This is a genomic window from Carboxydocella sp. ULO1 (genome assembly GCF_002049255.1).
Taxonomy (GTDB): Bacteria; Bacillota.
The window spans coordinates 57672-115208 of the sequence record NZ_BDLQ01000101.1 but is presented as its reverse complement, the minus strand read 5'-3'; the positions used below and the strand labels follow the sequence as shown (position 1 = coordinate 115208).

Here is a 57537-nt window from a genome sequence, read left to right as displayed (position 1 = left end):
TCAATCAACCGGGAGCCCTGGGAGAAACTATACACCGTCAACAATTGCGGACAGCCTTAATCGGTGATCGGGATCGGGATTTGCCTTTTCGACCGGCGGCTTTATTTGCCATGGATGCAAAAGGGCAAATAGATTTTGGGGCTGTGGGGAGCCGGATTACTACCATTGATCCGGAACGGCCTTTTTCTAAAAAAATTGATGTTGCTAAAACTGAAAAAGTTTTAAAACAAGTTTGGAATGTAGCGGATTTAATCATAATTGACTGGGGGGATTTAGGTCGGCTTGAAGCTGCCAGAAACATGATGCTGCCTGAATGGTGGCAGGCCCAGCGCAAACAAGTACTACAAGAAGCTGATAGCTTCCTTGGTCAATTATATCAGCTGTGTGCAGAAGAAAAAGCTTATTTGCTAATAATAAGTCCTACACCATCAGCCAAGGCCCTGGAAGAAGACCGGACAGCTGCCCCTTTGCTGCTAGTTGGGCCGGGGATAAAGCAGGGCTGGCTTTTCAGCCCTACAACCAAGCGCGAGGGGCTGGTAGCCAATATAGATGTGGCTCCTGCTATTTTACAACTCTTGCATCTGGACAAGCCGGAAGTGATGCTGGGACAGGCTTTTAAAGCAACAGGCAATGGCAAGAAGCCGGAGGATTTAATCCGGCAGGAGGAAAGGATGGTTGCGGTGTTCCAGGCTCGGCCACCCCTGGCCCGTGGCTATGCCTTCTGGGAACTGGTTGTTTTGTTGCTAGCACTGGTTTCGGTATTTTTGCATCGGCCACGTCCTAAAACGATGGGGCAAATTCTGCTGGCCTTTGCGGCGGTTCCGGCTGTTTTTCTCCTCTTACCTCTGTTACCGGTCCAGAGTCTTCCAGTTTTATTAGGTGTTACTATTCTGGCCACCTTTGTCTTAACTGTGGTTTTGTTGCCCCTGCGCAAAGTCCATATCTTGTTACCTTTTGCTATGCTTTTTCTATTTACCGTTTCTGTGATTGTAATCGATACTGTCATGGGTAATCCGCTGATGAAACAGAGTGTGCTGGGGTATGACTTTCTGGTAGGTGCCCGTTATTATGGGATTGGCAACGAGTATGAAGGTGTAATTTTGGGGGCAAGCATAGTTGGGGTTGCTATTCTGGCCGAAATCTGGTCAAAACAGCAGCGACTACTGGGCTGGGTGATTGCAGTTGTTTTTGCTGGTATAACGTATTTACTGGCAGCTCCTGGCCTGGGTAGTGATGTGGGTGGAGCTATTGCAGCCGTAGGGGGCTTCATCTGGACCTGGTTACTCTTACAGGGCAAGCAGATAAGATGGCGGCAAATATTCGGTATTGGTCTGGCTACCATCTTGCTTCTAGTCCTGTTCTTTTACTGGGACTGGCAGCGGCCCCCGGAATTGCAGACGCATATGGGGCGAACGATGGCTCTGGTTGTTGGCCAGGGCTGGAAGGCCCTCTTTGATATATTCCAGCGCAAACTGGCCATGAATTATAAATTGATCGTTGGCGTCACAGTCTGGGCCCGGGTCTTTTTAGGGGCACTCCTGGTTCTGACCATTCTATTTTATCGGCCGGTTGGGGTGATGAAGAGAATCAGGCAGACATACCCTGTATTGTTCCGCGGTTTAAGCGGGGCGATGGTAGCGGTGCTGCTGGTACTGATAGTAAATGATTCCGGGATCGTTGCAGCCGCTACGGCCATGATTTATTTGTCATCACCCTTACTTTATCTAGTGCTAAATGAACTAAATGGGAGGCGGGGGTTATGAAAAAGTATGGGAAAATCAGGTTGACAAATGGTAAAGTGAGTTATGCTGTCTGGTTAAAGGATGGGCAGATCGGATTGTTGTCTGAACCGCCCTGGGTCAATGACAACAAGATAATCGAGGTAATACCGGATACAGGAGATATCCAGTTGCTGGCTCCCTGTAACCCGAGCAAAATCATTTGTGTTGGGCTTAATTATCGCCAGCATGCAGCTGAGCTGGATATGCAATTACCGCCGGAGCCTGTTATTTTCTTAAAACCGCCGTCAGCAGTGATTGGACCTGGTGATATTATACGATATCCTGAGCAAAGTCAACGGGTAGATTATGAGGGGGAACTGGCAGTAGTTATCGGGCATGAGTGTAAGAAAATCGATACTAAAGCCGCCTCCCGGTATATTTTTGGTTACACCTGTGCTAATGATGTTACCGCCAGAGATTTACAACAAAAAGACGGCCAGTGGACCCGGGCCAAGTCTTTCGACACATTTTTGCCCTTAGGACCGTATATTATAAAGGATATCGACTGGCGGGACCGTACCATCAGGACAACCCTGAATGGACAGATTAAACAGGAAGCGAAAACGGATATGTTAATTCATAGCGTTGAAGCCCTGGTGTCATACGTATCACAGGTTATGACTCTTTATCCCGGGGATGTAATCCTGACCGGTACTCCTGAGGGGGTAGGGCCGATGCTGAGGGGGGATGAGGTTTCAGTAGAGATAGAAGGGCTTGGTATATTAATAAACAAAGTTGAATAAAAAATTTTTATTGACATCCGGGGAAAATGTGCTATTATTTAATTTGATTGGATTCCGAAAAGCGCCTGGAGGTGGGATCGGTTTCCAAAAAAATGTTTAAAGGAGGATGAGATGTTAAATGAACGCTTTGGGTCGTCACATCTTGGCTGAAATTTATGGATGCAAATTTGATATTCTGAACGATGTAAAGAAAGTTGAGCAAATTATGGTTCAAGCTGCTCTTGAAGCAGGTGCCGAAGTACGGGAGTTTGTGTTCCATAAATTCAGCCCCCAGGGTGTTAGTGGAGTTGTTGTGATTTCTGAATCCCATTTAGCCATTCATACCTGGCCTGAACTGGGGTATGCGGCAGTAGATGTCTTTACCTGCGGAGAAAAAGTTGATCCCTGGGATGCTTGCAATTATCTGGCTGAGCAATTCGGCGCAGAGCAAGTGGAAGCCAAAGAAACCAAACGAGGGATCATCGATTCCATTCTTCCGCAGAAGGCCGCTGCCAATCTGTAGGAGGGATATTTATTAGTACTGACCGACGACGTCAAAAAGGTTAGTATAAGCCTTGACAGCCTGGAAGAGGTTGCAAGGCTTATATTTTTTTGCTTTTCTGTTTTCAAAAAAGAGGAATTATTCTGACAATGTAGAATTACTTTTTTGATAGAGATGGGAGGGGAGAAGATGGATAAACTGATTCAGGTCGCAAAACAGTGTTATCAATGTGGAAAATGCAGTGCGGGCTGTCCGGTTCAATTTGCCATGGACATACCACCCAACCAGGTTATGCGTTTGTTGCAGAGAGGCCTGGTGGATGAAGTTCTCACTGCCAAATCCATCTGGGTTTGTGCCAGCTGTAATACCTGTACCACCCGTTGTTTGCGGGGCATTGATATCGCTGCCACCATGGATGAATTGAGGAGGCTATCATTAAAAAGAGGTATGGCAAATCGGTTTGGGCGCAATGCCAATATATTCCACGATGTCTTTCTGGGCTCAGTACGGCGTTTTGGCAGGTTGTATGAACTGGGGCTGGCCATCCAGCTAAATTTAAAAACAGGCAACCTGTTTAAGGATGCCCAATACGGCTGGCCTATGTTCAGTAAAGGAAAACTGAAACTTTTCCCTGAATCGATCAATGGTCTGAACCAGATCAATAAAATCTATCAGGCTGCACGCGAGATGGGAGATGATATCTAATGGCCAATTATGCATACTATCCTGGTTGCAGCTTACACGCAACTGCCAGGGATTTTGACCTTTCCACAAAAGCTGTGGCTCAAAAACTGAATATGAGGTTAATCGACATTCCCGACTGGAATTGCTGTGGAGCTTCATCTGCTCATAATAGAGGTCATTTTCTGGCAGCAGCTATTCCAGGCCGGAATCTTTTTCTAGCCCAAAAAGTGGCTGGGGATATTGTTGTCCCTTGTGCTGCCTGTTATCAGCGGTTGCAGACGGCCAGACATGAGCTACAGCATTCTGAAAAGGCAAGAGAAAAAATGGAAGAAATTATGGGCTATTCCTATGATCCGACCATCAAAGTAAAAAATATAATCGAGGCTGTGAGTGAAAATATTGAGAAAGGTCAGTTAGTCCGCAATCTGGCCGGATTGAAGGTTGTTTGCTATTACGGCTGTTTGCTGGTAAAACCCCCTGGTATCACAGGATATGGTCATCCGGAAAATCCAATGTCTATGGATAACATACTGGCTTCAATCGGTGCCCAGGTTCTGCCTTACCCTTATAAAACAGAATGCTGCGGCGGTTCACTGCCTTTTTATCAGGAAGGGGTACACGAAAAGTTAATTTATGATATTCTCCGTATTGCCTGGGATGCGGGGGCAGAGGCGATTGTTACCGCATGCCCTCTCTGTATGTCGAACCTGGATATGCGGCAAAAGGAAAGCAAAAAATATGGTGATTTACCGGACATTCCAGTATTTTATTTAACCGAGCTGGTAGGGCTGGCTCTGGGTTGTAAAAGCAATGAGCTCGGACTGGAAAAGCATTTTATAGATCCACTGCCTTTGTTGCAAAGATACAACTTACTTGCATAGCACCTTTAAGAAAGGTTATAATATACGCAAACATTACAAAAGCCCGTTGCAGGGCTTTTTCCTTTGTTTTTAGATTCCTGCCTTCAGGCAGGAAAAGTGGATTTGGCCACGAATATATTAAAGGTTACAAATTTTACTGAGGAGGTTTGTCGATGGCCGCTGAGGTACTGGAAGCTGTTGCAGGTGATTTAGAAGAGGTGGAAAAGATTATTGGACGATATCTTAAGGTTCGTTCCGGCCATCTAACTGATTTTGCCCACCTGGAAGCCGATGGGTATGAACGCTGGCTCCGGCCTGCAGCGGTTTTGTTGATAAGCCGTATTTTCGGGTATAAAGGGCAGAAAGCTCCCGCTTTGGCAGCAGTTGTTCAATTGATTTATCTGGCAGCAAGGATTCATCGACAGGTACCTGATACTCATCCTGCGGGAGAGGAGATAGATCCCCGGGATGGTACCCAGCTGCCGGTTTTAGTAGGGGACTACCTCTATGGACGCTTTTTTACTACCCTTTGTGAGGCTGATTTGCTGGAATTTCTAGGGCCGTTGGCAGACATTATTCGGAAAATAAACGAGGCGGCTGTGCTTCGATTACAGGGCCACCAGCTGGACTGGCCGGAAGAAGAAAAGGAGCTACTGGCCGGGGGCTGCCGACTGGCATCCAGGCTGGCCCGGGTTGATTCCAGCCGGGAAGAGGAAGCCTATCAGCTGGGGTTGGCTCTGGCCCGAAAAGATGAGTGGCAGGCTCTTAAGATTATTGCCAGCTGGCCGGAGTGCCAGGAAAAACAGGATTTAACCTGGTTGATCAACTGGTATTGTAATGCAGAAAACCAATTATTGATGGAAAGGAGATAATCAATGGGTTATCGGGATTTGCGACATTTCATTGAGGCATTAGAACAAAAAGGCTGGCTAAAGAGGATTACCACAGAAGTGGATCCCATTCTGGAAATTACCGAAATTACAGATCGAGTTTCTAAAGCCTATGGACCTGCTCTTTTGTTTGAAAATGTCAAAGGTTCGGACATGCCGGTTCTGATTAATGCTTTCGGAACTTTTGAAAGAATGAACCTGGCTTTAGAAGTAAACAATCTGGATGAAATAGGACAGGAAATTCTTACTTTTTTGCAACCGCCGGAAGTTCCAACTAGCTTTTTCGACAAATTGAAAGCATTGCCGAAAGTTGCTCAAATCGCGAATTTTATGCCTAAAATTGTTAAGACTGGTCCGGTTAAAGAAGTGATTCTTAAAGGGGACGAAATCGATATTACCAAATTCCCCATTCTCAAATGCTGGCCGGGGGATGGGGGGCGGTTTATTACTTTGCCCCTCGTCTTCACCAAAGATCCGGAAACAGGGAAACGCAATGTAGGCATGTACCGAATGCAAGTATATGACGGTCGGACTACCGGTATGCACTGGCATCTACATAAGCATGGTGCTGAGCATTATCGGGCCCACAAGCGCCGTGGGGATCGGAAAATGGAAGTAGCAGTGGCACTGGGGGCTGACCCGGCTACTATTTATGCTGCTACCGCTCCGCTGCCAGCCGGGGTGGATGAGATGTTTTTTGCCGGGTTCCTGCGTAAAGAGCCAGTAGAACTGGTGAAATGCGAAACCGTTGACCTGGAAGTACCTGCCCATGCTGAAATTGTGCTGGAAGGTTATGTTGATCTGGATGAATTGCGCTGGGAAGGACCCTTTGGGGATCATACCGGTTACTATTCTCTGGCTGACTATTATCCGGTCTTCCATATTAATTGTGTTACAATGAGAAAGAAACCCATTTATCCTACTACTATCGTTGGTAAACCACCGATGGAAGATTGTTATCTGGGGAAAGCAACAGAAAGAATCTTTTTGCCCCTCTTGAAACTTCAGTTGCCGGAAATAGTGGATATGAACTTGCCTTTAGAAGGGGTTTTCCATAACTGTGCCATTGTTTCCATTCGCAAAAGCTATCCTGGCCATGCCAAAAAGGTAATGCATGCTCTCTGGGGCATGGGACAAATGATGTTTACCAAACTCATAATCGTTGTGGATGAACATGTTAACCCACACAATGTTTCCGAAGTCATGTGGAAGGTTTTCAATAATATCGATGCCAAAAGGGATGTAGTAATGGTCGAAGGACCCCTTGATATCCTGGACCACGCTTCGCCTCTTCCAAATTACGGAACTAAAATGGGGATCGATGCAACCAAGAAGTGGCCCAGTGAAGGTCATACCAGGGAATGGCCGGATGATATTGAAATGAGCCCGGAAATCAAGGAACTGGTCGACAGGAAGTGGAAGAGTTATGGTATCGACTAATCTGATGGCTAAAGTAAAAATTTTTGCTGAAATGATTAAATTTGAACATACTATTTTCGCTTTACCCTTTGCCTATCTAGGAGCCTTTCTGGCAGTCGGTGGAGCACCGACCTTGAGTCAGTTTCTCTGGATAACCCTGGCCATGGTCGGTGCCCGCACCGCCGCCATGTCTTTAAACCGCATCATAGATCGACACATAGATGCCCGTAATCCCCGCACAGCTACCCGGGCGATTCCTAGAGGTCTGTTATCGGTTGGTGAAGTCTGGGTTTATACGCTCCTTTCTTTTTTGTTAATGGGGTACGCTGCAGCTCAGCTGAATGAGTTGTGTTTTAAGCTTATGCCGATTGCTATTTTCTTTCTGGTCATTTATTCTTATACGAAACGGTTTACCTGGCTTTGTCATTTGGTACTGGGTATAGCCATTGGCCTGGCACCGCTGGGAGCCTGGGTTGCTATTAGAGCTGCAATTGAGTTACCAGGGGTTGTACTTGGCCTGGCGGTTGCCACCTGGATCGCTGGTTTTGATATTATCTACGCCTGTCAGGATTATGAATTTGACCGTACCCATGGCATTTACTCCATTCCTGCCCGGTTTGGCCTTGCTAAAGCGCTGTTAGTCGCCCGTATCATGCATGCTTTAACGGTTGTATTGCTGGTGTTGACCGGGGTACTGGTGGCAGCCGGATGGATATATTACTTGGGGGTACTTATTACTGTTGGCATACTAATTAAGGAACACTCTCTGGTATCTCCCCGGGATCTTTCTAAACTGGATATCGCTTTTTTCAATATGAATGGTATTATCGCTGTTCTAATGTTTGTTTTTACATTACTGGACCTGTTTCTCAGGTAAGGAGGATTTTATGGGCTCATTCGTAGTCGCAATTACGGGGGCCAGTGGAGCTCCTTATGGGGTAAGGTTGCTCCAGGCTTTGGCTGAACTGGGCTGGGATGTGGATTTGACTATTACCGGTCCGGGTTTTCTGGTACTACAAGATGAACTGGGCTGGCAGCTAGATGCTGACAGTCCCCAGCTCGAGGGAGCAATAAAGGCATATTTAAACTGGCCTCAAAGCAGGCGTCTTACCTACTATCACTGGCAGGATATCAGTGGTCGCCTGGCCAGTGGTTCATATCGTACCCAGGGCATGATTATCATCCCCTGTACCATGTCCACCTTGTCAGGAATTGCTACTGGCCGTTCCAGCAATCTGGTAGAACGGGCGGCAGATGTAATGTTAAAGGAAGGAAGACCACTGGTATTAGTGCCAAGGGAGACGCCATTGAATCAAATTCATCTGGAAAATATGCTGAAATTGTCCCAAATGGGAGTGAAAATAGTTCCGGCAATGCCAGCTTTTTATCAACGCCCACAGACAATTGATGATATGGTGAATTTTGTGGTCGGACGTGTGCTGGATATTCTGGGAATAGAACATCAGCTGTACAGACGCTGGTCTGGACAAATTGGAGGGGAAACTGATGCAGGAATTGTTTCGTGATAGTGACCTCTATGATATCGTTGAAAAAGTAGTAAAAGGAGAAAGATTAAGCCGGGAAGATGGGATACGGCTTTATCAATCGAATGACCTGTTAACCATTGGCTACATGGCTGACCTGGTCAGGAAAAGGAAAAATGGTAACAGGGCCTATTTTATTGTCAACCGTCATATTAATCACACCAATATCTGCAAAGTACGTTGCAAATTCTGTGCCTTTGGCAGAGACAAGGATGATCCTAAAGCCTACTTACTGCCCCTGGAGGTTATTGAGGCTAAAGCCAGGGAAGTAGTAGACATGGGAGTAACTGAGGTCCATATTGTTGGCGGTTGCCATCCCGATCTGCGTCTGGAGTATGCCGAAGAAATGCTGCGGAGAGTGCACCGGATTTTACCGGGTGTTCATCTTCAGGCTTTTACCGCCGTTGAAATTGACCATTTTGCTGAACAGGAAGGGATAACGGTTGAAGAGGTCCTGCGTCGCCTGCAGGCGGCTGGACTGGGCTCTTTGCCTGGAGGTGGAGCGGAAATCTTTTCTCCCAGGGTTAGAGAAAAGGTTTGTGAGAAAAAAATCAGTGGGGAACGCTGGCTAGAAGTCCATGCTACCGCCCATAAAATTGGGATGAGGTCAAATGCTACTATGCTCTATGGCCACATCGAAACCATTGAAGAACGGGTAGATCATATGCTGCGCCTGCGGGAAGTTCAAGACCAAACCGGCGGTTTCATGACCTTTATTCCCCTGGCTTTTCATCCCAAACATACTCAGATGGAAAATGTTATTACTACCCGTACCACCGGTTTTGATGACCTTAAAACACTGGCTATCGGCCGGTTATTGCTGGATAACTTTGACCATATCAAGGCTTTCTGGATTATGATCGGCCCGAAAGTTGCCCAGGTTTCACTGGCCTTTGGTGTGGACGATTTGGATGGCACTGTGGTAGAAGAAAGAATTACTCATGATGCAGGAGCGGATACCAGTCAGTCCATGACACGGGCGGAAATAGTCAAGTTGATCAGGGATGCCGGCTTTGTTCCGGTGGAAAGAGATACTCTCTATAATGTAGTCAGGGAGGGTTAAGGTTGGCCAGTTTGCGTTTGGGGCAGGTGGATTTTATCAATTGCCTGCCTGTCTATACGGCAATAAACCAGGAGATTATTACCCTGGAGGCGGAAATCGTTCCCGGCCCACCGGCCCAGTTGAATCGCATGTTTTTGCAGGGAGAACTGGATGTTACACCCATTTCATCCATTGAATATGCCCGGCATGCTGACCAGTGTCTGGTTTTACCTGATCTATCCATTGGGGCGGATGGGGAAGTAATGAGCTTATTGCTTTTTTCCCGGATACCTGTTACTGAACTTGATCACAAAGTCATCGCCTTGCCTAACACATCAGCTACTACGATAGCCTTATTAAAAATATTACTGGAGCACTATTACCATATCAGCTGTGACTTCGTCACCATGGAACCGGATTTAACAGCTATGTTATCCCGGGCCGAGGCGGCTCTGTTAATTGGCGACATCGCCATGATTGAACAGCTAAAAGTGAACAGCGGCTATTATGAGGGCATAATAGTTACCGATGTTGGAGCTGTTTGGAAAGAGATGACCGGGGAAAGTATGGTGTATGCTGTCTGGGTGGTAAAAAAGGATTTTGCTGGAGAACACCCCCAGGAAATTGCCCGGCTGGCCAGTGCCCTGCAGGCTAGCTTACGCTGGGGGCGGGAGCATGAAGACCAGCTGATTGCCCTGGCCCAGGACCGCAGTCCCTGGTTTACTGAAGACTATCTGAGAAGGTATTTTCATACCATCACCCATTCTTTAACAGAGAAAGATATTAGGGCAATGAATGCCTTCTTTGATTATGCTTATAAAACAGGGATACTGGAAGAAAGAGTGAAAATAGAGATCTGGAGGGAAAAAGATGGGCGTTGAACCGATTTTAAAAAAGGCATTGGACGGTGAACGCCTGTCTATGGCTGAAGGCGTTGCCTTACTCCAATCCAACGATCTGGTGGCGATTGGCCAGGTTGCTCATCAGATCCGTTTACGCAAACACCCAGAAAACCTGGTGACTTTTGTAATTGATCGTAACATCAATTATACTAATATTTGTAAAGTAAAATGCCGTTTTTGCGCCTTTTACCGTTCGGAAGATGATGCTGATGCTTATGTTTTGTCCTATGAAGAAATCTACCGCAAAATTGAGGAAACACTAGCTGTTGGTGGTACGCAAATTTTGATGCAGGGCGGTATTAACCCCAGTTTGCCTTTTGAATGGTACCTGGATTTGCTCAAAGGCATAAAGGAACGATATAATGTGCATATCCACTCTTTTTCGCCTCCGGAAATCGTACATCTGGCTGAAATCAGTGGGCTGAGTCTAAAGGAAACGATTGCTGCTTTACGGGAGGCTGGCCTGGATTCCATTCCTGGCGGTGGAGCTGAGATTCTGGACAACCGGGTCAGACATTATATCAGTCCCAGAAAAATTACCTGGGAGCAATGGATGGAAGTGATGATTATTGCCCATCAGCTGGGCATGAAAACAACAGCGACTATGATGTTTGGCAGTGTGGAAAGTCCTGAAGAGCGGGTGGCCCATATGGTACGGTTGCGGGAGGTTCAGGACCAAACCGGCGGTTTTACGGCTTTTATACCCTGGAGTTTTCAACCTCTCAATACCGAACTGGGAGGCACTACCGCTGGTGGTTTTGAGTATTTGAAAACCCTGGCAGTCAGTCGTATAATGCTGGATAATTTCCCTAATATCCAGGCTTCCTGGGTAACCCAGGGGTCCAAAATGGCGCAAATTTCCTTGCGCTTTGGAGCCAATGATTTCGGAGGCACCATGCTGGAGGAAAATGTAGTCAGAGCGGCAGGAGTAACCAACAGAGTGCCGATGGACGAGATAATAAGATGCATTAAGGATGCAGGTCATCGTCCTGCCCAGAGAGATACCTTATATCGCATTATCCGCTACTTTGATTAAGGCAAGGAGGGGCAAACATGTTTGGATTTGTAATTGGCTGGCAGGAAGCAATAATTATTCTGGTGATTGTTCTGATCATTTTTGGGCCCGGTAAGTTGCCCAGTATCGGCAAGGCACTGGGAGAAACTGTGCGCAATTTCAGAAAAAGCGCCAGTGAAACAGATACAGACAATGGCACCGAGAAAAAGGAACAATAGGGGTGAGCCCCATGTCTGAAAAGGAAATGTCCCTGCTGGGCCATTTAGAGGAGTTACGCTGGGTTATTATCAAGAGCCTTCTCTCTCTAATTCCTGGTTTTGCTATTGGCTGGTATTACCGGGAAGCTATTATGCAAATTCTTTTAAAACCACTACTGGATATTAATCCGAATTTTAAACCGATTGTTCTGAAACCGACAGATGTTTTTTTCGTCTATGTCAAGATTGCTTTTGTAACTGGGATCGTTCTGGCCAGCCCTTATATTATCTATCAGATCTGGTCGTTTATTGAACCAGCTCTGAAGCCTCATGAGAAAAAGATCGTAGGCAGAATTCTTCCTGCGGCCGTACTGCTCTTTTTCACCGGCCTGATTTTTGCTTATTTTACTGTATTTAAAATCGGTACAGTATTTTTCTGGGGTTTTGGTGGGGAAGCAGTTGCACCTATGTATGGTATGCAGGAATACTGGAATTTCACACTGGCATTCCTCTTGCCCTTTGGCCTGGTGTTCGAGCTGCCGATAGTGGTGTCTATTTTGGCCAAACTGGGATTAGTTACTCCGGAATTTCTAAAAAAGAACAGAAAATTTGCCATTTTGCTGATTTTTGTTATTGCTGCTTTTTTAACTCCCGGTCCGGATATTATCTCCCAGCTTTTGATGGCAGCGCCAATGATTATCCTCTATGAAATCAGCATCTGGTTGGCCCGGATCGTAAAACCGATAAATCGTTTTGAGGAAGAAGAAGTGCAATAAGCCCTGAGCTTATTGCGCTTTTCACTAATATTCCAGGAAAGGAGTTTAACTCCGATGTCTGTAAATGAAAAAATGCGGCATTTGCCGGCAGTAGAAAAAGTTATGCAGGCAATTAAACCGGCGGTCAAAGCAAGATTTCCGCGGGAAATTCTGGTAAAAAAAATTCAGGCGGTGATAGAGGCCTATCGCCAGCGAATCAGGAATGAGGAATTAAAAGCGGTACCGGCGATAAGGGAGATCTGCGCTGAGGTGGAAAAGGCCCTATTACGTCTATCCACCCCGCAACTAAAACCGGTAGTAAATGCTACCGGGGTTGTTTTGCATACCAATTTAGGCAGAGCTCCTCTGTCTGACCGGGCAGTGGCGGCAGTGACAGCTGTGGCTCGGGGGTATTGTAATCTGGAAATGGATTTGTCCACCGGGAAACGGGGTTCCCGTTACAGTCATGTTGAGGAGCTGCTCTGTCAGATTACCGGGGCGGAAGCGGCACTGGTTGTCAATAATAATGCAGCAGCAGTTTTGCTGGCTTTATCCGTTCTCGGGGCAGGCAAGGAAGTGATTATTTCCCGCAGTCAACTTGTAGAAATCGGCGGTTCATTTCGTGTTCCTGAGGTAATGGCCCAGTCAGGTTGTATTTTAAAAGAAGTGGGGGCTACCAATAAAACTAAGCTCAGTGATTATGAACAAGCTATAGGTCCTAATACGGGCTTGTTATTGAAAGTACACACCAGTAATTACCGGATAGTAGGTTTCACTCAGGAAGTTGGCCTGGCTGATTTGGTAGAACTGGGTAAACGTTATCAATTGCCGGTAATGGAGGATCTGGGATCCGGATTTTTGGTAGACCTGGCTGCTAGAGGTATCGGTGATGAGCCTACTGTTCAGGCATCAATTGCCGCCGGGGCGGATGTCGTCACTTTTTCAGGGGACAAGCTTTTAGGAGGACCGCAGGCTGGTATTATCGTCGGCAAGAAAAGTCTTCTGGACAAAATGAAAAAACATCCTTTAAACCGGGCTTTGCGAATCGATAAAATGACTGTTGCTGCCCTGCAGGCAACATTGCTGGCTTATCTTGAGCCGGAAGGAGTATGGCAGGAAATACCTACTTTGCGCCTGCTGACCTTAACTGCTGACCAGATACAGGACAGAGCAGAAAGTCTGGCAACTTCTCTTCGTACTGTATTGCATGATAAGGCTGAGGTTCAAGTAGTAGCTGAGGTCAGTGAGGTAGGAGGAGGCGCAATGCCCTTAACTAGTTTGCCTACTTATGCAGTCAGAATAAAGTTTGTACAACGAGACTGTCAACTGATGGCAGAGCGTTTGCGGCAACAGGATAGGCCGATATTGGTACGTATCAAGGATGAGGGGATCCTGCTGGATTTGCGCACTGTTTTACCTGGAGAGGAAAAGATGATTTTATCAGCTTTTACCAGTTTGATGGAGGGAGAGAGCCGATGAAGCGGGTTATTATCGGCACTGCTGGCCATGTTGACCATGGCAAAACTACCCTGGTCAAGGCCCTAACCGGGCATGATACTGACCGGCTGAAAGAGGAAAAAGTACGGGGCATTTCGATTGAACTGGGATTTGCTCCTTTTACCTTACCTTCTGGACAAAGAATCGGCCTGGTGGATGTACCGGGCCATGAGCGCTTTATTAAGAATATGTTAGCCGGAGTTGGTGGCATTGACCTGGTAATGCTGGTTATCGCTGCCGATGAAGGAATTATGCCGCAAACCAGAGAACACCTGGATATTATTAATTTACTTCAGGTTAAGGGCGGCGTTGTGGTGATAACCAAGGCGGACCTGGTAGAAACTGAATGGCTGGATCTTATCCGCGAAGAGGTAGAAGAAGTTTTAAAAGATTCAGTGTTAGCTGGCGCCCCGGTTATTGCTGTTTCAGCAATGACTGGACAGGGAATTCCCGAGTTAATTGCTGTTCTTGAAAAACTGGTTAGTGATATTGAGGAGAGACCTGCGACCGGCCAGGCGCGTTTGCCGATTGACCGGGTCTTTACGATAACAGGCTTTGGCACTGTGGTTACCGGGACTCTGATTAGTGGCCGCCTTCAGATGGGACAGGAAGTTGTACTGTTACCTTCTGGTAAACAAAGTCGAATTCGCAGTTTACAGGTGCATGGTAAAAGGGTGGAAGAGGCGAGAGCGGGCCAGAGAGTAGCCGTTAATTTGCACGGCCTGGAAATAAACGAGGTGGATAAAGGAGAAGTTTTAACCGTTCCTGGCGCCTTCGTCCCCACTTATCGTCTGGATGTGGAACTGGAAGTATTGCCGACTGTTGAAAAGGCATTACAACATGGTCAAAGATTGCGTTTCTATCTTGGAACCAGTGAGGTTTTTTGCCGTTTGCGCTTACTGGATCGAGAAGAATTGGAAGCTGGAACCAGAGCCCCGGTACAGCTTGTACTAGAACAACCTGTGGTAGCAGCCAAAAGAGACCGGTTTATAGTACGTACTTACAGTCCAATGCATACTGTGGCGGGAGGTCAGATTATCGACGCCCATCCACCCCGTCACAGGAGATACCAGGAAGGACTAAACGAGCAATTGCTGCAAAAACTTAAAGGAGAGCCGGATGAACTATTGTTGAATGTAATGAAATCCACTTCATCCGCCCTGCTTACGTGGGAGGAACTGATTAAAAAGGCACAGCTCTCACAAGAGGAGGGCCAGGCTGCTCAACAAGTTCTTCTAGGCAGAGGAGATGCTCTGGAAATCAGTGTGGAAAAGCAAAAGTATGGAATAGCCCGGGATATTTATCTACTATGGTTGGATACGGTCAAACAGATTTTACAAAAATATCATCAACAGTATCCGCTGCGGCGCGGTTTTTCTAAAGAAGAACTAAGGGGTAAACTGAATCTAAATTTAAGCAACAAAGAGTTTACTGCTTTGCTAAATATGTGGCAGCAGGATGGGGAGCTGCAAATCTTAGAACAAGATGTCGCCTTAAAAGATTTTCAACCAGAAGCAAAGGGTAAATTAGCCGAGGCAGTAGCCCAGGCAGAAACAGCTTTTCTGAAAGGAAAATTTCAGCCTCCGTCCTGGGCTGAAGTGGCGGAGAAATTACCAGTTTCACCCCAGCAGCAGGAGGAAGTGCTACTGTTTTTACAACAACAAGGCAGACTGATAAAAATAAGTGACGATTTATATTTTCACAGCCGGGCCCTAAAGGAAGCAAAGGATATTTTACTGGAACTTCTGGAAAAACATCAGGAAATAACACTGGCCCAGTTTCGGGATGCTTTGAACTCATCGCGCAAATACATGGTTCCCTTAATGGAGTATTTTGATCGGCAGCGAGTGACCAGGAGAATTGGGGATTTGAGGGTGAAATTTTAATGAACTTACGACAACTTGAGACCTTTTGTCTGGTGGTTGAACTGGGGTCATTCACTAGAGCTGCCCGGGTTCTGCATATGACCCAGCCGGCGGTTAGCTTGCAAATCAAAAATCTGGAAGAAGAACTGGGGCTGCCCTTGATCGAGCGCGGAGAAAAACAGCTAATTATTACAGACGGCGGTCATTTGCTTTACCGACAGGCCAAACGCATTCTCAGTGAATGGAATATTTTACAGGATGGGCTGGAGCAACTGAAAGCTTCCCAGACCGGTACAATCCGGCTGGCAGCTTCTACTATTCCCGGGGAGTATTTATTGCCTGTATTGCTGGCTACTTTTCGCAATCACATTCCAGGAGTGTCCCTGGGGCTTAATATTACGGATAGTGAAGCAGTAGGACAGCTTTTACTGGAGCGGGCTGTGCATTTAGGGGTAACAGGTGTAGCTTTGAAAGATCCTTTGCTAGAATGTCAGCCCTGGCGGTCAGATGAGATTTTGCTAATCGTAGGGCCTGAACACCCCTGGTTTGGGGTGCAGGAAATTGAGCCAGGGCGTTTGTGGGAATCTCCCTGGATTTTACGTGAACAGGGGTCTGGAACCAGAAAGGTTGTGGAAACTAGATTACAAACTTTAAATATTGAGTTATCCCAGTTGCCGGTTTTGATGGAATTAGGATCCAGCCGGGCAGTAGTGACTGCTGTTGCTTCCGGTTTAGGTGCAGGCTGGGTAAGCAATTTAGCAGTTGCCGATATGCTTGCTGAAGGGAAAATTGCAGCTGTACGGGTCAAAGGTCTGGACTTGAGCCGCACCTTCTATCTATTGCGCCACCGGCAGGTGTTTCTTCCGCCAATTGCCCAAAAGTTTTATGAGTTCTTGTTAAAACAGGTTTAGCATGAAACACCTCCTGCTTTGCCAAACTAAAAACAAAAGCTGCAGGAGGGTTAGGGATGAAAGTTCAAGGAATTGCCAAAGCGATAGTGGATAAGCTTCTGGAAACCAGTAACCGTCTGGGCCAGGGCCGCAATTGTGGTGTGTTCGGTCTGGTCAATGAACAGGGTATTATCGATTGTATCACTCCCCTGGTTGAGGGGGGGATTTCAGGTTTGCCCCTGCGCCAGCTTTTAAAATACATCTGTAACATGGAAGGCAGACCTGTGATCGAAGGTTTGATGAGTTTGCCAGACAACGCCGTCTTCATTATTACACGGCCAGGGAAAAGCGGCTTGATTACTGATGTCAGTGGGATTAATTTTTTTGGCTGTTCTGTTGTGGCAATTGGTATTAAACATAAGCGTGTGGCTGGCATCGGTTATATTGATGTCAGGCCAGATTATTTCGACCTGGGAACTAAAGCCGAGCGAGTGGATCTAGATATACTGGCCGCTGATAATATGGATGAGGAGAGAAGAGTATTGCAAGCCAGTAATGAATTAGCCCAGAGATTTCTCTACCTATCAGAGCCTGTCTCGGTTGTAGAGACAGAGCTAAAACCCTGGCCAGGGCCCTTTTGCCAGCAAAACTGGCAGCTCCAGCGGTTTGAGGTAAATACTATTGCCAAAGAGCTGGCTCAGGAGCTGGTAGTAAAGTCTACAGAGGTGGGACAAGGCCGGGAGGTAGCGGTAATCGGCATTGTGGATGAAAAGGGGCATGTTACCGGCATGGGAAAACCGGTAGTGGGTGGTATGGGCTATATCCCTTCCCGGCTAATTGCTTCCAGCGCTGTGGACATTAGTGGGAGGAGCCTAAAAGAAATTTATGCTAAACTGGTTCCGGAAAATGCCGTTTTTGTGCATACCCATCCTGGTGGAACCGGGGTCATGCATATGGGAGACGCTATGGCTGGACCGGGGACCTGGGGTAGACCGATTATCGCCATTGGTCACGACCAGGATGGCAACATAAAAGGGGCTACAGTAATTGAAGTCCGAGAGGAAATTTTCCGGCTGGCAGATGAAGATGAGAAAATCAGTCAGGAGTTTTTCCAGGCTGAGACTCCGGAAGCAGAAGCGGAAATCCGTAACCGCAAATTCGGGATTGCCCAGGAATTTACCGCTTTATGTAAAGCAATTGAGGTCGTTTAGACTTTATGCTAAAATTAAAAAATGATGCCAGTGGTTAAGGAGGCATCCTCCTTAACCATTTTTTGCGAGGGAGGGTATTACATGGGCTTTTTTAGCAAGTTAAAAGAAAGTCTGGCCAAAACCAGGCAGGTTTTCGTAGAAAAAATTGAGACTTTATTAACGGGATACCGTAAACCCGATGAGGAGTTTTTCGAAGAGCTGGAAGAAGCTCTGATTCAGGCAGACGTGGGTGTGACTACTTCCATGCAGCTCGTAGAAAAACTGCAGAAGATATGCAAAGAAAGGCGCATTGAAGATGCATCACTATTAAAAGATGTGCTTGCTGAAGAAGTTGCCCGAATTTTAGGAGAAGAGGATATTGAGCTTAATCTGAAAGGGCAGCCGTTTTCAGTAATTCTCGTAGTTGGAGTAAATGGGGTAGGGAAAACCACAACCATTGGTAAACTAGCCTGGTTTTTAAAAAGCCAGGGCAAAAAAGTCATTCTAGCAGCAGGGGATACTTTCCGCGCCGCTGCGATTGACCAGCTGGAAATCTGGGGAAACAGAGCCGGAGTAGAAGTGATCAAGCACCAGGAAGGCAGTGATCCGGCGGCAGTAGCCTTTGATGCTATGCAAGCTGCTAGAGCTAGAAAAGCTGATGTTATCATTATTGATACAGCCGGGCGGCTGCATAACAAAGTTAATTTGATGGAAGAATTGAAGAAAATTAAACGAGTGATTCAACGAGAAGTTCCGGATGCCCCCCACGAGGTTTTGCTGGTACTGGACGCTACTACAGGACAGAATGCAGTAAACCAGGCCAAGATCTTTGGTGAGGCTGCCGGAGTAACAGGGATTGTCCTTACCAAGCTGGACGGCACTGCCAAGGGTGGAGTGATAATTTCCATTAAAAACGAGTTAAAAGTGCCGGTGAAATTCATTGGCATAGGGGAGAAGATGGAGGACTTGAGGCCCTTTGCCCCCCAGGAATTTGCCTCTGCCCTCTTTGACCGAAGTGATGCAAAGGAGATGTAGAAAAATGGCGATTGAAGTAGCGATAATTGGGGGAACGGGAGTTTATGATCCCCGCCTGTTTAGCGATTTACGAGATGAGTTGCTGGAAAATGAATATGGCACTACCAGTGTAAAAATAGGACTTTACAAAGGCAAGGAAATAGCATTCCTGAATCGCCATGGGGCTGGACATTCTGTGCCCCCCCATCTGGTAAATTACCGGGCAAATATTAAGGCTTTAAAGGATCTGGGAGTTCAGAGGATTTTTGCAACAGCTGCAGTGGGTTCCCTGAAACAGGAATTCCCTCCCGGTGCTTTTGTCCTGGTAGATCAATTCCTGGATTTTACCAAACAGCGGGAATCCACCTTTTTTACCGGGGGCGAAAAAGGGGTTATTCATATTGATATGACTGAACCCTATTGTCCCCACTTGCGAGAAATCATCGCTCAGGCTGCAAGCAGAAAAGGCATCGAAATAGCCAAAGGCGGGGTGTATGTTTGTACTGAAGGGCCTCGCTTTGAAACCCCGGCGGAAATACGCATGTACCGTAGCTTAGGTGGAGATCTGGTTGGCATGACTTCCGTTCCGGAAGTGGTTTTGGCGCGAGAAGCGGAAATTTGCTATGCTACAATTGCCATGGTGACTAACTTTGCAGCTGGAATATCGCCCACTCCTTTAACTCATACGGAAGTACTGGAAACGATGGCCCAGAATGCAAGCAAGTTGCAAACCCTATTACTGGAGGTTATGGATAATCTACCCCAGGAACGGAATTGTAGCTGTGGCCGGGCTATTTCGGATCTGGGCAGTTTGTAAAGGAGGCAATTGTTGTGGAGAGCTTACGCTGGCGAGAAGGGATATTGGAGATACTGGATCAAACCAGGCTTCCATTAACCATCGAATATGTACAATCCTCGGACTATCTGGCGGTAGCCAATGCCATTAAATCTATGCAAGTGCGCGGTGCGCCGGCTATAGGAGCGGCGGCTGCCTTTGGCTATGCCATGGGGGCCCGGGAACATCAAAACCTGCCCAGAGAGCAATTTCTGGCGGAAATGCAAGAGGTGAAACAGGTCCTGGCCAGCACCAGGCCTACAGCTGTTAACCTGTTCTGGGCCTTAGATCGTATGGAGAAGAAACTGCTAGAGGTATCCCACTTGCAGCCTGCAGAAATAGCCGACATTCTTCTGGAGGAGGCTAAAGCTATACACCAGGAAGATCTGGAGTTGAATCGCCGTATGGGTGAATATGGACAACAGCTGATTCCCTCCGGAGCCCGTATTCTTACCCACTGTAATGCAGGGGCCCTGGCAACAGCAGGGTTTGGTACTGCCCTGGGGGTAATCAGAGCTGCCCATGCTGCTGGCAAACAGGTACAGGTTTATGCTGATGAAACCAGACCTTTGCTGCAGGGGGCTCGCTTAACTGCCTTTGAACTTATGCAGGATGGGATTCCGGTTACCTTAATTACCGATAATATGGCCGGTTATCTGATGCGGCGGGGAATGGTTGATCTGGTCATAGTTGGTGCAGACCGCATTACTGCCAATGGCGATGTGGCCAATAAGATTGGTACTTATGGCTTAGCTGTTTTAGCCAAAGAAAATAAGATTCCATTTTATGTGGCGGCACCATATTCCACAGTGGACTTGACTTTGGCTTCCGGAGACGATATACCTATCGAAGAAAGGGATCCCCGGGAAATAACTCATATATGCGGCCAGCGGATTGCTCCCGAAGGGGTAAAAGTCTTTAATCCAGCCTTTGATATTACTCCCAATTATTTGATTGATGCCATTATTACCGAAAAAGGAATTATCAGAAAGCCCTATAAAGTCAATTTGCAAAAAACATATGGGGAGGGAGCAAAATGAATTATCTAGTCAGAGATATCAACCTGGCGGAAAATGGCGCAAAAAAAATTGCCTGGGTTAAAGAACACATGCCGGTATTAAATGAAATCCGTAAGGAATTTGAACGGGATAAACCTTTTAATGGAAAAAGAGTTGCCATTTCCATGCATTTAGAAGCCAAAACTGCTTACCTGGCTCTGGTTTTGCAAGCCGGGGGCGCAAATGTTAGCATCACAGGCTCTAATCCCCTCTCCACTCAGGATGATGTAGCAGCAGCACTGGCGGCACAAGGTTTACAGGTATTCTCCTGGTATAATGCTACTCCTGAGGAATACAAACAGCATTTATTGATGGTACTGGACACCCGGCCGGATATTATTATAGATGATGGTGGCGATTTAATGCATTTAATTCACACAGAAAGGCCGGAATTGGCTAGCTCCATTATCGGTGGTTGTGAAGAAACTACTACCGGTGTCTTGCGCCTGCGGGCCCTGGAAAAGGAAAACCGCCTGCCCTTTCCTATGATCGCTGTTAATGACGCCTATAGTAAATATTTGTTTGACAATCGTTATGGGACCGGGGAGTCAGTCTGGACAGGGATTATGCGAACTACTAATCTGATAGTTGCAGGTAAGACAGTGGTCGTTATTGGTTATGGCTGGTGTGGGAAAGGGGTAGCGATGCGAGCTAAAGGCCTGGGGGCCAAAATTATTATTTGTGAGGTTGACCCCATCAAAGCCATTGAAGCCCATATGGATGGGTTCCAGGTAATGACCATGGATGAGGCAGCGGCTTTAGGAGATGTGTTTATTACAGTTACCGGTTGCAAGGATGTAATCCGGCGCTGGCATTATGAAAAAATGAAAAACGGGGTACTGCTGGCCAATGCCGGACACTTTGATGTGGAAATCAATAAACCGGAGTTGAATGAACTGGCAATAAGCAAACGGGTAGTACGCAAAGATATTGAAGAATTTACGCTGGCAGATGGTCGGAAGTTATATCTACTAGCAGAAGGACGACTGGTTAATCTGGCAGCGGGAGATGGCCATCCTGCCGAAATTATGGATACTTCCTTTGCCTTGCAAGCTCTGTCAGCCCGTTATCTAGTGGAAAATGGCACCAAACTGGAGAAAAAAGTATACCTGGTTAGTCCGGAGATTGATAGGAGAGTAGCAGAATTAAAACTGCAGTCTCTCGGAATTACCATAGATAAATTGACACCGGAACAGGAAGCCTATCTTTATGGCTGGCAACATGGTGAGTAAACACTGGAAGGAGCACATTTATGTTTGGCTGGATGGGCAAAATTATTCGTATCGATCTAGACAATTATGAAGTAAAGGTAGACACAATTGCTGAAACAATTTACCGGCAATATATCGGGGGCAGGGGACTGGGAACTTATCTCCTTTACCGGGAAACGGATCCCGGTTTGGATCCCTTAAGTCCCCAGAACCCTTTAATTTTTACCGTTGGGCCCCTGACCGGAACGAAAGTACCAACTTCCGGTAGATTTAGTCTATCCACTAAGTCGCCATTGACTGGAACCATTTTTGATTCCAATGCTGGTGGGGTCTGGGGGGTTAAGTTCAAACGCTGTGGCTTCGATGCCCTGTATATCAAAGGGAAGGCAGCAGAGCCGGTATATATAGTAATCAAGAATGACCAGATTCAAATAAAAGCTGCTGCTGAGCTCTGGGGAAGAGATACCAGGGAAACTACTGAATTGCTAAAACAAAAGGAAGGCAGTCAGGTAAGTGTAGCCTGTATTGGCCCTGCTGGAGAAAACCTGGTAAAATATGCAGCTATCATTAACGACTATAGCCGGGCTTTGGGGCGCGGTGGTGTGGGAGCAGTTATGGGAGCCAAAAATCTCAAAGCCATAGTAGTTGATGGAGAGAAGAAGGTTCCTGTAGCAGATCCTGAGCGCCTGGATTTTGTGGTTTATGAAACTAATAAATGGCTAAAGGCTAATCCTATTACTTCCCAGGGACTCCCGGAATTTGGCACTGCAGTGCTGGTCAATCTTTTTAATGAACTGGGCATTTTACCCACTCGTAATTTTCAGCAGTCACAGTTCGAAAGGGCGGAAGATATTTCGGGAGAACGGCTAGCAGAAACCCTGACTATTAAGAGAAGTGGCTGTTATGCCTGTCCTATCCAGTGTTCCCGGGTTACTAAAGTAGGTGAACAATCAGGGGAAGGACCGGAGTATGAGACCATCTGGTCTTTTGGCGCTCAGTGTGGGATAGCTGACCTGGAGCTCATAACCCGGGCAAATTATCTCTGTAATTTGCTGGGTTTGGACACTATCTCTACAGGTAGCACCATTGGCTGTGCAATGGAACTGGCAGAAAAAGGACATCTGACCGAGGATCTGGCTTTTGGTTCCCGGGAGAAAATACTGGAACTGATTGAATTTATCGCTTATCGACGGTCAATTGGAAATGACCTGGCGGAAGGCAGCAAAAGACTGGCAGAAAAATATGGAGCTCCCGAACTGGCTATGCAAGTAAAAGGCCTGGAGCTGCCGGCCTATGATCCCAGGGGCACCCAGGGAATGGGACTGGCGCTGGCTACATCCAACCGCGGTGCCTGTCATTTACGAGCCTATATGGTAGGACCGGAAGTGCTGGGGGTACCGAAACTGGTAGATCCTTATAGCCCGGCAGGGAAGGCGGGGTTAACAATTAATTTCCAGAACATCAATGCCGCTATGGACACCCTGGTACTCTGCCGCTTTATTGGACTGGCGGTTTCAGAAGAATACTTTGCCCGCTTGCTGACTGCAGTGACAGGTATCAATTATCAGCCTCAGGATTTGCATATCATCGGGGAACGCATCTGGAACCTGGAAAGGCTATTTAATCTTAAAGCCGGCTTTAGCGCAGCTGATGATACTCTTCCCCCAAGACTTTTAAAAGAACCAGTTCAATCGGGACCTGCTGCCGGTATGGTGGTACAGTTGGAAACCATGGTAAGGGAATATTACCATTATCGGGGCTGGGACAAGCAAGGAGTGCCCACTCCCACCAAATTAAGACAGTTAGGACTGGAGGAAGACCATAGTGCTTAATATGTTCCAGTTGGTAGGCCGGGACCTTTTTCAATCGGGATTGAACAATTCCCATAGTGGAAACTTAAGTATCAGGCAGGGAGACCGGATAATTATTACCCGTCGCGGAGCAATGCTGGGACATTTAACAGAGCGGGACCTAATTGAAACTGGGCTGGAGAAAAATGATTGCCATATTACCCTGGCGTCAACAGAAATTCGGGTCCACCGGGCCATTTACCGCAATACAGCGGCCCTGGCTATTGTCCATGCCCATCCGGTGTTTGCAACAACCCTGTCACTTTTGGAAGATGAGATTATACCTGTGGACTCAGAAGGAGCCTATTTGTTGCATAAAATACCAGTATTGAGTGTGGAACATACGGTGGGCTCACAGGAAGTTGAACAAAAACTCCCTGACTTATTGAAGGAATACAAGATTGTGATGGTTCGCGGCCATGGCAGTTTTGCTATTGGCCAATTGCTGGAAGAAGCCTATCAATTAACTGCCAGTCTGGAACACAGCTGTAAGATAGCTTATTACACTCGCTTATTAAAAGAAAGGGAGAATCCGGAAGCTAAAACGAAGCAGCTGGCCCAGTGGTAGAAAAGGAGGGTGCTTTATGGGCAGTTTATTAATTAAAAACGCAACTGCTATTTTGCCAATGACTGGGCCGGATCAGATTTTGTACAATGCTGATCTGGCCATTGAAGGCAAGGAAATCAAGTATGTCGGTAACGTGCCCGCTGAATTTCAACCCGATACAGTAATAGATGCCAGAGGCAAGGTCGTTATGCCGGGTCTGGTTAACTGTCACAACCATGCTGCAATGACGCTGCTGAGGAGTTATGCTGATGATTTACCATTAATGGAATGGCTACAGAAAAAAATCTGGCCAATCGAGGCCCATCTAAATAGTGAAGATGTATACTGGGGTTCATTGCTGGCCTGTGCTGAAATGGTTAAGAGTGGGACTACCCTCTTTGCCGATATGTATTTTGAAATGGGCAGAGTGGCTGAAGCTGCTCAGGTAGTAGGAATCAGAGCTAATTTGGCCCGGGGCATGATAGGCTTTGGACCGAATGCAGAGCGGGCCATTAATGAATCAGTAGAGCTGGTAGAATGCTGGCATTGCAAGGCAGATGGCATGGTCAAGGTTATGCTTGGACCCCATGCACCTTATACCTGCCCACCCGAGTATCTGGAACGGGTAATGAAACTGGCTGATGATCTAAAAGTAGGTATCCATATTCACCTGGCAGAAACTAAAGCCGAAGTGGGAGAAATTAAAGAAAAATACGGCACCACTCCTGTTAAATTGATGGACCAGATTGGTCTCTTTAAGGGACGGCAGGTTCTGGCCGCGCACTGTGTCCATTTAACTGATGAAGAGATGGAAATACTGGCCAACCATAAAGTTGGAATTGCGCATAATCCGGAGAGCAACATGAAGCTTGCTTCTGGAGTGGCCCCGGTTCCCCGCCTCCTGGAGTTAGGGGCTGTGGTTGGTCTGGGAACAGATGGGCCTTCCTCTAACAATAACCTGGATCTAATGCAGGAAATGAGAAGCGCAGCTCTACTACATAAAGTTTTTACCATGAACCCTACGGTGTTGCCTGCTTACACAGCTCTGGAGATGGCTACGGTTAAAGGGGCTCAGGCCCTTGGCTACGATAATCTGGGGCAGTTGCAACCAGGATACCTGGCTGATATCATCTTAATCGATCTGGAGAAGCCCCATTTATACCCGCGCCATGACCTGATAGCCAATCTGGTCTATTCGGCTACTGCAGCAGATGTAGATACGGTGATTGTTAACGGTCGAGTCATCATGACCGAACGCAAACTTCTTTTTGTTGATGAAAAGGAAGTTATTGAGAGAGCAGAAGCCCGGACGAAGGAACTACTGGCCCGGGCTGCCAGCGAAAAATAGGGAAAAGTAGCCTGTCCCGTTGGGGCAGGCTTTTGCCGTTTTATAAAAGGAGTGATATAATCATAGTGATTCATTGACAGGAGGTAGCTCATGAAAAAAGCGGTTCAATGGACAAAATGGCTGTACAGGTATATCGTGGAAGTTATGCCTCAGGTAGAACAAAGGCTTGCTAACTGGAAAGAGCTAGCGGAAAGAATGCCCGAAAATTTATTAAAAACTCAAGCTCTAGCAAGCATTGAACATAAAAAGTTCCACTGTATTGGAGGGGCAGTTTTTGCCCTTTATCCAGGGGCCAGGCAGCAGGAAGTGCTTGATTTTATAGTTGCCTTTCAGACAATCAGTGATTATCTGGATAATCTCTGTGATCGGGCCCAGGTAATTGAAGAGCAAGCTTTTCGGCAGTTGCATTATGCCATGCTGGATGCAATTAGGCCGGCAGCAGCCAGCCGTGATTATTATCTGAATTATCCTGTAAAGAATGATGGCGGTTATTTAAACCAGCTGGTTACGACCTGTCAAAAGGCATTAAAGAGTTTGGGCTGGGATGAATACAAAGCTCACCTAGCAGCAGAGTGGGTTACCTTATACAGTGAACTTCAGATCTATAAACACCTGGATTGGTCAGTGCGGGAAAAAAAATTAGAGACATGGGCTAGAGAAGCTGGAAAGAGTTACTGGAATCTATATCCCATGGAATTTGCGGCTGCTACAGGTTCTACCCTGGGAGTGTTTGCTCTGGTAGCAGGCTTGGAGCCACAAGAAGCGAGTTATTATTTTCCCTGGATTACGGGTTTACATATACTTTTAGATTACTATATTGACCAGGAGGAAGACAAAAATGAGGGAGATCTGAATTTTCATTTTTATTATGCGACTGATGCGGAAAGGGAAAAACGCTTGATTCTGTTTTATAAAAATGCTAAAGATTCAATTAACAAGCTCCAGTATAATAGTTTTCATGAGCTGGTGATTACGGGGTTACTGGCTATGTATCTTTCAGATCCCAAAACGAATGTACCGACTCTAATGTCGGGAAGACAATTAATATTAAAGGAAAGTAGCCTGGAAGCTCAAATTTTACATACCCTTTGTGTATTTTTAAGAAAAGCTGGCAAGTTGTAGGGAGCTGATATTATGAGCTTATTGCTAACCCTGTTTGAGAGGTTAACAGTAGTAGTAACGATAGCTTACCTTTTTTCACGTACCCCCTTGTTTCGGAGATTGTTACGCCAGGATTTGACCTGGCGAGAAAAAGGGGGGATGGTGATTATTTTTGGGATAATCACCATTCTGGGCACTTATTATGGTATTCCAGTCAAAGGTGCCATCGCCAACTCCCGCGCAGTAGGAGCCATAGTGGCCGGTTTGCTAGGGGGACCAGCAGTAGGAGCTATAACTGGCCTTATCGGAGGAATTCACCGCTGGTCTCTGGGAGGATTTACGGGTTTTGCCTGTGCTGTTTCCACTACAATAGAGGGACTGTTAGGAGGCCTGGTCAATAAATACTGGCCCAAACAAGCGATGGACTGGCGAGTAGGTTTTGTTACCGGCTTCATTGCTGAATCTTTACAGATGCTGATCATTCTTGCTTTAGCCCGTCCTTTTGTTTCAGCTCTTGATCTGGTGAAAGTAATAGCAGCACCAATGACTATTGTCAACGCTGCTGGGATTGCTATTTTTATTATGATAGTCCGCCAGAGTTTTCAGGAACAGGAACGAATAGCTGCCTTTATGGCACAACTGGCCCTGAAGATTGCTAATTATACTTTGCCTATTTTACGCCATGGACTGACTATCCAATCTGCCGGGGAAGTTGCTCAGATAATTTTAAGAGAAACCGGTTCAGCAGCGGTAGCGATAACTGACCGGGAAAACATTCTGGCACATGTAGGTGCCGGCAGTGACCATCATCTACCAGGTCAGCCTATCCAGACAGAGGCAACCCGGATAGTAATTGAAACTGGTCAAACCAAAATTGCTGGTAGCAGGCAGGAAATCGACTGTTCCCATCCGACCTGTCCTTTAAATACAGCGGTAATAGTTCCATTAAGGCAAAATCAACAGGTAGTAGGTACTTTGAAAATCTACCATCGTACCAACAAACCTGTAACAGAAGTGGAAATAGAATTTGCCAATGGTCTAGCCCACCTTTTTTCCACCCAGCTGGAGCTGGCGGAACTGGAACGGCGTTCTCAATTACTGGCTGATGCTGAAATAAGAGCGTTACAGGCCCAGATTAACCCTCATTTTTTATTTAATGCCCTTAATACTATTATGTTATTTTGTCGTACCGATCCAGAAAAAGCGAGAGGTCTATTGGCGCAGTTAGGCGACTATTTTCGCAAAAATCTTCAGGATAACAAACGACTGGTGGATATCAGAGAGGAAATCGAACACGTAAAAGCCTATTTAGCGATTGAGGAGGCCCGTTTTGGCCATCGCATTGCTATAACCTGGCAGATTGATCCTGAATTGAGACCGGTAAAGATTCCCCCGTTAACTCTACAACCATTAGTTGAAAATGCCCTGCGTCATGGATTGTTGCCCAAACGGGGTTTTGGCAATTTGCAAATAGGTATTAAACAAGAGCGGAACCAGGCACTGGTCTGGATAGAAGATGATGGCGTAGGGTTCAATCAAACAAAAAAAGAATCAGATGGGAGTGGAATGGGGCTGAAAAATGTGGATGCCCGTCTGCGTAGCTGGTTTGGCCCGGAAGCGGGGTTAAAGATAATTAGTCCATTGCCAGGTCAGACTTATGGAACCAGGGTGGAGTTTGTTATACCGGAAGGAGTACAAAAATGAAAATCAGGGTACTAATAGTCGATGATGAACTGCCAGCTAGACAAGAGTTAAAATTCCTGCTAAAAGATTATCCCGAAATTGAAGTAGCAGGGGAAGCTGATAGTGGACAGGAAGCCCTTGAACTGGCACAACAACTGGAGCCAGAACTGGTTTTTTTGGATATTCAGTTACATGACATGTCCGGACTTGAAGTAGCAAAATTTCTGGCAAGGCTAGTACCCCGGACCAGAGTAATTTTTGTTACAGCATATGACCAGTATGCGATCGAGGCTTTTGAACTTCATGCCCTGGATTATTTGCTGAAACCGGTGAATAAAATAAGATTACAAAAAACTATCCAGGAATGGAAAAATATCAAAGCCGTTAATGAGCATTATCAAATTTTAAAAGAAACAATAGAACATCTACAAAAAGGGAAAAAGACAAAAATCCCTGCAATAAAAGATGGAAGGATTTTGTTGATTAACCAGGAAGATATTCTCTATATCAAAGCAGAGGGCAGGAATGCCGTTGTCAGGGTTGAGGGCCACGATTTTCCAACGAATTTCTCACTATATGAAATTGCCCAGAAACTCAACCAGGATAGTTTTCTAAAGGTTCATCGCAGTTATATAGTTAATCTGGAAGCTATCGTGGAAATCGTCCCCTGGTTTAAAGGTACTTACAATCTGATCTTTAGAGATAAAGAGGCAGAAGTAATTCCTGTCAGCCGATCCTACGTCAATGAATTTAGAGAAAAACTAGGGCTTGTTTAGACCATTTCGTGTCGATTTTAGGACATTTTATGTCGAAAATGCTGTCGAAAAGGCGGTATGGCAGTACACTGAAAATGCAATTATAAGTCTTTTTGCAGGAGGTGTACTGATATGCACGCACTAACTCTTGTTTTGACGGCAGCTCTGGTTTTAATTTTAGCGTATCGGTTTTATGGTGCTTTCATTGCTGCCAAAGTTCTGGCCTTTGACGGTGAACGCACCACGCCCGCCCATCGCTTTAATGATGGTAAAGACTATGTTCCCACCAATAAATGGGTTGTCTTTGGCCATCATTTTGCGGCGATTGCCGGGGCTGGACCACTGGTTGGCCCGGTGCTGGCAGCACAATTTGGCTATTTGCCCGGTTTCCTCTGGATTCTGATCGGTGCTGTGCTGGCAGGGGCGGTTCACGACATGGTAATCTTATTCGCCTCTGTTCGTCATGATGGAAAATCCCTGTCAGACATTGCTCGCGCTGAAGTAGGACCAGTTACTGGCTTTGCAACCGGGATTGCCATTTTGTTGATTATCCTTATTGCGATGGCCGGATTGGGGATTGTTGTAGTAAATGCCCTGTTCCAGAATGCCTGGGGGGTATATACCGTAGGCATGACAATTCCCATTGCAATTTTCATTGGTTTATATATGCATAAATGGCGTCCTGGAAAAATTGGTGAGGCTTCCCTGATCGGTACGGCTTTGATCATGCTGGCGGTAATAACTGGTCCCTATATTAAAAATTCTGGTTTCGCCAGCTGGTTTATCTTTTCTGAGAACGCTTTAAAGATCTTGCTGCCAACATATGGGTTCCTGGCAGCTGCGCTTCCAGTTTGGCTGTTGCTGGCCCCCCGGGATTATTTAAGCTCTTACCTTAAGATCGGCACCATCTTGGCCCTGGCGCTGGGGATCATTATTGTCAATCCGGAAATTCATATGCCGGCAACCACCAAGTTCGTTGCTGGAGGCGGTCCGATCATTCCCGGTAAGGTTTGGCCTTTTGTTTTCATCACCATCGCCTGTGGAGCTATTTCGGGTTTTCATGCTCTGATTTCCTCAGGTACTACTCCTAAAATGATTAATAACGAAAAGGACATTCAACTGGTCGGTTTTGGCAGTATGCTGGTTGAAGCTTTTGTTGGTGTAATGGCTTTAATTGCTGCCACAGTTCTTCTGCCTGGCGATTATTTTGCCATCAACACCAAACCTGAAGTTTTTGCCAAACTGGGGATGCAAATTGTTAACCTGCCGGAGCTATCCAGATTGGTTGGCGAAGAAGTGGCGGGTCGGCCCGGCGGTGCTGTATCACTGGCTGTAGGTATGGCCTATATTTTCTCCAGCATACCTGGATTAAAACATCTGATGGCTTACTGGTATCAGTTCGCCATCATGTTCGAAGCACTCTTTATTTTAACAACCATTGATGCCGGTACCAGGGTAGCCCGTTATATTTTGCAAGATTTTGCCAGAGTCAAAAACCCCAATGCCCCCTGGAACGTCATCATCACCAGTGCTATCGTTTCCTTTGCCTGGGGATACTTGATTTACGGTGGTGAAATTAAGACCATCTGGCCAATCTTCGGGGTTTCCAACCAGTTATTAGCAACTCTGGCTCTGGCAATCGGCACTACCATCATTCTTAAGAAAAGCGGAAAAATATCATACGCTTTGATTACTTTCGTGCCGATGGTCTTCCTGGCCATTACAACAATTACTGCTGGACTAACTACAATGATCAACGTCTATCTACCGAAAGGGATGTATTTGAATACCGGGCTAAGTATCTTGATGATTTCACTGGCTGCTGTTATTTTGCTGGATTCCTTCCGGCGCTGGTTCCAGATCATCAAAACCGGTGAAAGATCATCATTACTGCAATAACTTTATTCTGCAAGGGGGGCAGCCGTAATGGTAACACTAGAACCTGAGGTAGTAAAATATCTAAACAGAAAGGGAGTAAAGGCCATTACTATTGAAGCCCCCAATTCTGTTCACTCCTGTTGTGGGGAGTTCCGTTTCGAACCGGGTATCAGGCTAGGTGCTCCGATAGGGAAACAAGAAGACTATTTGTGTTTTGTCAGTAATAACATTGAAATTTATTACCATCAGGAGCTGCCAAGGAAGCCAGTTATAATTGAAAGGCAATCATGGGGACTATTTTCAACCCTGCACATCAAAAACTGGAGAATCTTATAAAAAAGAGGGTGTCAAGTAAAATTGCTTGACACCCTGATCTTTTTTGTGTAGAATTAGTAAGGAACAAAGGTGGGGAGCCTAATGGTGATACCGTTTGAACAAAGGGACTATATCAGTCTGCTTTTGTCCTTTTATAGTGACTTTCTGACGGACAAACAAAAACTGGTCATGGAGTTATACTATGATGAGGATTTAACACTAACGGAAATCGCAGAACAATTGGCTGTTTCCCGGCAGGGTGTACATGATCTTTTAAAACGCTCCCTCAAACAATTGGAAGAACTGGAACAGAAGCTGGGTTTGGTTGCCAGATATAATCAAGTAAAAACAATGGTTGAAAAAATTGATCAACAACTGGCTGCTGGTCAAATCGATGAGGCTCGCACATTGGTGAAAAAATTACTGGCGTTTTTTTAAAGGCAGGTGTAAAACCATGGCTATTTTTGAAAATCTCAGTGAACGTTTGCAGGCAGCATTTAAGCGGCTGCGCGGTAAAGGCAAGGTTACTGAAGAAGATGTTTCTGAAGTGATGCGCGAAATCCGGGTGGCACTTTTAGAAGCAGACGTAAGTTATAAAGTAGTTAAAGATTTTATAAAAAAAGTAAAGGAACGCGCTGTTGGACAAGAAGTTTTAGCCAGTTTAACACCGGCTCAGCAAGTGATTAAAATAGTCCATGAAGAACTGATAGAACTTCTAGGTGGTACACAAAGCCGGTTAACTACTGCTCCCAAGCCCCCTACAGTTATCATGCTGGTTGGTTTACAGGGGGCAGGGAAAACCACAAGTGCTGGCAAGCTGGCCAATTTATTGCGTAAACAAGGCAAAAAGCCCCTGCTGGTTGCTGCTGATATTTATCGACCTGCTGCTGTTAAACAGTTGCAGGTTTTAGGAGAGCAACTACAAATACCTGTGTTCGCTATGGGGACCTCAGTTGGCGCAGTCAATATAGCAAAAGGGGCCCTTGAATATGCGGCATCTCATGGTCGAGATATGGTGATAATCGATACGGCGGGAAGATTGCATATTAACGAGGAATTGATGCAGGAGCTTCAGGATATCAAAGCCGCTATCAAACCCCATGAGATATTGCTGGTTGTTGATGCGATGACCGGTCAGACAGCTGTAGAAGTGGCTGAGACCTTTAATGCCCAGCTGGGTATCGATGGTGTTATTATGACCAAATTGGATGGTGATGCCAAAGGGGGAGCAGCTCTTTCAGTTCGGGCTGTTACCGGTAAACCAATAAAATTTGCTGGCATGGGCGAAAAACTGGATGCTCTGGAACCTTTTTACCCGGATCGACTGGCATCACGGATCCTGGGTATGGGAGATGTGCTGTCTCTAATCGAAAAGGCACAGGCTGCTTTTGACCAGGCGGAAGCGGAAAAACTGCAGGAAAAGATGCGAAAAGCAGAATTCACCCTGGAAGATTTCCTGAACCAGATGCAGCAGATGAAAAAACTGGGGCCGCTGGAGAATATTCTAAGCATGCTGCCTGGCATTGGAGGTAAAGAGCTGAAAGAATTACAAAAGCAGATTAATCCCAAAGAAATGGCTCGTGTAGAAGCCATCATCCTATCCATGACCCCTCAGGAAAGAGCAAAACCGGAAATTATTGACTCCAGTCGTAAGAAGCGTATTGCCAGAGGTTCAGGCACTCGTGTACAAGATGTAAATAAACTTTTGGAGCAATTTAAACAGGCGAAAGCGATGATGAAACAATTCGCTCAGCTGGAGAAGAAAATGAAGAAAAAAGGCGGTATTAAATTGCCGTTCTTTAAATAGAGAAATCGATATTCTGACAAGGAGGTGAGACTAGTGGCTGTAAAAATTCGCTTAAAGCGGATGGGTTCCAAGAAAAATCCCTTTTATCGGGTAATCGTGGCTGATTCCCGTTCTCCCCGGGATGGCCGTTTTATCGATGAGCTGGGTTATTATAACCCGACTACCCAACCGGCACAAATCAAGATTGATGTAGAAAAAGCTAATGCCTGGTTGAACAAAGGGGCTCAACCCACCGATACTGTTAAGTCCTTGTTTAAAAAGGCTGGTGTTCAGAAATAGGAGGTGCCACCATGAAAGAACTGGTGGAAACCCTGGCCAAGGCCCTGGTAGAACAGCCCGATCAGGTTACTGTGCTTCTCAAGGAAGATGGTGATGAAATCAACATCAGCCTTAGTGTAGCCCCTGATGATATGGGGAAAATTATCGGTAAGCAAGGCCGAATTGCTAAGGCATTGCGGACTGTTGTTAAAGCAGCTGCTACCAGGGAAGGCAAAAAGGTAAACTTGGATATCCTGTAGAGCAGGGGGCCCGTGGGCCCCTTGTTCAACATCAGGAGGGATTGATTTGCAGTACCTGAATGAAATTTTGATCCGCCGGCCGGTAGTGCTGAAAGTCAAAGTAACCGAGGACTTTCGCCAGCGAATGGCTTCGGAAGTAAGAGAAAATCTTAATAGGTTGGATTTGGAATTGCAGCAGCTGGATTTTCTGGTCAAAAGGAACCCTCAGCAGCAAAAAAGATATGAATTGGAAAAACAAAAATTACTGGATCAGAAACAAAACCTCATTCAAAAACTTAAAGAGATTAGCAATTGGACCGTAGGTGAAGAAATCTATCAAGGTACAGTTGAATCTCTGGCCACTCTGCAAGTTGGCCAATCTTTTAGCTCCCTTTATGGGGTAGAAGTTGTACTGGAAGATGATCAGGTGATAGCCATTAGACAGCATGAATGGCGGAGGGACTCCAATGAATAATGAATTTATTGCCATTGGGAAAATAGTCAATACCCAAGGACATCGTGGTGAAGTTCGCGTGATTCCTATGACGGATTTTCCGGAACGGTTTTATGAAATGGAAGAGGTTTTAGTACAACAAAATGGAAAAACCCGGGCATTCCATATTGACTCTGCCCGTCCGCATAAACAATTTATTATAGTTAAATTTCGAGAGATCGTTGATATGAACGCAGCTGAACGGCTAAAAGATGCTTATATTGTCATTACCAGGGACCAATTGAAAGAACTACCTCCTGATACCTGGTATATCCATGATTTGCTGGGAATGACGGTTATTACTGATACAGGGGAAAAAATTGGTACGCTGGTTGATGTCTTTTCTACAGGGGCAAATGATGTATATGTAGTCAAGCCTGCAGATGGCGGAAAAGACATTTTGCTACCAGCTATAAAAGATGTCATACTCTCAGTTGATACTGTTACTAAAACAATGACGGTCTACTTGATGCCGGGATTGGTGGATGAAGATGAAATTTGACATACTGACCTTATTTCCCGATATGTTCTGGGGACCTTTTGCCCATTCCATTATAAAAAGGGCGCTTGAAAAGGGTTTGTTAGAAATAAATACCATAAACATCCGCGATTTTACAACCGATAAACACAGAATTGTTGACGATTATCCTTATGGCGGTGGAGCCGGTATGGTCATGAAACCGGAACCAATTTTCCGGGCAGTGGATTTTATCGCAGAGAGAGATGGTCGGGTACCAGAGAATATTATACTTTTAAGCCCACAAGGGAGAAAATTTTCCCAGAATATAGCCCGCGAACTTGCGCTAAAAGAACATCTGGTTTTTATTTGTGGCCATTATGAAGGTATTGATGAACGAGTCAGAGAAGGACTGGTAACAGATCAGATTTCCATTGGTGATTTTATTTTAACCGGTGGCGAATTAGCTGCTATGGTTATTGTCGATGCGGTTGCACGGCTGATTCCGGGGGTTTTAGGGGAAGAAATGTCAGCAGCTGATGAGACGTTTTCCCAGGGGTTGCTGGAATATCCCCAGTATACTCGTCCTCGTGAATACCGGGGTTTAAAAGTACCTGATATACTTTTGTCAGGCGATCACGGTAAAATTGCCCGCTGGCGCCGGCAACAGGCATTGAAACGGACCTTAGCCTGGCGACCTGATTTATTGGAAGCGGTAACATTAAAAGAAGAGGACTACAAACTAATGGAAGAAGAAATCACTGTTGATCCCCGGCAAATTAAAGACTAGGAGGATTGGCATGGCGAAGCCAAGAGTTTTTATCGCGTTGCTACACTATCCAATTTATAACAAACACATGGAAGTGGTTACAACCAGTATCACTAATCTTGATGTTCACGATATTGCTAGAAGTGCGCGGACCTATAACGTGGAGACATACTATATTGTGCATCCGGTTCCAGCTCAGCAGGAGTTAATCAATCATATGCTGGAGTACTGGCGCAGTGGTTACGGAGCAGTTTACAATCCTGACCGTCAAGAGGCATTTCAGAGATTACAACTGATCGATACTCTCGAAGATGTAATCCAGGATATAGAGAAAAAGACTGGTCAAAAACCGGTAACCATAACTACCGATGCTCGAGTCTATCCTAACACTATCTCTTATATAAAATTGCGAGAAGAGATCCATAAGGGTGAAAAACCTTATCTCTTATTATTTGGCACCGGATATGGCATAATCAAAGAAGTAATGGAAGGGGCTGATTATATTCTAGAGCCCATTTATGGTGGAAGAGAATATAATCACCTTTGTGTCAGAAGTGCGGTATCGATTATTTTAGATAGACTTCTGGGAGAGCCCTGGTGGGGAAAATAGTGCTTGTCAAATCATGTTGCATGTGTTATAATGTGCCTTGTGGTAGTACGGGCGTTCCGCTGTCCTGACCAGGGGATATGAGCGTCTAGGCAGGAGGGAGGTTAGCAAAAATGGATTTGTTGACTATGCTGGAAAAAGAACAACTGCGTAAAGATATTCCCGACTTCCGCCCTGGTGATACAGTTAAGTGCTATGTAAAAGTTAAGGAAGGTAACCGGGAAAGAATCCAGCTTTTTGAAGGGGTTGTGATCAGACGTCAAGGAGCTGGACTGCGCGAGACCTTTACTGTAAGACGGGTAGCTTCCGGGGTTGGTGTGGAAAGAATTTTCCCTGTTCACTCTCCTAACCTGGAAAAAATTGAAGTTGTCCGGCGTGGTAAGGTTCGCCGCGCTAAGTTGTACTACCTGCGGAAATTGAGCGGTAAGGCTGCTCGGATTAAAGAGCTGAAATAGTGTTACAAAAAGGGACTGGGTAGCCGGTCCCTTTTTGCACAGAAAGGGGCGGAAAAGGTTGGTAGAAAATACTGAAAAAAAGGAAGGGCTCTGGGAGCTACTAGAGGCACTGGCAATTGCAGTCGTTCTTGCGGCTATTATACGCTTTTTTGTCGTACAGCCTTTTTATATACCTTCCGGGTCTATGGAACCAACCCTGAAACCTGGAGACCGAATCATTGTTAATAAATTCATTTACCGGTTTACCAAGCCCCAGCGCGGAGATATAATGGTATTTAAGTTTCCACTTGATCCAAAGCGGGATTTTATTAAGCGCGTAATCGGTTTACCAGGGGATATTGTTGAGATTAAGGATAGTAATCTATATATAAACGGTAAACAAATTAAAGAACCATATTTGCCACCGGGATTACGTTTTCAGGATTTTGGGCCGGTAAAAGTGCCAGATGACCACTATTTTATGATGGGCGATAATCGGAACCACTCGGATGACAGCAGATTCTGGGGCTTTTTACCCCAAGATAATATAGTCGGCAAGGCGATGGTCATCTACTGGCCCCTGAGCAGAATCGGTATAATCGACGATTACCACGATTAAGAATAGGATGAGGAAGCATGACTATCCACTGGTATCCGGGCCATATGGCCAAGGCTAAAAATTTATTAAAAGAAACCTTAAAAATAATTGATGTCATAATTGAATTAGTAGATGCCAGGATCCCGTCAAGCAGTCGCAACCCGGATTTCGATATTCTATTTGGTACAAAACCTCGACTTATGCTTCTTAACAAAAAAGATTTAGCTGATGATGTACAAACAAGAAGATGGTTGGAATATCTAAATAAATCGAGAGAAAAAAAACAGCGGGCAATTGCTATAAATACAATGAACAAAGAGGGTTATAACGAAATAGTACCGGCTTTAAAAGACCTGGCTGCTGAAAAATTAGAAGCATTAAAAGCCAAAGGCTATCGCCATCGCCCGATCAGAGTGATGGTGGTTGGTATACCAAATGTAGGCAAGTCCTCTTTTATCAATAAACTGGTCGGTAAAACTATAGCAAAAACAGGTGATAGGCCAGGAGTGACCAGAGGACAACAATGGATCAGAATACATAAGGATATTGAACTACTGGATACCCCGGGCCTACTCTGGCCTAAATTTGCTGATCCCGAAGTTGGTATTAAGCTAGCAGCGACAGGTGCGATTAAAGAAGAAATCCTGCCAATAGAGGATGTTGTCTTATGGATAATCCAATGGTTTCTCGTCCATAAACCGGAAGCATTAAAAGAACGTTATAAACTAACTGAACTGAGTTATGATCCTTATGAGATATTACTGGCAATTGGCCGTAAACGTGGCTTTTTGCTGGCCGGCGGAAAGGTAGAAACGCAAAGGACTGCGGCAGTTATTCTAGATGAATTCCAGAAAGGCAAAATCGCAAAAGTTACATTTGACTTTATTTTCTGAAGGTGACGCTTAAGAGTCACCTTTTTTTGTTTTTATGCTAGTCCTAGCAATATAGTGATTATTTATGCATTTCAACGGTATCTTGTGATAATTATTTAATTAATTTTGCCATTTGACGGTGATTTTAATGCATGATTTTTTGTATTGAATTATACTTTTACCAAGAATTATATAGATCAGTTATTGAGGGAGGTAACAAAAATGGTACATGCAACGGTAATGGCAAAAGAATCTGACAATGATCAACTTATAATCGTACATTGGCTTCCCCAGAATGTTGATTATGCTGTTGTTTTAATGGATATGGCCGAAAAAATGGTTTATAAACCATTTGATGCCTGGCTTGGCCGTATTATCAAAAACAAAACAATCAGAGCCTATCATTTAGAACATTGTCTATTACTTATTGACTATCTTGCCTGTGAGGTAGGGGTTCCAATATGGAAGCTAAACTACAAATACTTAAAAAACTTTCTATATGATTATTATCCTAAAAAAGTTATAGCAAGTTATGACCAACAAAAATATTTAATCAAATCAATTATATTGCTAATTCGATTTATGCTGAAAAAGGGTTTTAAGTTGGATGTTTCTTCAAAATTATGGTTTTTATTAGGCGAAAATAATTTTGAAAAATTCATAAGGAGTAGATGCAAAATGGGAAGAAAACTATTGACATTAAAAGAAGATCTGGAATATCTTTATGAAGTTTGGAATTTTAAACCTTCATTAGCTATTGTAGGTGGTAGCGTTGGAGATGCCAGAATAGATGGGCTGGTACAAATGGCGTCTGAAATTGGTATCAATGTTTATATTTTTGACTCTATAGAATGTTTAGAAAAACATAAAAGTGTTTGTGATAACAATTGTCAAAAGTTTATGGTGGTCAGGGAAGTTCATGGAGTGAAGGAAATTGACCCAATAGAATTTATTGAGGATGTGCTTAGAGATGCTATCGGCTATTAGTCTTGCAATATTTGGTTTCTTAGCAGGGGTTTGGCTGGGAAAGCTTCAGTGGAAAAAAAACAGGGAAGCTACAGCTCCGAGTTATTCTTTATACAAACCTGAAATTTATTTAGCCTATGAAACGTTACACTATTTAAGGCAAGGCCTGACTCCGGAAACAGCTCAAAAGGTTGTTGAAATTATTAAAAGAATTATTCCGGTAGATGCTGTAGCGATTACTGATACCCAGCAAATTATAGGATTTGCCGGAGCAGGCTGCAATCATCATCGTTTAGGGAAAAGTATTATTACTAACGTAACCAAGGAAGCCATTAATGCAGGTAAGGTGATGGTAATAAATAACGGTGAATTTAATTGTTCAATTAAAGATTGTTCCTGTCCCCTTAAAGCAGCGGTAATTGTACCTCTTTTTTGTGACAGCAAGGTTGTTGGTACCCTGAAATTATACCAGGTTAATAGGACTCGCATTGATGATTATCTATTGAACTTAGCCAAAGGTATCGGCCAGATCCTTAGTATTCAGATTGAACTTGCGGAAAAAGAACATCAAAAACAATTGGCGGCGAAAGCCAAGCTAGAAGCCCTGCAGGCTCAGATTAGACCTCATTTTCTGTTTAACGTTATCAACACGATTATCTATTGTAGTAGAAATGACCCGGATAAGGCTCGGGAGTTGCTAATTGAGTTCTCAAAGTTCTTCCGCAAAACATTAAAAAGTGACCAAGATTTTATCACCCTCAGCGAGGAAATTGAATATATCAAAACTTATATAACGTTAGAACAAGCTAGATTTGGTGATAGACTTAAAGTTGCCTTTAATGTGGAGTCGCATCTATTAAATCTTTTAATACCTGGACTAATTATTCAGCCCTTGGTTGAAAATGCCATCTTACATGGAGTTTCACCCCTTACCAATGGTGGAGAAGTTACAATAACTTGTAAAGAAAAGAATAAAACTTTATATGTGCTGGTTCGTGACAACGGTAAAGGAATTCCTAGAGACCGGCAAGCTAAAATACTGATTCCTACTCAAGATACTAATAACGGTTTGGCTTTAAGCAATATTGACCAACGATTAATAAGTTTGTATGGACCAAAATACCGGTTGAAAATCAAAAGCCAGGAACATCGTGGAACGATGGTATTAATTAAAATACCTTTAGGTGGTGTCAATGATGCGCGGAGTATGTGTAAAATGTCGAAATTGTATGATTCCGATGGCAGGGACTTGTCCTATCATGCACTGTGCTAAAGGATTAATTAATGGCCCTTGTGGAGGGGCTCAAAATGGCAAATGTGAAATTGATGGAGTTAAAGACTGTGTATGGTGCATGGTTATTCCCAAAGTTCAAAATAGAAGGATATCGATAACGCAGATCCTGAATCAGATTAAAGACTATTCGGTGGTGAGGACTAATGGATTTTAGAAGAAAATTATTATCAGGGCAATTCATAACAACCGTTGAATTATGTCCTCCGAGAGGGATAGATTGTTCAAAATTACTCACAACGGCTAAAAAAATTTGGGGGAAAGTTGATGCAATTAATATCACCGATAATCAAAGGGCAAGTATTAAGATTTCTCCAGTGGCTGTATGTGCCATATTACTAAAGGAAGGCATTACTCCCATATGTCAACTGACCTGTAGAGACAGAAACCGGATGGCCTTACAATCTGAGATTTTGGGAGCAGCGGCTTTAGGGGTAGAATATTTCCTTTTTATGACAGGTGATCATACATTAATCGGTGAAGACCCCAAGTCTAAATCTGTGTTTGACCTGGACTCAGTACAGCTCATGGCTACCGCTGCTCAACTTAACAATGGCTATACTTTAAACGGCAAGGTTTTGACCGGAAAACCTAATTTAATCTATGGTGGTGTAGTAAATCCCTCACTTCAGTGCAGAGAAGCCCAAATGTGGAAATTAGAGAGGAAAGTGGCCGCTGGTATCAGGTTTGTACAAACACAGGCGGTATATTCTGTTCGGGAAGTTGCTGATTTTATTGAAGATGCTAAAAGATTTAACATACGGTTTTTGGTAGGTATTATTCCTTTAAAATCAGCTGCTATGGCCAGGTATATGAACAAAAACATTCCCGGAATTAAGGTTCCGGAGAAATTCATTGATGTTCTTGAAAAATCTAAAAATCCTATAAAAGAGGGATTAAGAATTGCACAAGACACCATTAATGAATTAAAAAGTATTTCTGATGGAGTTCATATTATGCCAATGGGTACAGAGGAATATTTAGAAGAATTAGTATGATTTGAAAGGAAGATTTAAAATGAAAAAGTTACGAGTACTAATCGTTGATGATGAGTACCCCGCCCGCAAGGAGTTACGATATCATTTGAGCATGTTTAACAATATTTCCATAGTTGGCGAAGCCAGTAATGCCAATGAGGCTTATCAACTGATTACCGCTCTAAATTATGATGCCGTCTTTTTAGACATAAGAATGCCAGATATGAGTGGCATTGAACTAGTTCATATATTGCAAAACATGGATAGCGCCCCCAAAATTATTTTTGTTACGGCCTATGAAGATCATGCTATCGAAGCTATTAAAGTTAAAGCTTTTGACTATCTTTTAAAACCTATTGAAAAATCCAAAGTTGAGGAGGTTATAAATCGATTATTTACAGAGTTCAGCAAGGAAGGATTTCCTTCTGGGAAATCAAATTATTTCCAAATAGTTACAGGGAAATTAAGAGGAACTATCTATCCTGTTAAGGTAGAAGATATAATTTTCTTTTACTCTGAAAAAGAGTTTGTCTATTTAAGAGTTAAACAAGGTGAAGATTTAATAACACGATTTACCATTAAAGAACTTGAGCAAAGATTGAATCCGGCTATGTTTTTTCGCCCTCACCGATGTTATATTGTCAATATTAATTACGTAAAAGAAATCCGTCCTAGTTTCCACGGTTGCTACACGCTGATTATGAAGGACAAAGATAGTACAGAAATCCCTGCAAGTAGAGGCAAATCAAAACTTTTAAAAAAGATTTTTAATATATAAATCTAAAAGCAGGCAAATTATAAAATTAACATTCTTGGAATCCTCAATAACTTATGATTATTTGGGGTTCCAATAATGTTAATTTTCAAAAAAAACAAAATATTTTCATTTTCATTTCAGGCCTTTATTTTCTATTTTTATTTTTGCAGGAAAAACATATCAAACGTCGAATTTTAAAAGTTTAAAGGGGCGAAGTATATGAAAACAATTAAAGATATACAGCAATATTTAAAAGAATTACTTAGCCGTAATCAGGAAATACCGCTAGACATGTTAGAACTGCTGAAAGCCGATCACCGACCAGCAGTAAAAAAGCTATTGCTCAGATATATGAAAAACAGAGAAAAAAACTATTTATTACAAAAACGCTGGCATGATTTTAGGGCGTTAGAAAAACGATACCGCCAGCAAGGATTGTTGGTTGCAGGAGTGGACGAAGCCGGGCGAGGTCCGCTGGCCGGTCCAGTAGTAGCCGCTGCTGTTATTTTACCTGAAGATTGTTATTATCCTGTTTTGGATGACTCGAAAAAACTAACTGAATCTAAACGTAATCAGTTATATGAACAAATAAAACAGGATGCGATCGCCTGGGCGGTCGGAATTTCCGATGTGGCTGAAATTGAACAACTTAATATTCTAAATGCCACTAAACTGGCCATGCTAAGGGCAGTAAAAGGACTAAAAGTAGAGCCAAAAGTTTTGCTAATAGATGCTTTAACTTTAGCGGACTGGCCTGGTCATCAAGAAAGGATAATTGATGGTGATGCGTTGCATGCGTGTATTGCTGCTGCTTCGGTTATCGCCAAAGTTACAAGGGATCAAATGATGGCAGAAATAGGGAAATTGTTTCCGGAATATGGTTTCGAGCAACATAAAGGATATGGTACAGCAGCACATATTGCTGCTTTAAAAAAATATGGCCCATGCCCGCAGCATCGCTGGTCCTTTGTAAGAAAATTTTTGCTGGAGAGTGAGCGGATTGAAGCTCGACCGCTTGTTGGAAATACAGACAAAAGCTATTGATAATATCTTAAAAAACTTGAAGTTAAATATTGGAAGGCAAATTTGGGCTAAAGTTATAGATGTCAAAGGCGATGAGCTCAAGATTGCCATTGGTGATATAATTATTTTTGCGCAAAGTGAGCTCAATTTAAAGCCAGGACAAAATGTACTACTTAAGGTCAATGATATTAGAGAAAACAGGGTTTTCTTTCAGACTCTTGTTGAGTTAAACCAGAGCGAAATGTTGATATTAGATTATATTTCCAAACATAATATCCCCCAAACTGAGCGCTGGATCAAATGGTTACAACTGGCGATTAAGTTGCATGGCAGTTCTGCTGAAACATTAAAAGCTGCTGTTTTCGCAGCACGAGAAGGTTTGCCCCTTAAGAAAAAATTGTTGAATTTCCTTGCTCATTGGCTTTTTTCGTCAGCAAACAATTCTGATTTCAAACCTGAATTAGGGGATTTGTTTAATATGCAAAATTGGCAGAAAAAGGATGAACCCGAACCTGGAGTCTCTTATTGGGTGTGGAAACCCTTAGCCGAAAGTAATGACACAGAGTTGCAGGCATTGGTTTGGGAAGGGGAAGCAGAAAAAGCCTTAGCTCAACAGATGAAAATTTGGCGTTTTTTAGTGCGGATTGAGCAGGCTAACAACCCTGCTTTTGTGAGCATTACTGCCACATCAGACAAAGAGATGTGGGTTAATTTTTTCAATATAAAAGGAACTATAACAGAAGAACTAAAAAATAAGCTCAACGCTTTAGGTTGGAATATAAAACGCTGGGCAGTGCTCTCGGCTGTGGATGAAATGATCGAAGAAACCGGTTTTTCTTGTGGGATAGATTTAAAAGGGTAGTGATGGAATTGAATGATAAAAAAAAGAAGATTGCGATAGCATTAGGTTATGATAGCGGTCGGGACGCAGCTCCACGAATCTTGGCTACAGGGCGTGGTCCAATAGCTGAAAAGATAATTGCTCTGGCGGAGGAAGCGGAAATTCCAGTAGTTAGCCAACCTTATCTGGCCAGAATTCTAGTCAATCAGGAGCCTGGGGAAATGATTCCAGCAGAACTATACCAGGCAGTAGCAGAAATACTTGCCTATGTCTACCGCTTGCAAAACCGATTGTGAGAAAATTTAAGAAAATTTCGGCTACTAGCAGGGATTTTACCTTAAGACGGCGAATATATCTTTTGGTGGAGGTACAAGATGAAACGCATACTAATTTACGATGCAAAACCCGGGATGATTTTAGCGCGACCGGTATATAGTCGTGATGGAGTTCTTCTTATAAAAGCAGGAAAAAAACTTACTGAAAAACTTATTAAAAGTTTATTTGATTATGCTATACCAACAGTATATATAGTTCAACCTAAACCCTGGGAAGAGATAAATATCCAGACGGCTTACGAAAAAGTTAAGGAACTTCCTGACGTTATCTCTTTTGAAACTCGTCTGGAGGCAGAGAAGCTGGTTGCAGAGTTCATGAGTGATATTAAGGCGGGACAGTTATTTAATGTGAAGAAAGCCAGAGCGGTTATTAATGAAATGATTGCACAAATTATTTCATATCCTAAAGTACTTACAAAACTCTCGGATATCAGGATATTAGATGATTATACGTTTGCCCATAGTGTGAATGTCTGTACCCTGGCTATTGCTGTAGGACATGTTATGGGATTGGAGAAGAGCGCCTTGTATGAACTTGCGATGGGTGCTCTTCTGCATGATGTGGGAAAATGTTTTATACCCGAATCCATATTGAATAAACCTGGACCTTTGACTAATGAGGAAATGAAAATTGTCAGAACTCATACGGAAAGGGGATTTCAAATTTTACGTATGCATCCCGAGATTAGTACTCTGGCTGCCAATGTAGCACGACAACATCATGAGCGAGTTAATGGCACAGGTTACCCCCAGGGGCTTTCCGAGAAACAGATACATATTTTTGCCAAGATCGTGGCTGTGGTAGATGCCTACGATGCCTTGACTGCTGACAGAGTATATAAAAATATGGTCTTACCTTATGAGGCAATTGAAGTCTTAATCGCATCATCATATCATTCTTATGATGCTGAGATAGTCAAAGCATTTGTACAGAACCTGGCGATTTACCCCATCGGCAGTATTGTCGAATTGCTTGATGGACGGCTGGCAACGGTAATTAACATTAACCGTGGTATACCTTATCGTCCGGTAGTAAAAATTATATCTGATCAGTATGGAAATACAGTATTGCGGGGCGAAATAATTGACTTAATGAAAGAACCGACAGTTTTTGTTAAAAAAGTCTTGCAATTCAAAAATGTGGAATTAATTTAGTGAAAAGAAGAACAGTATCAAGTTTGTCGAATTTTATTGACGCTGGCTTGGGCTCGGTGGCATAATTTATCTGTCTCCGAGCTAATGATAAATGGGCTAAAGAAAGGGGGGAGATTATGAGTTTACAGTTTGCGGGTATAGGTGCTATTTTGCTGGTCGCAATGGCTTTCCCTGTAATTATTTTGTTTGTATCCAGATTGCTTTCGCCAAAAAGAACAGCAAAATACAAGTACACCACTTATGAATGCGGTCTCGAAACCCAGGGAGATACCTGGATTCAGTTTAAGACAAGTTACTTCATGTACGCCTTGCTGTTTGTTGCCTTTGATGTTGAAACAGTTTTTCTATATCCCTGGGCAGTAAAATTCAAAGTGCTAGGAACCTTTGCTTTTGTTGAAATGTTTATCTTTATTGCGATTCTGATTCTGGGATTCTGGTACGCCTGGAAGGAAGGAGCATTGGAATGGATGTAAGAAATGAAATCCAAAACCCTCAGGCACTGGTTGAAAAAGGCGTTATTCTGACAACAGTTGAGGCCGTTTTCAATTGGGCCAGGGCACGCTCTTTATGGCCAATGACTTTCGGTTTGGCCTGCTGCGCTATTGAGATGATGTCAGCAGGTGGGCCTCGTTTTGATCTGGCCCGTTTTGGTTATGAGGTATTTAGGCCATCACCGCGTCAAAGTGATTTAATGATTGTAGCTGGTACGATAACAAAAAAAATGCAACCTTTGATCGAGGTGCTCTACGACCAAATGCCTGAACCCAAATGGGTAATGGCAATGGGAAGTTGTGCCATTAGTGGTGGGCCGTTTGTTGACTCCTATAGTGTTGTAAAAGGCGCAGATACCTTCTTGCCTGTAGATGTTTATGTTCCTGGTTGCCCGCCACGACCGGAGGCATTGATTTATGGGTTTCTCCAGCTCAAAGAAAAGGTGGAGAACCCTAATAAGGTGAGGTTGAAGAAATATGGCAAATAACTTTAGAGATAAAGTCCTGGCTGAACTCAACAAAAAGTTTGGGGATAAAGTCAAGGCTGTTGAAGACATTTCAGGAGACACTATTGAAGTTTCCGCTGGGATCATAGTTGACGTAATGAAGGAGCTCAGGGACAAGTTTGAGTTACCTTTGCTCGTTAATTTAACTGCAACGGAGTATGAATCCAACTTTATAATGGCTTATCAGGTCACATCGGTAAAGTCCCCTGATAAAATCAACGTAAAAGCAGTAATAGATAAGGTGAAACCTGAAATCGCCTCAATAACCAGTGTGTATCCTGCTGCTAACGTGCAGGAAAGAGAGGCCTATGATTTGATTGGGATAATTTTCAAAGGGCATCCTAACCTCAAACGAATACTACTACCCGATGATTGGGAAGGTCATCCTTTGAGGAAGGATTACAAACTGTGAGGTGTGACGATGATTAGGACACAGGAAATCACATTGAATCTGGGTCCCCAGCACCCTAGTACCCACGGCGTTTATCGCTGTGTCTTAACCCTTGATGGTGAGTACATTACTAAAGCTGAAAATCATACTGGTTATCTGCATCGAGGATTGGAAAAACTTGCCGAAAGCAGAACATATACACAGTTTATACCCTATACTGACCGCTTAGACTACCTTTCCGGTATGTTGAATAACTGGGCCTATGTTGCTTCTGTGGAAAAACTCATGGGCATAGAAGTTCCAGAACGGGCGGAATATATCAGAGTAATCGTTGGTGAATTGAGCCGTATTGCCAGTCACCTGGTTTTTGTTGGAAGTTATGCTCTTGACCTGGCGGCATTTACCGGCTGGATGTATTGCTTCCGGGACAGAGAAACCGTACTCGATTTACTGGAAATGGTAAGCGGGTCCCGAATGACATTTAGCTATATGCGGATCGGTGGGGTGGCTGAAGACCTTCCAGATGAGTTTTTTCCGGCTGTAAAAAAATTTATTGCTGAATTTCCTAAAGCTATCGAAGAGTATCATAAAGTTATTTCTGGAAACGAGATTTTGATTGCTCGTTCCAAGAACGTAGGGGTGCTTTCCAAAGAGCTGGCACTGGCTTATGGGGTGACAGGCCCTAATTTGAGAGCTAGTGGTGTACCCTATGACCTCAGGAAAGTAGAACCTTATAGTGTATATGATCGATTTGATTTTGAAGTACCTGTTCTGTACAACGGTGATAGTTATGACCGCTATATGATCAGACTACTGGAAATGGAGCAAAGCCTTAAAATTATTGAGCAAGCTTTAGATCAAATCCCAGATGGACCGATAATGGCCAAAGTACCGAAAGTGATTAAACCTCCGGCAGGAGAAGTTTATCATCGCATGGAAATTTCCAAAGGTCAATTAGGCTTTTACATTGTCAGTGATGGCTCACCTAAGCCTTATCGACTCCATATTCATTCACCTTCGTTCGTCAATCTCGGTGTATTCCCTGAAATTGTTAAAGGCTGCAATATTCAGGATGCCATTGTTGTGCTAGCTTCCATCGATATCGTTTTAGGGGAAATTGACCGCTAGGGGAAATCTGGATTGTATAGGGGAGAAGATGCATGGAAAAAAGTTTTTTTGTTGTCTTTGCCGAATGGCTTCGTCAGTGGTTTGCCAGCCTTAATTTTTCTCCCGCAGCTGTTGAAGTTTTAATGGATGTTGTTGGCGGTCTGGGCGTTATCATCTTCTGCTTGTTAAACGCACTGGTCCTGGTGTATTTAGAGCGGAAGATCTCAAGTTTTATCCAACAACGTTACGGCCCGAACCGACTTGGGCCCAAAGGGCTGTTTCAAACCCTGGCTGATACTCTCAAGCTTTTAACAAAAGAGGATATTATTCCTGAAGCTGTTGATAAATGGGTGTTCCGGATCGCTTCTTTGTTGATTTTTGTGCCAGCAACTATGGTTTTTGCAGTAATTCCCTTTGGTGACGAAATGATTATCGCTGACTTGAATATTGGCTTGTTTTACTTTGTTTCAGTAGCTTCTGTCTCAACTATCGCCTTTTTAATGGCGGGTTGGGGCTCCAACAATAAATACTCCCTTTTGGGTGGTATGCGCAGTGTAGCTCAGATGGTTAGTTATGAAATCCCGCTGGTATTTTCACTGGTGGGTGTTGTGATGTTGACTGGCTCCTTAAAAATGTCTGATATTGTTGCTGCGCAAAAGAATATGTGGTTTATTGTGCCGCAATTTATTGGTTTCTTCATCTATTTCATTGCAGGAACTGCTGAATTGAACCGCGCTCCTTTTGACTTGCCTGAAGGTGAGCAGGAACTAGTAGCAGGTCTTTATACGGAATATAGCGGTATGCGCTGGGCCTTGTTTTTCCTGGCGGAATATGCCAACCTGGTTGCGGTGAGCTCCATTGCTACTACCCTTTTCCTGGGTGGTTGGCAAGCTCCCTTTGACTTTTTGAACTTTATCCCGTCCTATGTCTGGTTCATTTTGAAAGTGTACTTTATGATTTTACTCTTTATGTGGACCCGTTGGACCTTACCTCGGATCCGGATAGATCATTTGATGAGCTTTAGCTGGAAAGTCTTGATTCCGCTATCTTTAGCCAATATATTGGTAACCGGTGTTGGTATAAAGCTCTTCCAGTGGATGGGATGGTGATTAGATGTTTGGCAAAGGTATTATGACAGGCATGGGTGTAACACTAAAACACTTTTTAAAACATTTTCGTGGTGGAGCAGTGACCGAACTATATCCTGATGTGATGCCACAGCTGGCACCCCGTTTTCATGGGGATTTTTATCTGGATGTACCCAAATGCATATCCTGTGGTCTCTGTGCCAATGCCTGTCCCAACCATGTAATTTCAGTTAAATCTGAAAAGGACGAAAACAACAAGCGTAAACTGGTGGGCTATACCATGATGGTTGAGCGCTGCCTTTTCTGTGGTTTTTGTGTAGAGGCCTGTCCGACCAATGCTCTGCGCTGGACCCAGAATTTTGAGCTTGCTGCCTACAGCAGGGAAGACGTTAATCGGGACATGTATGCTGAGTATTTCAGTAAGAACGGAGGCAATCCCGAGCAAACGGGAAATAAGGGGTGAAATTGATTAATGCAGGCACTGTTTTTCTATCTACTGTCCTTTATTACATTAGGGGCAGCGCTGGGAGTAGTTTTAAAACGCAACCTGGTACACAGCGCCCTGTTTCTCATCTTAACTTTTGCCGGAGTGGTAGGTATTTACCTCACATTGAATGCTGATTTTATCGCCTTCGTGCAGCTAATGGTCTATGTAGGTGCAGTAGCGATACTCTTTGCTTTTGGTGTTATGCTTACCAGACGGGGTGACATAAATCGTTCCAATTTGTTTAATAACCAAAAGTGGACAGCATTGATTGTTTCACTGGGGGTATTTAGCGTTCTTGCCTGGTTGTTAAATGCTACTAGCTGGGGAAATCAAGCTGCAGAAGGACCTAAAGAAACAGTCGGTCAGCTGGCAGAGCTGATGTTAACCGATTACGTGGTACCTTTTGAAATTGCGGCGGTATTATTGCTTGTTGCCATGTTAGGGGCCATCGTAATCGCGAAAGAGGTGAAAAATCAGAAATGATTACCTTACAGCATTATTTGATGTTGGCAGCCCTGCTATTTTGCATTGGCTTATATGGTGCCCTGGCAAAACGCAATGCTATTGCAGTTTTGATGGGTATAGAGCTGATGTTAAACTCCGTTAACATCAACCTCGTTGCCTTTTCCCGATTCTTAAAGCCTGAATTTCTTGACGGCCAGCTGTTTGCACTTTTTACTATAATCGTAGCTGCTGCGGAGGTTGCGGTTGGTCTGGCCCTGGTAATAGCTATCTATCGTGATCGGCTTTCTGTTGATCTGAATGATATTGACTGGCTGAAATGGTAATAAAGGTGGTGCGAAGAGCGCATGGTGCAGTTTGCAATGGAAAAAGCCTGGCTTATTCCGCTGCTACCAGCATTGGCATTTGCTATTATCGGGTTGTTAACCCTGAGATGGCAAAAGTTGAGTGCGCTGGTAGCGATCGCTGCCATTCTGACATCCTTTGTTTTAGCTGTCAGTGTGGGTATAGGGGTCTTGAATAATCCAGAATTGATTGAAAAGCCTTTAGAAATGAATGTTACCTGGTTCAGCATGGAAGGATTGAATATTAATATGGGGGTACGGATTGACCCCATATCAGCGATGATGCTTTTTGTAGTTACTCTGGTTGCTTCTTTAGTTCAAATTTATTCCCTTGGCTATATGCATGGAGATCCAGGTTTTAGTAGATTTTATGCCTATTTGTCTCTGTTTGCAGCTTCAATGCTAGGATTAGTAATATCCACTAACTTACTGCAAATGTTTGTCTTCTGGGAGCTAGTGGGATTGTGTTCCTACCTATTGATCGGATATTACTATTATAAAATATCTGCTCGAGAAGCAGCCAAAAAAGCATTTATTACAACAAGAATTGGCGACTTTGGCATGCTTCTGGGGATCTTGTTCCTGCAAATTGTTTTTGGAACCCTGGATTTTTCACAGCTGGCAGAGGCGGTGCCGAACTACCAGCAATATGGAATTTCTCTGGCGTTGCTGAATGTAATAGCAATCCTGCTGTTTATCGGGCCTATTGGTAAATCTGGTCAATTTCCCCTGCATGTATGGTTGCCAGATGCGATGGAAGGTCCTACTCCTGTTTCAGCTCTGATTCACGCAGCTACCATGGTGGTGGCAGGGGTATATCTGGTAGGAAGAATGTTATTCCTGTATCAGACGGCAGAAGTAGCTGGTGAAGTAGTAGCCTGGGTTGGTGGCTTTACAGCCTTCTTTGCCGCAACTATCGCCCTGACTCAAACAGAGCTTAAACGGATCCTGGCATATTCGACTGTATCCCAGCTAGGGTATATGATGATGGCACTCGGAGTAGGTAGTTTGACTGCTTCCTTCTTCCATCTTTTTACTCATGCTTTCTTCAAGGCTCTGATGTTCCTGGGAGCAGGTAGTGTACTACATGCAATGCATGGTAAAGTTCACGTCTGGGATATGGGTGGTTTAAGGAAAAAAATGCCTTACACGGCCTGGACTTTTGTCATTGGCGGTCTGGCTATTGCCGGTATATTCCCATTTGCCGGTTTCTTCAGTAAGGATGAGATTTTGTTAGTGACACTGGAAAGCGGTCATACTGCTCTTTACTGGCTGGCAAGTATAACCGCTGCTATGACTGCATTCTATATGTGGCGAATGATTTTCCTGACCTTTTTTGGTCCCGAAAAGCCGGAAAATCACCCTCATGAATCTCCTTTCAGCATGTTATTGCCCCTGTTTGTTCTGGCATTTCTTTCCGTTGTGGGAGGATGGGTTGGCACTCCCTGGGGACCGGAACATGGCTGGGCTTATTGGATCCGTTCCGGAGAATATCATCATGCCGAAGCCAATTATGGCATCATGATAGTATCAACTATACTGGCTCTGGCCGGAATCGGCTTAGCTTACTTGATGTACTTGAAGCGAGTAATTTCTTACGAAAAAGTGGCTGAACGGGCTGGCTTGTTGTATAAGCTTTCCTACAACAAATATTTTATTGATGAAATCTACCTCTGGTTTAACCATACTATTGTTGATGGTCTAGGAAAGCTGTTGTACTGGTTCGATATCTATGTAATTGACGGAATTGTAAATGGTCTGGGCTTCTTTACCAGAGAACTGGGTGGCGGATTAAGATATGCTCAAACCGGACGCTTGCAAAATTATGCGCTGGTACTTTTCCTGGCGATCGTCATCATTGCCATCTATCTAGCCATGGGTAGCCCAGCCAAAGAAATGCTGGCTATGTTAGGGGGTGGCAACTGATGGGCTTGCTAACAGCATTGTTTTTAGCTCCTATAATCGGAGCACTGGTTATCGTTTTCTTACCGAAAGATGAACATAAGCTAATCAAATCAGTTGCTGCTGTAGCAACCTTTGTATCTCTGGCCCTTTCCCTTTATGTGTATTTTAGCTATGATAAGCAGGCTGGTGGACTGCAGTTCAGAGAATTTATTCCCTGGATACCTGATTTCGGCGTTAATTATTCCCTCGGTGTAGATGGAATTAGTTTGCCAATGGTATTGTTAACAGCATTGATTGGTTTTAGTGCTGTCTATGCTTCTTGGAACTATGAAAAGAGACCAAAAGAATTTTTCATTTTGCTGTTGATCCTTATCGCAGGTGTTATGGGTACCTTTGTAACCCAGGATTTGTTCATATTCTTCCTGTTTTACGAAGTGGTTGTTATCCCAATTTATATCATGGTTATCATCTGGGGTAGCACCAAGCGGGTTACTAAAGAATATGCCGGTATGAAATTGACCATATACCTGCTTATAGGTAGTGCATTCTTACTTGGTGGCTTAATCTATATGCTGGTTGAAGCCCATAATCTGACTGGAGGCAAGTGGGTATTTGAAATCAGCGAGCTGGCCAAACTTAACTTTACTCCTGAATTCCAGAGAGTAGCATTCCTGTTGATGGCATTAGGATTTACTTCTCTGTTATCGATGTGGCCCTTCCATTCCTGGTCACCTGATGGTTACGCAGGTGCACCAACTGCTGTATCCATGATCCATGCAGGCGTATTGAAAAAAATCGGTGGCTACGGTTTGATCCGGATTGGGCTCTTCATAATGCCGGAAGGAGCTAAATACTGGGCGCCGGTGATTATAGCGCTAGCAGTGGTGAACGTGGCTTATGCTGCCCTAATTGCTCTGGCACAAAAGGACTTGAAGTATGTTGTTGGTTATAGCTCTGTCAGTCACATGGGTTATGTGCTTTTAGGTGTAGCCAGCCTGAACATTATTGGTATCAATGGGGCCATTGCCAATATGTTCGCCCACGGTGTTATGTCGGCATTGTTCTTCTCCATGATCGGTTATGTATATGACAAAACCCATGTGCGCACAATGCCAGATCTGGGTGGGTTGGCCCATCAAATTCCCAAGATTGCCACTGGTTTTATGATGGCTGGTATGGCTTCCTTAGGGTTACCCGGTTTAGTCAGCTTTGTTCCTGAGTTTACTATCTTTATTGGTGTCTGGAAAGCAGCTCAGGGAAATAGTACTGTGATGGCAGGTGCTGTTATTGCTATTGCCGGGGTTATAATCACTGCACTCTACAGTCTACGCTTATTGGCCAATACCCTGTTTGGACCGCGGCGCAGTGAATATGATTGGCTACCAGATGCTAAGGGCCCGGAACTGGTTCCCCTGTATGTATTAGGTTCAGTATTGATCATTGGTGGGTTGTTCCCCTTCTTGTTAATGGATATGGTTAATAACGGTGTTGCTCCGCTGGTTGCCCAAATTAGTAATGTTATCGGCGCAGCAACAAAGATGGGGGGGAACTTTTAAATGAATTTGGATCTGTCACTATTTTCGTTAGAATTACAAACAGCTTTAATAGCTTTGGGACTAATGGTTTTAGCTATCCTGGTTCCTAAAGCGCAAACTAAGGGTTTTGGCTATGTAACCGGCATTGGCTTGCTGATAGTATTTGCTAATAGTTTTAGCCTGTATGGAACCAAAACATCTGTCCTGAATGGATTTTACCTTTTTGATGATTACGGTCTGTTTTTTAAACAGCTTGCCTTGCTTACAGGAGCTTTAATTGCTCTTGCAGCTGCCAGATATTCTGAAAAGTTACCTGTATATCGGGCAGAGTTTTATTCCCTTCTAGTCTTTGCCTGCCTGGGCATGATGACCTTGGTTTCTGCCGGGGAATTAATTGCTCTCTATTTAGGCCTGGAATTGATGACTATCAGTTTTTATGCCTTGGCAGGTATGAAAAGGGGAGACAGTGCCTCTGCCGAAGCTGGTGTAAAGTATGTACTCCTAGGCGGCATGTCATCGGCAATAATTCTTTATGGCTTAAGCATGGTATATGGTGTGACTAGAACTACTAGTTTGCAGGAAATAGTGGCCATTGCTCAAAAGCAAGGATTGGAACCTGCTTTGCTGTTAGGTTTGGTTTTCCTGGTTGCAGGTTTCGGTTTTAAAATCTCTGCTGTACCTTTCCATATGTGGTCACCTGATATCTACCAAGGGGCTCCGAGTCCGGTAACCGCTTATTTGGCCGTCGGGTCCAAGGCTGCTGCCTTTGCAGCTTTTGCCAGGATACTGTACTTTGCTCTCGCACCATATAAGATGAGCTGGATAGGGCTTTTAGCGGGACTGTCTGCTCTCTCTATGGTCATAGGTAACGTTGTGGCTATTCCGCAAACTAACCTAAAAAGAATGCTAGCTTATTCTGGTGTTGCCCAGGCTGGATATATCTTAACCGGTTTGGTTGCAGGCACAACTGCTGGTATTAAAGGCATGGCATTTTATCTGATGATCTATCTTTTTGCAACAGTCGGAGCTTTCACTGTTGCCATGGTAATGAGTATGAATGTTGGCAGCACAGAAATAAAGGATATGTCAGGTTTAAGTCAAAGGAGCCCTCTTCTAGCTGCTGTTTTAACTACCTGCTTGCTTTCTATGGCTGGGATACCTCCTCTAGCTGGTTTTGCAGGTAAACTATACTTGTTTGCTTCAGTTGTAGCTGAAGGGAAGTTGTGGTTGGCGTTAGTGGGCCTGGTAATGTCAATGGTTTCGGTATATTACTATCTGAACGTTACCAAAGCAATGTATCTAGGCGAAGCACAAGATAACACGCCCATCGCTGTGCCAGGCAATATGAAGCTAATTTTGATCGTAAGTATGGTCATAACCCTGCTTCTGGGTGTATATCCAACACCGCTGGCCAATTTAGCTGATCTTGCAGCTAAGGCTTTAATACCATAAGCTTTAAAATTTAGCCGGCCTCAGTTGAGGCCGGCTATTTTAGGTGAGAATATGAAAAAAAAGGAGCTAGGTAACTTAGGCGAAGAAATAGCGGCTCAATATTTAGCACAGCAAGGGTACAAGATAATTGCTAGAAACCTAAAACTAAAAAAGGGAGAGGTCGATATATTATGCAAAGATTCCGAAAACAACTTAGTCCTGGTTGAAGTAAAAACTTGTTCAAAATTTTCGCCTGTACCCGCTATTGAAAATATAACTAGGGTTAAAAAAAATAGATTACGTCGTCTATGGCAAGAATTGACCAGCATTTATAATTGTGATAATGGATATATAATGGCCATTGCAATATACTATGAGGGGCATGAGACTAATATAATGGCGTATATCCTTGATTAAGAAAGGATTTCAGAGAATTATGTCGAATAAAAAAATTAACCGATGATTTGCGAGGAATTACATACAGGAGGAGAAGAAGTTGGCAAAAATCAGTTTAGAGCAGTTAATAAAAGCAGTAGAGGATATACCGCCGTTACCTCTTACCGTTACAAAAGCTCTTCAGGTTATAGATAATCCTAATTCCGGCCCAAGGGACTTAGCAAATATCATTGGCTCAGACCAGGCAATGACAGTAACACTGCTAAAGTATGCCAACTCAGCATTTTATGGTCTATCAAGACGCGTAAGTACTATTAATGAAGCGATAGTAATTATGGGGTTTGCCGCAATTAGATCCCTTTTAATGAGTTTTGCCCTTTCCAAGACATTAAATCGTGAAATAAAAGGCTATGCTATGCCCCAGGGAGAAATATGGAAACATGCATTATACTGTGGCAATATTTCACGGCACATTGCCAAGAAAATTAAATATCCACAACCAGAAGAGGCATTTGTTGCAGGGCTTATACATGATATAGGAAAAGTAGTATTAAATGAATTTATTTTTGAAGATTACCAACAAGTTTTACAAAAAGTAGAAACGGAACAAAAGCCTTTTGTGGAAGTAGAAAAGGAAATATTGGGTTATAGCCACGCAGAAGCTGGGGCGCTTTTAGGCGAGAAGTGGAAACTGCCTCAGAATATTGTTGAGACCATTGCCTATCACCATCAGCCTAAGGATCATACTAATAAATTGGTTCATATAGTTCATTTGGCTGATGCTCTGTGTCTGATGTTAGGGATAGGTTTGGGCATAGATGGACTATATTATTCTATAAATGAGACATCTTTGCAGCTTTTAAATTTGAAGTCTGAGCAAGTCGAACTGCTAATTGCAGAGATTGATGGTAATGCAGAAATTCCTCTCCCGTAGGTTCGAATTTTTTTTCGAACCTTTTTTGTTTCTCAAGCAGGAAATTTCAAGCTAGTGTAGAACATAAGTTCTTGGGAGGGGAAGAAAAAATGTTCGTTAAAGTTAAAAGTGTCGGTATATATGGTTTGGATATTTATCCGTTATTGGTGGAGGTGGATGTTCAACGGGGATTGCCAAGTTTTGAAATTGTAGGTCTGCCAGATAAAGCAGTAAAAGAAGCCAGGGAGAGAGTGCGAAGTGCCATTAAAAATTGTGGTTGGCAGTTCCCATTGGCAAGAATTACAGTTAACCTATCACCAGCCAGTATAAAAAAAGCTGGGCCCTTTTATGATTTACCCATAGCAATAGGAATTTTACTGGCTTCACAACAGCTTTGCTTGCCAGAAAAAGTTCTAGAGCAGACCTATTTTATGGGGGAATTGTCCCTGAATGGAGAAATAAGACAGGTGAAAGGAATTTATGCTGCCGCTCTCATGTTGTCTGAACTGGAAAATAATTGCTATTTATGCTCAGCTGTGAAGAGTGCTGTTGAGGCCAGTGCTGCGGGAATTATTTTTTATGGTTTAACTACTCTAAAAGATCTAATAGACCTAAGCGAAAATAAATTGAGGCCAAAGAAAATTTTGCCGTCATTTTCAACATCTCTAAATAATCCGGACAACGGTTTATTTGAAGAGATCTATGGTCAGGAGCAGGCAAAATATGCTGTTCAAATTGCTGCTGCGGGAGGCCATCATTTACTTCTACAGGGACCACCAGGAGTTGGTAAAACTATGCTAGCCAGATTATTAGCGCAATTGTTACCACCACTGACTACTCATGAACAAAAGGAAGTTAATCGTATTTATAGTCTTGCCGGTATTGAAAGAACTTTCTTAGATAATTGCCGTCCTTTTCGAGCTCCTCATCATACCGCCAGTAAAGCAATAATTATTGGTAGTCCCAGAAGGCAGATGCCTGGAGAAATTACTTTAGCTCATCGAGGAGTATTATTTTTGGATGAAATTGCTGAATTCTCTAGAGATGTGCTGGAATCTTTACGGCAACCGCTAGAAGAAGGAAAAATCAGCCTTGGTCTGGTTCAGCAGAAACTGGAATTTCCGTCGGTTTTTCAGCTAGTAGCGGCAATGAACCAATGTCCATGTGGAAAAGATAAGACCGAGTGTAAGTGTTCGCCAGCTCAGGTCGAAAGATATCGATATAAATTATCAGGTCCCATTCTAGATAGAAT

General features: G+C 44.0%; 64 protein-coding genes (2 of these 64 running past the window's edge). All 64 read left to right on the top strand.

Annotation, left to right across the window (positions count from 1 at the left end):
• Positions 1-1763, top strand: the 3' portion of a protein-coding gene (locus ULO1_RS11870; RefSeq protein WP_079906922.1) for a hypothetical protein. The gene continues 427 nt to the left of window position 1, outside the view; the window shows 1763 of its 2190 coding nt (coding positions 428-2190); its start codon lies off the left edge, out of view; its stop codon occupies positions 1761-1763.
• Positions 1760-2524, top strand: a complete 765-nt coding sequence (locus ULO1_RS11865) for a fumarylacetoacetate hydrolase family protein (RefSeq protein WP_079906924.1) — start codon at positions 1760-1762, stop codon at positions 2522-2524. Before ULO1_RS11870 ends, ULO1_RS11865 begins: the two co-directional genes overlap by 4 nt.
• A gap of 118 nt (positions 2525-2642) precedes the next feature.
• Positions 2643-3026, top strand: a complete 384-nt coding sequence (gene speD / locus ULO1_RS11860) for an adenosylmethionine decarboxylase (RefSeq protein WP_078665492.1) — start codon at positions 2643-2645, stop codon at positions 3024-3026.
• A gap of 168 nt (positions 3027-3194) precedes the next feature.
• On the top strand, positions 3195-3710 hold the full coding sequence (locus tag ULO1_RS11855) for a 4Fe-4S dicluster domain-containing protein (protein ID WP_242947953.1): 516 nt from the start codon (positions 3195-3197) through the stop codon (positions 3708-3710).
• The gene (locus ULO1_RS11850) at positions 3710-4570 is read left to right on the top strand and encodes a CoB--CoM heterodisulfide reductase iron-sulfur subunit B family protein (RefSeq protein WP_079906925.1); all 861 of its coding nucleotides are present in this window, start codon (positions 3710-3712) and stop codon (positions 4568-4570) included. The genes ULO1_RS11855 and ULO1_RS11850 overlap by 1 nt, the downstream gene beginning before the upstream one ends.
• Before the next feature lie 152 nt (positions 4571-4722).
• The gene (locus ULO1_RS11845) at positions 4723-5421 is read left to right on the top strand and encodes a hypothetical protein (RefSeq protein WP_078665494.1); all 699 of its coding nucleotides are present in this window, start codon (positions 4723-4725) and stop codon (positions 5419-5421) included.
• Positions 5422-5424: 3 nt separating this feature from the next.
• Positions 5425-6879: a menaquinone biosynthesis decarboxylase gene (locus ULO1_RS11840; RefSeq protein ID WP_079906929.1), complete on the top strand. Its 1455-nt coding sequence runs from the start codon at positions 5425-5427 to the stop codon at positions 6877-6879.
• Positions 6866-7735, top strand: coding sequence for a UbiA-like polyprenyltransferase (locus ULO1_RS11835; RefSeq protein WP_242946629.1), 870 nt, complete (start codon positions 6866-6868; stop codon positions 7733-7735). The genes ULO1_RS11840 and ULO1_RS11835 overlap by 14 nt, the downstream gene beginning before the upstream one ends.
• Before the next feature lie 10 nt (positions 7736-7745).
• Complete coding sequence (locus ULO1_RS11830; protein ID WP_078665496.1) at positions 7746-8384, top strand: UbiX family flavin prenyltransferase; 639 nt, start codon at positions 7746-7748, stop codon at positions 8382-8384.
• The gene (gene mqnE, locus ULO1_RS11825; protein ID WP_078665497.1) at positions 8365-9465 is read left to right on the top strand and encodes an aminofutalosine synthase MqnE; all 1101 of its coding nucleotides are present in this window, start codon (positions 8365-8367) and stop codon (positions 9463-9465) included. The genes ULO1_RS11830 and mqnE overlap by 20 nt, the downstream gene beginning before the upstream one ends.
• A gap of 2 nt (positions 9466-9467) precedes the next feature.
• Positions 9468-10325 carry a menaquinone biosynthetic enzyme MqnA/MqnD family protein gene (locus tag ULO1_RS11820; protein WP_078665498.1) on the top strand — a complete coding sequence of 286 codons (858 nt, stop codon included), beginning with the start codon at positions 9468-9470 and terminating at the stop codon, positions 10323-10325.
• On the top strand, positions 10315-11382 hold the full coding sequence (gene mqnC / locus ULO1_RS11815) for a cyclic dehypoxanthinyl futalosine synthase (RefSeq protein WP_079906931.1): 1068 nt from the start codon (positions 10315-10317) through the stop codon (positions 11380-11382). The genes ULO1_RS11820 and mqnC overlap by 11 nt, the downstream gene beginning before the upstream one ends.
• Before the next feature lie 17 nt (positions 11383-11399).
• Positions 11400-11579 carry a twin-arginine translocase TatA/TatE family subunit gene (tatA, locus tag ULO1_RS11810; RefSeq protein WP_078665500.1) on the top strand — a complete coding sequence of 60 codons (180 nt, stop codon included), beginning with the start codon at positions 11400-11402 and terminating at the stop codon, positions 11577-11579.
• 11 nt (positions 11580-11590) lie between these two features.
• A complete protein-coding gene (gene tatC / locus ULO1_RS11805) occupies positions 11591-12334 on the top strand; it encodes a twin-arginine translocase subunit TatC (RefSeq protein ID WP_079933652.1) in 744 nt (247 codons plus the stop codon).
• Positions 12335-12388: 54 nt separating this feature from the next.
• On the top strand, positions 12389-13792 hold the full coding sequence (selA, locus tag ULO1_RS11800; RefSeq protein ID WP_078665502.1) for an L-seryl-tRNA(Sec) selenium transferase: 1404 nt from the start codon (positions 12389-12391) through the stop codon (positions 13790-13792).
• Positions 13789-15696, top strand: coding sequence for a selenocysteine-specific translation elongation factor (gene selB / locus ULO1_RS11795; RefSeq protein WP_079907112.1), 1908 nt, complete (start codon positions 13789-13791; stop codon positions 15694-15696). The genes selA and selB overlap by 4 nt, the downstream gene beginning before the upstream one ends.
• Complete coding sequence (locus tag ULO1_RS11790) at positions 15696-16586, top strand: selenium metabolism-associated LysR family transcriptional regulator (RefSeq protein ID WP_079907114.1); 891 nt, start codon at positions 15696-15698, stop codon at positions 16584-16586. Before selB ends, ULO1_RS11790 begins: the two co-directional genes overlap by 1 nt.
• 56 nt (positions 16587-16642) lie before the next feature.
• Positions 16643-17776: a peptidase S7 gene (locus ULO1_RS11785; RefSeq protein WP_079933651.1), complete on the top strand. Its 1134-nt coding sequence runs from the start codon at positions 16643-16645 to the stop codon at positions 17774-17776.
• Between the two features lie 81 nt (positions 17777-17857).
• A complete protein-coding gene (gene ftsY, locus ULO1_RS11780; RefSeq protein WP_078665506.1) occupies positions 17858-18790 on the top strand; it encodes a signal recognition particle-docking protein FtsY in 933 nt (310 codons plus the stop codon).
• 4 nt (positions 18791-18794) lie between these two features.
• Positions 18795-19586, top strand: a complete 792-nt coding sequence (gene mtnP, locus ULO1_RS11775; protein ID WP_078665507.1) for an S-methyl-5'-thioadenosine phosphorylase — start codon at positions 18795-18797, stop codon at positions 19584-19586.
• A 14-nt stretch (positions 19587-19600) separates the two neighbouring features.
• A complete protein-coding gene (mtnA, locus tag ULO1_RS11770) occupies positions 19601-20644 on the top strand; it encodes an S-methyl-5-thioribose-1-phosphate isomerase (protein WP_079933650.1) in 1044 nt (347 codons plus the stop codon).
• The gene (locus ULO1_RS11765) at positions 20641-21894 is read left to right on the top strand and encodes an adenosylhomocysteinase (protein WP_078665509.1); all 1254 of its coding nucleotides are present in this window, start codon (positions 20641-20643) and stop codon (positions 21892-21894) included. The genes mtnA and ULO1_RS11765 overlap by 4 nt, the downstream gene beginning before the upstream one ends.
• A gap of 20 nt (positions 21895-21914) precedes the next feature.
• Positions 21915-23705: an aldehyde ferredoxin oxidoreductase family protein gene (locus tag ULO1_RS11760; protein ID WP_079907522.1), complete on the top strand. Its 1791-nt coding sequence runs from the start codon at positions 21915-21917 to the stop codon at positions 23703-23705.
• A gap of 1 nt (position 23706) precedes the next feature.
• Positions 23707-24291, top strand: a complete 585-nt coding sequence (locus ULO1_RS11755) for an aldolase (protein ID WP_242946653.1) — start codon at positions 23707-23709, stop codon at positions 24289-24291.
• A 16-nt stretch (positions 24292-24307) separates the two neighbouring features.
• Positions 24308-25618: an amidohydrolase gene (locus tag ULO1_RS11750; RefSeq protein ID WP_079933649.1), complete on the top strand. Its 1311-nt coding sequence runs from the start codon at positions 24308-24310 to the stop codon at positions 25616-25618.
• Between the two features lie 90 nt (positions 25619-25708).
• Entirely contained in the window at positions 25709-26740 is a 1032-nt protein-coding gene (locus tag ULO1_RS11745; RefSeq protein ID WP_079907526.1) for a tetraprenyl-beta-curcumene synthase family protein, read from the top strand.
• A 12-nt stretch (positions 26741-26752) separates the two neighbouring features.
• Entirely contained in the window at positions 26753-28423 is a 1671-nt protein-coding gene (locus ULO1_RS11740) for a sensor histidine kinase (RefSeq protein ID WP_079933648.1), read from the top strand.
• Complete coding sequence (locus tag ULO1_RS11735) at positions 28420-29178, top strand: LytTR family DNA-binding domain-containing protein (RefSeq protein ID WP_079933647.1); 759 nt, start codon at positions 28420-28422, stop codon at positions 29176-29178. The genes ULO1_RS11740 and ULO1_RS11735 overlap by 4 nt, the downstream gene beginning before the upstream one ends.
• 111 nt (positions 29179-29289) lie before the next feature.
• Entirely contained in the window at positions 29290-31056 is a 1767-nt protein-coding gene (locus ULO1_RS11730; protein WP_078665516.1) for a carbon starvation protein A, read from the top strand.
• A 27-nt stretch (positions 31057-31083) separates the two neighbouring features.
• Positions 31084-31371 (top strand): hypothetical protein, encoded by a 288-nt coding sequence (locus ULO1_RS11725; RefSeq protein ID WP_079933646.1) that lies wholly within the window; start codon positions 31084-31086, stop codon positions 31369-31371.
• Between the two features lie 81 nt (positions 31372-31452).
• Positions 31453-31788: a YlxM family DNA-binding protein gene (gene ylxM, locus ULO1_RS11720; protein ID WP_078665518.1), complete on the top strand. Its 336-nt coding sequence runs from the start codon at positions 31453-31455 to the stop codon at positions 31786-31788.
• A 16-nt stretch (positions 31789-31804) separates the two neighbouring features.
• Positions 31805-33157, top strand: a complete 1353-nt coding sequence (gene ffh / locus ULO1_RS11715) for a signal recognition particle protein (RefSeq protein ID WP_200805672.1) — start codon at positions 31805-31807, stop codon at positions 33155-33157.
• A gap of 33 nt (positions 33158-33190) precedes the next feature.
• Positions 33191-33436 carry a 30S ribosomal protein S16 gene (gene rpsP / locus ULO1_RS11710; RefSeq protein WP_078665519.1) on the top strand — a complete coding sequence of 82 codons (246 nt, stop codon included), beginning with the start codon at positions 33191-33193 and terminating at the stop codon, positions 33434-33436.
• 11 nt (positions 33437-33447) lie between these two features.
• Positions 33448-33675: a KH domain-containing protein gene (locus ULO1_RS11705; RefSeq protein ID WP_078665520.1), complete on the top strand. Its 228-nt coding sequence runs from the start codon at positions 33448-33450 to the stop codon at positions 33673-33675.
• Positions 33676-33721: 46 nt separating this feature from the next.
• Positions 33722-34129 carry a YlqD family protein gene (locus tag ULO1_RS11700; protein WP_159446618.1) on the top strand — a complete coding sequence of 136 codons (408 nt, stop codon included), beginning with the start codon at positions 33722-33724 and terminating at the stop codon, positions 34127-34129.
• Positions 34122-34649 (top strand): ribosome maturation factor RimM, encoded by a 528-nt coding sequence (gene rimM / locus ULO1_RS11695; RefSeq protein ID WP_078665522.1) that lies wholly within the window; start codon positions 34122-34124, stop codon positions 34647-34649. Before ULO1_RS11700 ends, rimM begins: the two co-directional genes overlap by 8 nt.
• Positions 34639-35394, top strand: coding sequence for a tRNA (guanosine(37)-N1)-methyltransferase TrmD (gene trmD / locus ULO1_RS11690; RefSeq protein WP_078665523.1), 756 nt, complete (start codon positions 34639-34641; stop codon positions 35392-35394). Before rimM ends, trmD begins: the two co-directional genes overlap by 11 nt.
• Positions 35395-35404: 10 nt before the next feature.
• Complete coding sequence (locus tag ULO1_RS11685) at positions 35405-35983, top strand: RNA methyltransferase (RefSeq protein WP_079933645.1); 579 nt, start codon at positions 35405-35407, stop codon at positions 35981-35983.
• Positions 35984-36093: 110 nt separating this feature from the next.
• Complete coding sequence (rplS, locus tag ULO1_RS11680) at positions 36094-36435, top strand: 50S ribosomal protein L19 (RefSeq protein ID WP_079907534.1); 342 nt, start codon at positions 36094-36096, stop codon at positions 36433-36435.
• 58 nt (positions 36436-36493) lie between these two features.
• The gene (gene lepB / locus ULO1_RS11675; protein ID WP_242947952.1) at positions 36494-37033 is read left to right on the top strand and encodes a signal peptidase I; all 540 of its coding nucleotides are present in this window, start codon (positions 36494-36496) and stop codon (positions 37031-37033) included.
• Positions 37034-37050: 17 nt separating this feature from the next.
• Positions 37051-37905 (top strand): ribosome biogenesis GTPase YlqF, encoded by an 855-nt coding sequence (gene ylqF / locus ULO1_RS11670; RefSeq protein ID WP_079933644.1) that lies wholly within the window; start codon positions 37051-37053, stop codon positions 37903-37905.
• Positions 37906-38106: 201 nt separating this feature from the next.
• Positions 38107-38871: a hypothetical protein gene (locus ULO1_RS11665; protein ID WP_079933643.1), complete on the top strand. Its 765-nt coding sequence runs from the start codon at positions 38107-38109 to the stop codon at positions 38869-38871.
• The gene (locus ULO1_RS11660; RefSeq protein WP_159446575.1) at positions 38855-40123 is read left to right on the top strand and encodes a histidine kinase; all 1269 of its coding nucleotides are present in this window, start codon (positions 38855-38857) and stop codon (positions 40121-40123) included. Before ULO1_RS11665 ends, ULO1_RS11660 begins: the two co-directional genes overlap by 17 nt.
• Complete coding sequence (locus ULO1_RS15455) at positions 40044-40298, top strand: methylenetetrahydrofolate reductase C-terminal domain-containing protein (protein ID WP_078664343.1); 255 nt, start codon at positions 40044-40046, stop codon at positions 40296-40298. Before ULO1_RS11660 ends, ULO1_RS15455 begins: the two co-directional genes overlap by 80 nt.
• On the top strand, positions 40288-41139 hold the full coding sequence (locus ULO1_RS11650) for a methylenetetrahydrofolate reductase (protein ID WP_079933642.1): 852 nt from the start codon (positions 40288-40290) through the stop codon (positions 41137-41139). Before ULO1_RS15455 ends, ULO1_RS11650 begins: the two co-directional genes overlap by 11 nt.
• Before the next feature lie 19 nt (positions 41140-41158).
• A complete protein-coding gene (locus ULO1_RS11645) occupies positions 41159-41896 on the top strand; it encodes a LytTR family DNA-binding domain-containing protein (RefSeq protein ID WP_079906816.1) in 738 nt (245 codons plus the stop codon).
• 198 nt (positions 41897-42094) lie between these two features.
• The gene (locus tag ULO1_RS11640; RefSeq protein ID WP_078664346.1) at positions 42095-42919 is read left to right on the top strand and encodes a ribonuclease HII; all 825 of its coding nucleotides are present in this window, start codon (positions 42095-42097) and stop codon (positions 42917-42919) included.
• Complete coding sequence (locus tag ULO1_RS11635; RefSeq protein ID WP_078664347.1) at positions 42876-43760, top strand: hypothetical protein; 885 nt, start codon at positions 42876-42878, stop codon at positions 43758-43760. Before ULO1_RS11640 ends, ULO1_RS11635 begins: the two co-directional genes overlap by 44 nt.
• A gap of 8 nt (positions 43761-43768) precedes the next feature.
• Positions 43769-44035 (top strand): EscU/YscU/HrcU family type III secretion system export apparatus switch protein, encoded by a 267-nt coding sequence (locus ULO1_RS11630; RefSeq protein ID WP_375804192.1) that lies wholly within the window; start codon positions 43769-43771, stop codon positions 44033-44035.
• Positions 44036-44113: 78 nt separating this feature from the next.
• Positions 44114-45229: an HD-GYP domain-containing protein gene (locus tag ULO1_RS11625; protein WP_079906819.1), complete on the top strand. Its 1116-nt coding sequence runs from the start codon at positions 44114-44116 to the stop codon at positions 45227-45229.
• A 116-nt stretch (positions 45230-45345) separates the two neighbouring features.
• On the top strand, positions 45346-45702 hold the full coding sequence (locus tag ULO1_RS11620) for an NADH-quinone oxidoreductase subunit A (protein WP_079906821.1): 357 nt from the start codon (positions 45346-45348) through the stop codon (positions 45700-45702).
• Positions 45693-46208 (top strand): NADH-quinone oxidoreductase subunit B, encoded by a 516-nt coding sequence (locus ULO1_RS11615; protein WP_079906823.1) that lies wholly within the window; start codon positions 45693-45695, stop codon positions 46206-46208. The genes ULO1_RS11620 and ULO1_RS11615 overlap by 10 nt, the downstream gene beginning before the upstream one ends.
• Entirely contained in the window at positions 46198-46638 is a 441-nt protein-coding gene (locus tag ULO1_RS11610) for an NADH-quinone oxidoreductase subunit C (RefSeq protein WP_078664352.1), read from the top strand. Before ULO1_RS11615 ends, ULO1_RS11610 begins: the two co-directional genes overlap by 11 nt.
• A 9-nt stretch (positions 46639-46647) precedes the next feature.
• Entirely contained in the window at positions 46648-47745 is a 1098-nt protein-coding gene (locus tag ULO1_RS11605) for an NADH-quinone oxidoreductase subunit D (RefSeq protein ID WP_079933641.1), read from the top strand.
• A gap of 32 nt (positions 47746-47777) precedes the next feature.
• The gene (gene nuoH / locus ULO1_RS11600) at positions 47778-48833 is read left to right on the top strand and encodes an NADH-quinone oxidoreductase subunit NuoH (protein ID WP_078664354.1); all 1056 of its coding nucleotides are present in this window, start codon (positions 47778-47780) and stop codon (positions 48831-48833) included.
• Between the two features lie 4 nt (positions 48834-48837).
• On the top strand, positions 48838-49275 hold the full coding sequence (locus ULO1_RS11595; protein ID WP_078664355.1) for an NADH-quinone oxidoreductase subunit I: 438 nt from the start codon (positions 48838-48840) through the stop codon (positions 49273-49275).
• A 9-nt stretch (positions 49276-49284) separates the two neighbouring features.
• Positions 49285-49782, top strand: a complete 498-nt coding sequence (locus ULO1_RS11590) for an NADH-quinone oxidoreductase subunit J (protein WP_078664356.1) — start codon at positions 49285-49287, stop codon at positions 49780-49782.
• On the top strand, positions 49779-50087 hold the full coding sequence (gene nuoK / locus ULO1_RS11585; RefSeq protein ID WP_078664357.1) for an NADH-quinone oxidoreductase subunit NuoK: 309 nt from the start codon (positions 49779-49781) through the stop codon (positions 50085-50087). The genes ULO1_RS11590 and nuoK overlap by 4 nt, the downstream gene beginning before the upstream one ends.
• A 21-nt stretch (positions 50088-50108) precedes the next feature.
• The gene (gene nuoL / locus ULO1_RS11580) at positions 50109-52031 is read left to right on the top strand and encodes an NADH-quinone oxidoreductase subunit L (protein ID WP_079906828.1); all 1923 of its coding nucleotides are present in this window, start codon (positions 50109-50111) and stop codon (positions 52029-52031) included.
• Positions 52031-53566: a NuoM family protein gene (locus ULO1_RS11575; protein WP_079933640.1), complete on the top strand. Its 1536-nt coding sequence runs from the start codon at positions 52031-52033 to the stop codon at positions 53564-53566. Before nuoL ends, ULO1_RS11575 begins: the two co-directional genes overlap by 1 nt.
• Complete coding sequence (locus ULO1_RS11570) at positions 53567-54997, top strand: NADH-quinone oxidoreductase subunit N (RefSeq protein WP_078664360.1); 1431 nt, start codon at positions 53567-53569, stop codon at positions 54995-54997.
• A gap of 51 nt (positions 54998-55048) precedes the next feature.
• Positions 55049-55393: a YraN family protein gene (locus ULO1_RS11565; protein WP_078664361.1), complete on the top strand. Its 345-nt coding sequence runs from the start codon at positions 55049-55051 to the stop codon at positions 55391-55393.
• Between the two features lie 79 nt (positions 55394-55472).
• Complete coding sequence (locus tag ULO1_RS11560) at positions 55473-56306, top strand: HDOD domain-containing protein (protein ID WP_159071863.1); 834 nt, start codon at positions 55473-55475, stop codon at positions 56304-56306.
• An 89-nt stretch (positions 56307-56395) separates the two neighbouring features.
• Positions 56396-57537, top strand: partial view of a YifB family Mg chelatase-like AAA ATPase gene (locus tag ULO1_RS11555; protein WP_079906829.1) — the 5' portion only. 364 nt of this gene lie beyond the right edge of the window; 1142 of the gene's 1506 nt are visible here — the first part of the coding sequence; the start codon lies at positions 56396-56398; its stop codon lies off the right edge, out of view.

Bases quoted from the DNA above. Each gene is read 5' to 3' on its own strand.
- ULO1_RS11865 (WP_079906924.1), top strand. From the start codon at position 1,760: ATGAAAAAGTATGGGAAAATCAGGTTGACAAATGGTAAAGTGAGTTAT.
- speD (WP_078665492.1), top strand. From the start codon at position 2,643: ATGAACGCTTTGGGTCGTCACATCTTGGCTGAAATTTATGGATGCAAA.
- ULO1_RS11855 (WP_242947953.1), top strand. From the start codon at position 3,195: ATGGATAAACTGATTCAGGTCGCAAAACAGTGTTATCAATGTGGAAAA.
- ULO1_RS11850 (WP_079906925.1), top strand. From the start codon at position 3,710: ATGGCCAATTATGCATACTATCCTGGTTGCAGCTTACACGCAACTGCC.
- ULO1_RS11845 (WP_078665494.1), top strand. From the start codon at position 4,723: ATGGCCGCTGAGGTACTGGAAGCTGTTGCAGGTGATTTAGAAGAGGTG.
- ULO1_RS11840 (WP_079906929.1), top strand. From the start codon at position 5,425: ATGGGTTATCGGGATTTGCGACATTTCATTGAGGCATTAGAACAAAAA.
- ULO1_RS11835 (WP_242946629.1), top strand. From the start codon at position 6,866: ATGGTATCGACTAATCTGATGGCTAAAGTAAAAATTTTTGCTGAAATG.
- ULO1_RS11830 (WP_078665496.1), top strand. From the start codon at position 7,746: ATGGGCTCATTCGTAGTCGCAATTACGGGGGCCAGTGGAGCTCCTTAT.
- mqnE (WP_078665497.1), top strand. From the start codon at position 8,365: ATGCAGGAATTGTTTCGTGATAGTGACCTCTATGATATCGTTGAAAAA.
- mqnC (WP_079906931.1), top strand. From the start codon at position 10,315: ATGGGCGTTGAACCGATTTTAAAAAAGGCATTGGACGGTGAACGCCTG.
- tatA (WP_078665500.1), top strand. From the start codon at position 11,400: ATGTTTGGATTTGTAATTGGCTGGCAGGAAGCAATAATTATTCTGGTG.
- tatC (WP_079933652.1), top strand. From the start codon at position 11,591: ATGTCTGAAAAGGAAATGTCCCTGCTGGGCCATTTAGAGGAGTTACGC.
- selA (WP_078665502.1), top strand. From the start codon at position 12,389: ATGTCTGTAAATGAAAAAATGCGGCATTTGCCGGCAGTAGAAAAAGTT.
- selB (WP_079907112.1), top strand. From the start codon at position 13,789: ATGAAGCGGGTTATTATCGGCACTGCTGGCCATGTTGACCATGGCAAA.
- ULO1_RS11790 (WP_079907114.1), top strand. From the start codon at position 15,696: ATGAACTTACGACAACTTGAGACCTTTTGTCTGGTGGTTGAACTGGGG.
- ULO1_RS11785 (WP_079933651.1), top strand. From the start codon at position 16,643: ATGAAAGTTCAAGGAATTGCCAAAGCGATAGTGGATAAGCTTCTGGAA.
- ftsY (WP_078665506.1), top strand. From the start codon at position 17,858: ATGGGCTTTTTTAGCAAGTTAAAAGAAAGTCTGGCCAAAACCAGGCAG.
- mtnP (WP_078665507.1), top strand. From the start codon at position 18,795: ATGGCGATTGAAGTAGCGATAATTGGGGGAACGGGAGTTTATGATCCC.
- ULO1_RS11765 (WP_078665509.1), top strand. From the start codon at position 20,641: ATGAATTATCTAGTCAGAGATATCAACCTGGCGGAAAATGGCGCAAAA.
- ULO1_RS11760 (WP_079907522.1), top strand. From the start codon at position 21,915: ATGTTTGGCTGGATGGGCAAAATTATTCGTATCGATCTAGACAATTAT.
- ULO1_RS11755 (WP_242946653.1), top strand. From the start codon at position 23,707: ATGTTCCAGTTGGTAGGCCGGGACCTTTTTCAATCGGGATTGAACAAT.
- ULO1_RS11750 (WP_079933649.1), top strand. From the start codon at position 24,308: ATGGGCAGTTTATTAATTAAAAACGCAACTGCTATTTTGCCAATGACT.
- ULO1_RS11745 (WP_079907526.1), top strand. From the start codon at position 25,709: ATGAAAAAAGCGGTTCAATGGACAAAATGGCTGTACAGGTATATCGTG.
- ULO1_RS11740 (WP_079933648.1), top strand. From the start codon at position 26,753: ATGAGCTTATTGCTAACCCTGTTTGAGAGGTTAACAGTAGTAGTAACG.
- ULO1_RS11735 (WP_079933647.1), top strand. From the start codon at position 28,420: ATGAAAATCAGGGTACTAATAGTCGATGATGAACTGCCAGCTAGACAA.
- ULO1_RS11730 (WP_078665516.1), top strand. From the start codon at position 29,290: ATGCACGCACTAACTCTTGTTTTGACGGCAGCTCTGGTTTTAATTTTA.
- ULO1_RS11725 (WP_079933646.1), top strand. From the start codon at position 31,084: ATGGTAACACTAGAACCTGAGGTAGTAAAATATCTAAACAGAAAGGGA.
- ylxM (WP_078665518.1), top strand. From the start codon at position 31,453: ATGGTGATACCGTTTGAACAAAGGGACTATATCAGTCTGCTTTTGTCC.
- ffh (WP_200805672.1), top strand. From the start codon at position 31,805: ATGGCTATTTTTGAAAATCTCAGTGAACGTTTGCAGGCAGCATTTAAG.
- ULO1_RS11705 (WP_078665520.1), top strand. From the start codon at position 33,448: ATGAAAGAACTGGTGGAAACCCTGGCCAAGGCCCTGGTAGAACAGCCC.
- rimM (WP_078665522.1), top strand. From the start codon at position 34,122: ATGAATAATGAATTTATTGCCATTGGGAAAATAGTCAATACCCAAGGA.
- trmD (WP_078665523.1), top strand. From the start codon at position 34,639: ATGAAATTTGACATACTGACCTTATTTCCCGATATGTTCTGGGGACCT.
- ULO1_RS11685 (WP_079933645.1), top strand. From the start codon at position 35,405: ATGGCGAAGCCAAGAGTTTTTATCGCGTTGCTACACTATCCAATTTAT.
- rplS (WP_079907534.1), top strand. From the start codon at position 36,094: ATGGATTTGTTGACTATGCTGGAAAAAGAACAACTGCGTAAAGATATT.
- ylqF (WP_079933644.1), top strand. From the start codon at position 37,051: ATGACTATCCACTGGTATCCGGGCCATATGGCCAAGGCTAAAAATTTA.
- ULO1_RS11665 (WP_079933643.1), top strand. From the start codon at position 38,107: ATGGTACATGCAACGGTAATGGCAAAAGAATCTGACAATGATCAACTT.
- ULO1_RS11660 (WP_159446575.1), top strand. From the start codon at position 38,855: ATGCTATCGGCTATTAGTCTTGCAATATTTGGTTTCTTAGCAGGGGTT.
- ULO1_RS15455 (WP_078664343.1), top strand. From the start codon at position 40,044: ATGATGCGCGGAGTATGTGTAAAATGTCGAAATTGTATGATTCCGATG.
- ULO1_RS11650 (WP_079933642.1), top strand. From the start codon at position 40,288: ATGGATTTTAGAAGAAAATTATTATCAGGGCAATTCATAACAACCGTT.
- ULO1_RS11645 (WP_079906816.1), top strand. From the start codon at position 41,159: ATGAAAAAGTTACGAGTACTAATCGTTGATGATGAGTACCCCGCCCGC.
- ULO1_RS11640 (WP_078664346.1), top strand. From the start codon at position 42,095: ATGAAAACAATTAAAGATATACAGCAATATTTAAAAGAATTACTTAGC.
- ULO1_RS11625 (WP_079906819.1), top strand. From the start codon at position 44,114: ATGAAACGCATACTAATTTACGATGCAAAACCCGGGATGATTTTAGCG.
- ULO1_RS11620 (WP_079906821.1), top strand. From the start codon at position 45,346: ATGAGTTTACAGTTTGCGGGTATAGGTGCTATTTTGCTGGTCGCAATG.
- ULO1_RS11615 (WP_079906823.1), top strand. From the start codon at position 45,693: ATGGATGTAAGAAATGAAATCCAAAACCCTCAGGCACTGGTTGAAAAA.
- ULO1_RS11610 (WP_078664352.1), top strand. From the start codon at position 46,198: ATGGCAAATAACTTTAGAGATAAAGTCCTGGCTGAACTCAACAAAAAG.
- ULO1_RS11605 (WP_079933641.1), top strand. From the start codon at position 46,648: ATGATTAGGACACAGGAAATCACATTGAATCTGGGTCCCCAGCACCCT.
- nuoH (WP_078664354.1), top strand. From the start codon at position 47,778: ATGGAAAAAAGTTTTTTTGTTGTCTTTGCCGAATGGCTTCGTCAGTGG.
- ULO1_RS11595 (WP_078664355.1), top strand. From the start codon at position 48,838: ATGTTTGGCAAAGGTATTATGACAGGCATGGGTGTAACACTAAAACAC.
- ULO1_RS11590 (WP_078664356.1), top strand. From the start codon at position 49,285: ATGCAGGCACTGTTTTTCTATCTACTGTCCTTTATTACATTAGGGGCA.
- nuoK (WP_078664357.1), top strand. From the start codon at position 49,779: ATGATTACCTTACAGCATTATTTGATGTTGGCAGCCCTGCTATTTTGC.
- nuoL (WP_079906828.1), top strand. From the start codon at position 50,109: ATGGTGCAGTTTGCAATGGAAAAAGCCTGGCTTATTCCGCTGCTACCA.
- ULO1_RS11575 (WP_079933640.1), top strand. From the start codon at position 52,031: ATGGGCTTGCTAACAGCATTGTTTTTAGCTCCTATAATCGGAGCACTG.
- ULO1_RS11570 (WP_078664360.1), top strand. From the start codon at position 53,567: ATGAATTTGGATCTGTCACTATTTTCGTTAGAATTACAAACAGCTTTA.
- ULO1_RS11565 (WP_078664361.1), top strand. From the start codon at position 55,049: ATGAAAAAAAAGGAGCTAGGTAACTTAGGCGAAGAAATAGCGGCTCAA.